Source organism: Kitasatospora sp. NPDC059747 (genome assembly GCF_042732955.1).
Classification (GTDB): Bacteria; Actinomycetota; Actinomycetes; order Streptomycetales; family Streptomycetaceae; genus Kitasatospora.
The window spans coordinates 39,217-94,602 of sequence record NZ_JBHWGV010000001.1 but is presented as its reverse complement, the minus strand read 5'-3'; the positions used below and the strand labels follow the sequence as shown (position 1 = coordinate 94,602).

The 55,386-nt window shown below is 72.0% G+C and carries 54 protein-coding genes, 1 tRNA gene and 2 pseudogenes (1 of these 57 only partly in view); 21 read left to right on the top strand and 36 right to left on the bottom strand.

From position 1 onward, the window contains the following. Positions 1–1,133 carry the 3' portion of a galactose oxidase-like domain-containing protein gene (locus ACFV4G_RS00490; RefSeq protein ID WP_380435297.1) on the top strand. The gene continues 727 nt to the left of window position 1, outside the view, so 1,133 of the gene's 1,860 nt are visible here — the last part of the coding sequence; its start codon lies off the left edge, out of view; it ends in the stop codon at positions 1,131–1,133. Between the two features lie 55 nt (positions 1,134–1,188). Here the strand turns inward: ACFV4G_RS00490 and ACFV4G_RS00485 are convergent, their stop codons facing one another. The 4 genes from ACFV4G_RS00485 to ACFV4G_RS00470 all read right to left on the bottom strand — a co-directional run bounded on the left by ACFV4G_RS00485 (position 1,189) and on the right by ACFV4G_RS00470 (position 5,451). Next, positions 1,189–2,196: a glycoside hydrolase family 6 protein gene (locus tag ACFV4G_RS00485; protein WP_380435188.1), complete on the bottom strand. Its 1,008-nt coding sequence runs from the start codon at positions 2,194–2,196 to the stop codon at positions 1,189–1,191. A 280-nt stretch (positions 2,197–2,476) separates the two neighbouring features. Further along, positions 2,477–3,205, bottom strand: coding sequence for a uracil-DNA glycosylase (locus ACFV4G_RS00480; RefSeq protein WP_380435187.1), 729 nt, complete (start codon positions 3,203–3,205; stop codon positions 2,477–2,479). Positions 3,206–3,349: 144 nt separating this feature from the next. After that, positions 3,350–4,561, bottom strand: a complete 1,212-nt coding sequence (locus tag ACFV4G_RS00475) for a low temperature requirement protein A (RefSeq protein WP_380435186.1) — start codon at positions 4,559–4,561, stop codon at positions 3,350–3,352. Between the two features lie 110 nt (positions 4,562–4,671). After that, on the bottom strand, positions 4,672–5,451 hold the full coding sequence (locus ACFV4G_RS00470) for an HAD-IIA family hydrolase (protein ID WP_380435185.1): 780 nt from the start codon (positions 5,449–5,451) through the stop codon (positions 4,672–4,674). A 163-nt stretch (positions 5,452–5,614) separates the two neighbouring features. On the opposite strand from ACFV4G_RS00470, the gene ACFV4G_RS00465 reads away from it, so the two are divergent. Beyond that, complete coding sequence (locus ACFV4G_RS00465; protein WP_380435184.1) at positions 5,615–6,691, top strand: Gfo/Idh/MocA family oxidoreductase; 1,077 nt, start codon at positions 5,615–5,617, stop codon at positions 6,689–6,691. A gap of 147 nt (positions 6,692–6,838) precedes the next feature. On the opposite strand, the gene ACFV4G_RS00460 is transcribed toward ACFV4G_RS00465, so the two are convergent. Next, the gene (locus ACFV4G_RS00460; protein WP_359960592.1) at positions 6,839–7,261 is read right to left on the bottom strand and encodes a type II toxin-antitoxin system VapC family toxin; all 423 of its coding nucleotides are present in this window, start codon (positions 7,259–7,261) and stop codon (positions 6,839–6,841) included. Then, positions 7,254–7,538 (bottom strand): type II toxin-antitoxin system Phd/YefM family antitoxin, encoded by a 285-nt coding sequence (locus tag ACFV4G_RS00455; RefSeq protein WP_380435183.1) that lies wholly within the window; start codon positions 7,536–7,538, stop codon positions 7,254–7,256. Before ACFV4G_RS00455 ends, ACFV4G_RS00460 begins: the two co-directional genes overlap by 8 nt. Before the next feature lie 197 nt (positions 7,539–7,735). Between ACFV4G_RS00455 and ACFV4G_RS00450 the strand changes: the two genes are divergently transcribed. From ACFV4G_RS00450 to ACFV4G_RS00440, 3 genes are all read left to right on the top strand, one after another. Beyond that, positions 7,736–8,029 (top strand): DUF6412 domain-containing protein, encoded by a 294-nt coding sequence (locus tag ACFV4G_RS00450; protein ID WP_380435182.1) that lies wholly within the window; start codon positions 7,736–7,738, stop codon positions 8,027–8,029. A gap of 162 nt (positions 8,030–8,191) precedes the next feature. Further along, positions 8,192–8,881 (top strand): YidC/Oxa1 family membrane protein insertase, encoded by a 690-nt coding sequence (locus tag ACFV4G_RS00445; RefSeq protein ID WP_380435181.1) that lies wholly within the window; start codon positions 8,192–8,194, stop codon positions 8,879–8,881. Positions 8,882–9,239: 358 nt separating this feature from the next. Then, positions 9,240–10,007: a CDP-alcohol phosphatidyltransferase family protein gene (locus ACFV4G_RS00440; protein WP_380435180.1), complete on the top strand. Its 768-nt coding sequence runs from the start codon at positions 9,240–9,242 to the stop codon at positions 10,005–10,007. A gap of 69 nt (positions 10,008–10,076) precedes the next feature. Here the strand turns inward: ACFV4G_RS00440 and ACFV4G_RS00435 are convergent, their stop codons facing one another. Then, positions 10,077–11,390, bottom strand: a complete 1,314-nt coding sequence (locus tag ACFV4G_RS00435) for a hypothetical protein (RefSeq protein WP_380435179.1) — start codon at positions 11,388–11,390, stop codon at positions 10,077–10,079. Between the two features lie 329 nt (positions 11,391–11,719). Between ACFV4G_RS00435 and ACFV4G_RS00430 the strand changes: the two genes are divergently transcribed. Then, positions 11,720–13,489 (top strand): hypothetical protein, encoded by a 1,770-nt coding sequence (locus ACFV4G_RS00430; RefSeq protein ID WP_380435178.1) that lies wholly within the window; start codon positions 11,720–11,722, stop codon positions 13,487–13,489. A 17-nt stretch (positions 13,490–13,506) separates the two neighbouring features. On the opposite strand, the gene ACFV4G_RS00425 is transcribed toward ACFV4G_RS00430, so the two are convergent. After that, positions 13,507–13,899 (bottom strand): ArsR/SmtB family transcription factor, encoded by a 393-nt coding sequence (locus ACFV4G_RS00425; RefSeq protein WP_380435177.1) that lies wholly within the window; start codon positions 13,897–13,899, stop codon positions 13,507–13,509. A gap of 108 nt (positions 13,900–14,007) precedes the next feature. Between ACFV4G_RS00425 and ACFV4G_RS00420 the strand changes: the two genes are divergently transcribed. Both ACFV4G_RS00420 and ACFV4G_RS00415 read left to right on the top strand, forming a co-directional pair. Beyond that, a complete protein-coding gene (locus ACFV4G_RS00420) occupies positions 14,008–14,994 on the top strand; it encodes a zinc-binding alcohol dehydrogenase family protein (protein WP_380435176.1) in 987 nt (328 codons plus the stop codon). A 1,094-nt stretch (positions 14,995–16,088) separates the two neighbouring features. After that, positions 16,089–16,478, top strand: a complete 390-nt coding sequence (locus ACFV4G_RS00415) for a hypothetical protein (protein ID WP_380435175.1) — start codon at positions 16,089–16,091, stop codon at positions 16,476–16,478. On the opposite strand, the gene ACFV4G_RS00410 is transcribed toward ACFV4G_RS00415, so the two are convergent. Further along, positions 16,444–17,298, bottom strand: coding sequence for an NAD(P)H-binding protein (locus ACFV4G_RS00410; protein WP_380435174.1), 855 nt, complete (start codon positions 17,296–17,298; stop codon positions 16,444–16,446). The two genes, ACFV4G_RS00415 and ACFV4G_RS00410, sit on opposite strands and share 35 nt — an antisense overlap. A gap of 83 nt (positions 17,299–17,381) precedes the next feature. Between ACFV4G_RS00410 and ACFV4G_RS00405 the strand changes: the two genes are divergently transcribed. From ACFV4G_RS00405 to ACFV4G_RS00390, 4 genes are all read left to right on the top strand, one after another. Then, positions 17,382–18,317, top strand: coding sequence for an AraC family transcriptional regulator (locus tag ACFV4G_RS00405; RefSeq protein ID WP_380435173.1), 936 nt, complete (start codon positions 17,382–17,384; stop codon positions 18,315–18,317). 875 nt (positions 18,318–19,192) lie between these two features. Then, complete coding sequence (locus ACFV4G_RS00400; RefSeq protein ID WP_380435172.1) at positions 19,193–19,336, top strand: hypothetical protein; 144 nt, start codon at positions 19,193–19,195, stop codon at positions 19,334–19,336. Positions 19,337–19,442: 106 nt separating this feature from the next. Then, on the top strand, positions 19,443–20,525 hold the full coding sequence (locus tag ACFV4G_RS00395) for an IS630 family transposase (protein ID WP_380435171.1): 1,083 nt from the start codon (positions 19,443–19,445) through the stop codon (positions 20,523–20,525). A 1,035-nt stretch (positions 20,526–21,560) separates the two neighbouring features. Further along, positions 21,561–21,836 carry a hypothetical protein gene (locus ACFV4G_RS00390; RefSeq protein ID WP_380435170.1) on the top strand — a complete coding sequence of 92 codons (276 nt, stop codon included), beginning with the start codon at positions 21,561–21,563 and terminating at the stop codon, positions 21,834–21,836. Here ACFV4G_RS00390 and ACFV4G_RS00385 read toward each other — a convergent pair. From ACFV4G_RS00385 to ACFV4G_RS00375, 3 genes are all read right to left on the bottom strand, one after another. Next, the gene (locus ACFV4G_RS00385; protein ID WP_380435169.1) at positions 21,833–22,390 is read right to left on the bottom strand and encodes a hypothetical protein; all 558 of its coding nucleotides are present in this window, start codon (positions 22,388–22,390) and stop codon (positions 21,833–21,835) included. The two genes, ACFV4G_RS00390 and ACFV4G_RS00385, sit on opposite strands and share 4 nt — an antisense overlap. A gap of 77 nt (positions 22,391–22,467) precedes the next feature. Beyond that, positions 22,468–22,731, bottom strand: a complete 264-nt coding sequence (locus tag ACFV4G_RS00380) for a hypothetical protein (RefSeq protein WP_380435168.1) — start codon at positions 22,729–22,731, stop codon at positions 22,468–22,470. After that, positions 22,728–23,090: an ATP-binding protein gene (locus tag ACFV4G_RS00375; RefSeq protein WP_380435167.1), complete on the bottom strand. Its 363-nt coding sequence runs from the start codon at positions 23,088–23,090 to the stop codon at positions 22,728–22,730. The genes ACFV4G_RS00380 and ACFV4G_RS00375 overlap by 4 nt, the downstream gene beginning before the upstream one ends. A 148-nt stretch (positions 23,091–23,238) precedes the next feature. On the opposite strand from ACFV4G_RS00375, the gene ACFV4G_RS00370 reads away from it, so the two are divergent. Both ACFV4G_RS00370 and ACFV4G_RS00365 read left to right on the top strand, forming a co-directional pair. After that, positions 23,239–24,105: a helix-turn-helix domain-containing protein gene (locus ACFV4G_RS00370; RefSeq protein ID WP_380435296.1), complete on the top strand. Its 867-nt coding sequence runs from the start codon at positions 23,239–23,241 to the stop codon at positions 24,103–24,105. A gap of 218 nt (positions 24,106–24,323) precedes the next feature. After that, the gene (locus ACFV4G_RS00365; protein WP_380435166.1) at positions 24,324–24,692 is read left to right on the top strand and encodes a hypothetical protein; all 369 of its coding nucleotides are present in this window, start codon (positions 24,324–24,326) and stop codon (positions 24,690–24,692) included. Between the two features lie 58 nt (positions 24,693–24,750). Here ACFV4G_RS00365 and ACFV4G_RS00360 read toward each other — a convergent pair whose 3' ends face one another. The 11 genes from ACFV4G_RS00360 to ACFV4G_RS00310 all read right to left on the bottom strand — a co-directional run bounded on the left by ACFV4G_RS00360 (position 24,751) and on the right by ACFV4G_RS00310 (position 36,298). Then, positions 24,751–25,515 carry an ABC transporter permease gene (locus ACFV4G_RS00360; RefSeq protein ID WP_380435165.1) on the bottom strand — a complete coding sequence of 255 codons (765 nt, stop codon included), beginning with the start codon at positions 25,513–25,515 and terminating at the stop codon, positions 24,751–24,753. After that, the gene (locus tag ACFV4G_RS00355) at positions 25,512–26,438 is read right to left on the bottom strand and encodes an ATP-binding cassette domain-containing protein (protein ID WP_380435164.1); all 927 of its coding nucleotides are present in this window, start codon (positions 26,436–26,438) and stop codon (positions 25,512–25,514) included. The genes ACFV4G_RS00360 and ACFV4G_RS00355 overlap by 4 nt, the downstream gene beginning before the upstream one ends. After that, positions 26,438–27,274 (bottom strand): DUF4097 domain-containing protein, encoded by an 837-nt coding sequence (locus tag ACFV4G_RS00350; RefSeq protein ID WP_380435163.1) that lies wholly within the window; start codon positions 27,272–27,274, stop codon positions 26,438–26,440. The genes ACFV4G_RS00355 and ACFV4G_RS00350 overlap by 1 nt, the downstream gene beginning before the upstream one ends. A gap of 105 nt (positions 27,275–27,379) precedes the next feature. Beyond that, positions 27,380–27,937, bottom strand: coding sequence for a hypothetical protein (locus ACFV4G_RS00345; RefSeq protein WP_380435162.1), 558 nt, complete (start codon positions 27,935–27,937; stop codon positions 27,380–27,382). 169 nt (positions 27,938–28,106) lie between these two features. Further along, complete coding sequence (locus ACFV4G_RS00340) at positions 28,107–29,174, bottom strand: adenosine deaminase (protein ID WP_380435161.1); 1,068 nt, start codon at positions 29,172–29,174, stop codon at positions 28,107–28,109. A 177-nt stretch (positions 29,175–29,351) separates the two neighbouring features. Then, complete coding sequence (locus ACFV4G_RS00335; protein ID WP_380435160.1) at positions 29,352–30,647, bottom strand: DUF445 domain-containing protein; 1,296 nt, start codon at positions 30,645–30,647, stop codon at positions 29,352–29,354. Between the two features lie 131 nt (positions 30,648–30,778). Then, positions 30,779–32,074 (bottom strand): nucleotide sugar dehydrogenase, encoded by a 1,296-nt coding sequence (locus ACFV4G_RS00330; RefSeq protein ID WP_380435295.1) that lies wholly within the window; start codon positions 32,072–32,074, stop codon positions 30,779–30,781. Between the two features lie 80 nt (positions 32,075–32,154). Further along, positions 32,155–33,387 carry a glycosyltransferase gene (locus tag ACFV4G_RS00325; protein WP_380435159.1) on the bottom strand — a complete coding sequence of 411 codons (1,233 nt, stop codon included), beginning with the start codon at positions 33,385–33,387 and terminating at the stop codon, positions 32,155–32,157. A 264-nt stretch (positions 33,388–33,651) separates the two neighbouring features. Further along, a complete protein-coding gene (locus ACFV4G_RS00320; RefSeq protein ID WP_380435158.1) occupies positions 33,652–34,611 on the bottom strand; it encodes an ATP-binding cassette domain-containing protein in 960 nt (319 codons plus the stop codon). A 27-nt stretch (positions 34,612–34,638) separates the two neighbouring features. After that, positions 34,639–35,493 (bottom strand): ABC transporter permease, encoded by an 855-nt coding sequence (locus tag ACFV4G_RS00315; protein WP_380435157.1) that lies wholly within the window; start codon positions 35,491–35,493, stop codon positions 34,639–34,641. Next, positions 35,486–36,298: an ABC transporter permease gene (locus ACFV4G_RS00310; protein WP_380435156.1), complete on the bottom strand. Its 813-nt coding sequence runs from the start codon at positions 36,296–36,298 to the stop codon at positions 35,486–35,488. Before ACFV4G_RS00310 ends, ACFV4G_RS00315 begins: the two co-directional genes overlap by 8 nt. A gap of 357 nt (positions 36,299–36,655) precedes the next feature. Here ACFV4G_RS00310 and ACFV4G_RS00305 point away from each other — a divergent pair, with 357 nt between their 5' ends. Next, complete coding sequence (locus ACFV4G_RS00305; RefSeq protein WP_380435155.1) at positions 36,656–38,998, top strand: transglycosylase domain-containing protein; 2,343 nt, start codon at positions 36,656–36,658, stop codon at positions 38,996–38,998. 25 nt (positions 38,999–39,023) lie between these two features. Here ACFV4G_RS00305 and ACFV4G_RS00300 read toward each other — a convergent pair whose 3' ends face one another. The 4 genes from ACFV4G_RS00300 to ACFV4G_RS00285 form a co-directional block, all read right to left on the bottom strand. Continuing rightward, positions 39,024–40,202: a winged helix DNA-binding domain-containing protein gene (locus tag ACFV4G_RS00300; RefSeq protein ID WP_380435154.1), complete on the bottom strand. Its 1,179-nt coding sequence runs from the start codon at positions 40,200–40,202 to the stop codon at positions 39,024–39,026. Positions 40,203–40,248: 46 nt separating this feature from the next. Then, positions 40,249–40,560 carry a hypothetical protein gene (locus ACFV4G_RS00295; protein ID WP_380435153.1) on the bottom strand — a complete coding sequence of 104 codons (312 nt, stop codon included), beginning with the start codon at positions 40,558–40,560 and terminating at the stop codon, positions 40,249–40,251. 41 nt (positions 40,561–40,601) lie between these two features. After that, entirely contained in the window at positions 40,602–40,904 is a 303-nt protein-coding gene (locus ACFV4G_RS00290) for a co-chaperone GroES (protein WP_329929219.1), read from the bottom strand. 182 nt (positions 40,905–41,086) lie between these two features. Continuing rightward, on the bottom strand, positions 41,087–41,428 hold the full coding sequence (locus ACFV4G_RS00285; RefSeq protein ID WP_380435152.1) for a DUF3618 domain-containing protein: 342 nt from the start codon (positions 41,426–41,428) through the stop codon (positions 41,087–41,089). Between the two features lie 146 nt (positions 41,429–41,574). Here ACFV4G_RS00285 and bcp point away from each other — a divergent pair, with 146 nt between their 5' ends. After that, on the top strand, positions 41,575–42,048 hold the full coding sequence (gene bcp / locus ACFV4G_RS00280; protein ID WP_380435151.1) for a thioredoxin-dependent thiol peroxidase: 474 nt from the start codon (positions 41,575–41,577) through the stop codon (positions 42,046–42,048). A 79-nt stretch (positions 42,049–42,127) separates the two neighbouring features. Here bcp and ACFV4G_RS00275 read toward each other — a convergent pair whose 3' ends face one another. After that, positions 42,128–44,596 carry a chitinase C-terminal domain-containing protein gene (locus ACFV4G_RS00275; protein ID WP_380435150.1) on the bottom strand — a complete coding sequence of 823 codons (2,469 nt, stop codon included), beginning with the start codon at positions 44,594–44,596 and terminating at the stop codon, positions 42,128–42,130. A gap of 349 nt (positions 44,597–44,945) precedes the next feature. Here ACFV4G_RS00275 and ACFV4G_RS00270 point away from each other — a divergent pair. Both ACFV4G_RS00270 and ACFV4G_RS00265 read left to right on the top strand, forming a co-directional pair. After that, positions 44,946–45,179: pseudogene (locus ACFV4G_RS00270) on the top strand (HNH endonuclease); the annotation flags it as partial. 12 nt (positions 45,180–45,191) lie between these two features. Then, positions 45,192–45,278: transfer RNA gene (locus ACFV4G_RS00265), tRNA-Leu, on the top strand. Positions 45,279–45,352: 74 nt separating this feature from the next. Here ACFV4G_RS00265 and rdgB read toward each other — a convergent pair. The 4 genes and pseudogenes from rdgB to ACFV4G_RS00245 form a co-directional block, all read right to left on the bottom strand. Next, positions 45,353–45,958, bottom strand: a complete 606-nt coding sequence (gene rdgB / locus ACFV4G_RS00260; protein WP_380435149.1) for an RdgB/HAM1 family non-canonical purine NTP pyrophosphatase — start codon at positions 45,956–45,958, stop codon at positions 45,353–45,355. 41 nt (positions 45,959–45,999) lie between these two features. Next, the gene (locus ACFV4G_RS00255) at positions 46,000–46,392 is read right to left on the bottom strand and encodes a hypothetical protein (RefSeq protein WP_380435148.1); all 393 of its coding nucleotides are present in this window, start codon (positions 46,390–46,392) and stop codon (positions 46,000–46,002) included. Between the two features lie 142 nt (positions 46,393–46,534). Next, the gene (gene rph / locus ACFV4G_RS00250; RefSeq protein ID WP_380435147.1) at positions 46,535–47,260 is read right to left on the bottom strand and encodes a ribonuclease PH; all 726 of its coding nucleotides are present in this window, start codon (positions 47,258–47,260) and stop codon (positions 46,535–46,537) included. 140 nt (positions 47,261–47,400) lie between these two features. Next, a pseudogene (locus ACFV4G_RS00245) lies at positions 47,401–47,661 on the bottom strand (glucose PTS transporter subunit EIIB); the annotation flags it as partial. 374 nt (positions 47,662–48,035) lie between these two features. On the opposite strand from ACFV4G_RS00245, the gene ACFV4G_RS00240 reads away from it, so the two are divergent. Both ACFV4G_RS00240 and ACFV4G_RS00235 read left to right on the top strand, forming a co-directional pair. After that, the gene (locus ACFV4G_RS00240; protein ID WP_380435146.1) at positions 48,036–49,325 is read left to right on the top strand and encodes a PTS transporter subunit EIIC; all 1,290 of its coding nucleotides are present in this window, start codon (positions 48,036–48,038) and stop codon (positions 49,323–49,325) included. A 533-nt stretch (positions 49,326–49,858) separates the two neighbouring features. Next, entirely contained in the window at positions 49,859–51,136 is a 1,278-nt protein-coding gene (locus ACFV4G_RS00235; protein WP_380435145.1) for a PTS transporter subunit EIIC, read from the top strand. 92 nt (positions 51,137–51,228) lie between these two features. Here the strand turns inward: ACFV4G_RS00235 and ACFV4G_RS00230 are convergent, their stop codons facing one another. The 3 genes from ACFV4G_RS00230 to ACFV4G_RS00220 all read right to left on the bottom strand — a co-directional run bounded on the left by ACFV4G_RS00230 (position 51,229) and on the right by ACFV4G_RS00220 (position 53,557). Then, a complete protein-coding gene (locus tag ACFV4G_RS00230) occupies positions 51,229–52,167 on the bottom strand; it encodes an LAETG motif-containing sortase-dependent surface protein (RefSeq protein ID WP_380435144.1) in 939 nt (312 codons plus the stop codon). Between the two features lie 237 nt (positions 52,168–52,404). Then, on the bottom strand, positions 52,405–53,151 hold the full coding sequence (locus ACFV4G_RS00225; RefSeq protein WP_380435143.1) for an MBL fold metallo-hydrolase: 747 nt from the start codon (positions 53,149–53,151) through the stop codon (positions 52,405–52,407). A gap of 220 nt (positions 53,152–53,371) precedes the next feature. After that, a complete protein-coding gene (locus ACFV4G_RS00220; RefSeq protein WP_380435142.1) occupies positions 53,372–53,557 on the bottom strand; it encodes a helix-turn-helix transcriptional regulator in 186 nt (61 codons plus the stop codon). A 190-nt stretch (positions 53,558–53,747) separates the two neighbouring features. Here ACFV4G_RS00220 and ACFV4G_RS00215 point away from each other — a divergent pair, with 190 nt between their 5' ends. Continuing rightward, the gene (locus ACFV4G_RS00215) at positions 53,748–54,242 is read left to right on the top strand and encodes a type II toxin-antitoxin system PemK/MazF family toxin (RefSeq protein WP_380435141.1); all 495 of its coding nucleotides are present in this window, start codon (positions 53,748–53,750) and stop codon (positions 54,240–54,242) included. Between the two features lie 31 nt (positions 54,243–54,273). On the opposite strand, the gene ACFV4G_RS00210 is transcribed toward ACFV4G_RS00215, so the two are convergent. Further along, positions 54,274–55,242: a cysteine synthase gene (locus ACFV4G_RS00210; RefSeq protein WP_359960476.1), complete on the bottom strand. Its 969-nt coding sequence runs from the start codon at positions 55,240–55,242 to the stop codon at positions 54,274–54,276. Positions 55,243–55,386: the final 144 nt, after the last annotated feature.

Here is a 55,386-nt window from a genome sequence, read left to right as displayed (position 1 = left end):
CGGACACCGAACTGTACGAGCAGGTCACCGACATGACCCACGCCCGGTGGTACCCGACGCTCACCGGGCTCGGCGACGGCCGGGTGGTCACGGTGTCCGGCCTCGACGACACCGGACAGATCCTCAACGGCAACGACAACGAGGTCTACGACCCCAGGTCCAAGACCTGGGCCAAGGCCCCCGACCGCTACTTCCCCACCTACCCGTCGCTCTTCCTGACCACCTCCGGCAAGCTCTTCTACTCCGGTTCCAACGCCGGCTACGGCCCCGCCGACAAGGGCCGCGAGCCGGGCCTGTGGGACCTGACGAACAACGGCTTCCAGCCCGTCCCGGGCCTGCGCGACCCCGGCCTCACCGAGACCTCGTCCTCGGTGCTGCTGCCGCCCGCGCAGGCGCAGAAGGTGATGGTGCTCGGCGGCGGGGGCGTCGGCGAGTCGCCGCTGTCCAGCGCCCGCACGGACATCGCCGACCTCTCCGCGCCGAAGCCCGCCTTCACCCCCGGTCCCGACCTGCCCGCCGGAGGCACCCGGTACCTCAACAGCGTGATCCTGCCGGACGACACCGTCTTCACCACCGGCGGCTCCAGCGGCTACCGCGGCAAGAGCGGCAGCGACCTGCTCAAGGCGCAGGTCTACCACCCCGGCACCAACACCTTCACCAAGGCCGCCGAACCGACCGTCGGCCGCGACTACCACTCCGAGGCGCTGCTGCTCCCCGACGGCCGGGTCGCCGTGCTCGGCTCCAACCCGCTCTTCGCCGACGACGCCAACACCACGCCCGGCGGCTTCGAGCAGCGGATCGAGATCTACACCCCGCCGTACCTGTACCACGGCGACCGCCCGCAGGTCACCGCCGCGCCCGAGGGGGCCAGGCTCGGCAGCACCGTCACCGTCGGCGCGGCGCGCCCGGACGCCGTCACCACGGCCAAGCTGATCCGGCCGAGTTCGGTCACCCACGTGACGGACGTCGAACAGCGGTCGGTGGCCCTGGACATCACCGGCCGCACGGCGGACGGCGTCTCGCTCACGCTGCCGGGCAACCCCAACCTGCTGCCGCCCGGCTGGTACATGCTGTTCCTGACGGACTCCGCCGGTACCCCGTCCGTCGCGCGCTGGATCCAGGTGACGGGCTGACCCTCCTGGACCGCCGGGAGGCGGCCCGCGGACAGCTCAACGGCCCGCGGACGGGTCAGCGGGCCGCCCTCGCCAGCCCCAGCGCGTACGGCAGCCAGAACTCGCCCGCCCGGGGCTCGCCCCGGCCGCACTCGCCGTCGGACTCCCCCGGGTTCTTGATCCACAGGTAGGCGTCCACCCCGGGCCGGCCGGTGTCGGTCGTCGGCGGCTCGCCGAGCGCGCGGCCCGGCGGGTTGCACCAGGAGTCGCCGCCCAGCGGGCCGTTGCCGTTGCGGCTGGTGTCGACGACGAAGTGCTTCCCGCCCAGCGCGGCCGACAGCTGTCCCCCGTACGCCGCGTTGGCGTCGGTGCCGTAGAAGTTGGAGACGTTCACGGCGAAGCCGTCCGCGACGGCGACCCCGGACTTGCGCAGCGCGTCCGCCATCGCCGACGGGTCCTGCGACCAGCCGGGGTTGCCCGCGTCCAGGTACACCCGCACCTGCGGACGCTTCTTCAGCTCCTGGACGGCGAAGGCCAGCAGTCCGTACCGCTCGGCGGCGAGATCGCCCTTCACCCCGCACGCGTCCAGGGTGTGGGCGACGGCGTCCGGCTCCACGATCACCCAGGCCTTGCGGTCGCCCAGCGCCTCCGCGACACCGGTGATCCAGGCCCGGTACGACGCGGCGTCGGCGGCGCCGCCGGCCGAGTACTGGCCGCAGTCGCGGTGCGGGATGTCGTAGGCGACGAAGACCGGCGTCCGGTCGACCGCGGCCGCGCGGCGGCTCACCTGCTCCGCGATGCTCGGGGCGTTCTGCTCGCCGAGCCACTGCGAGGACGGCTGGGCCGCGATCCGCAGCAGGTCGGCCGCCTCCGCCGTCCGGCCCTGGCCGCGCAGGGCGGCCGACTGGCGGGCGGCGGAGGTCTGGTCGGAGACGTAGAAGGTCTGGTTGGGCAGTTGGGCGAGGCCCCCGTCCGCCTGTGGGGATGGTGGCGCAGGCGTCTGCGCGGCGGAGTTCGGTGGCGCCCCGGAGGGCGTCGGACCACCCCCCGGTCCCGATCCGCCACAGCCCGCCGTAGCCGCCAACAGTCCCGTCAGGGCCGCCCCCACGGCCCACCGGACACCCGATATCCGCCCAACCCGGCGCACGTGCCGCCCCTCCCCGGACCGGGTCCGGCGACCCGGTCGGGCACCAGCTAAGCACACCGGCCGCAGCCCGGCGGCCACCCGCGGTGAACGGCGGATGGACACGAACGGACGGGGTGTCGGGCCCGTCCGTCCGGCCGATCGTCCGTCCGACCTGCAGACTGACCGACCAACCGGCAGACCAACCGACCGACTGACCGGCCGGCCGGTGCGCCGCGGGTCAGTCCTTCTTGAGGTTCGGGATCCGCCAGTCGATGGCGTCGGCGCCGAACCCTTCCAGCGCGGCGTTGATCTGCGAGAACGGGCGGCTGCCGAAGAACAGCTTGGCGGACAGCGGGGACGGGTGCGCGCCCTGCACCACCACGTGCTTGGTGGTGTCGATCAGCGGCAGCTTCTTCTTCGCGTAGTTGCCCCACAGCACGAAGACCACCGGCTCCTCGCGCTCGCTCACCGCCTTGATCACGGCGTCGGTGAACTTCTCCCAGCCCTTCGCCTTGTGCGAGTTGGCCTCGTGCGCGCGGACGGTGAGCACCGCGTTGAGCAGCAGCACGCCCTGCTCGGCCCAGTGCATCAGGTAGCCGTTGTCCGGAGCGGGGATGCCGAGGTCGGCGTCCATCTCCTTGAAGATGTTGCGCAGCGACGGCGGCGTCCTGGTGCCCGGCAGCACCGAGAAGCTCATGCCGTGGGCCTGGCCGTCGTCGTGGTACGGGTCCTGGCCGAGCACGAGCACCCGGACCTTCTCGTACGGCGTGGCCTCCAGCGCGGCGAACTCCTGGCCGCTCGGCGGGAACACCTGGTGCTCCGCCCGCTGGGCCGCCACGAAGGCCGCCAGCTCGGCGAAGTACGGCTTCTCCGTCTCGGCGCCCAGCACCTCGCGCCAGGACCCGGGCAGCTCCAGCCCACCGCCCGCGCCGGCCTCGACCGTGCTCGCCTCGACCGTGTCCGTCACGACATCTACCTCCCACACAGCGGCTGTTCGGCCGCACGCCCTCTTGCACCCCGAACGCTACACAGGCCCACCGACAGCTCGCTCCGCAGGAGCGGGGGCGGGGAGTGTGGAAGGGGTGGAGATGACGGCGAGAACGGCGACACATCACTCCGCAGCAGCGGGGGCGGACGGCGAGGAGGGGGTGGGGATGGCAGCCGGTGAGGCTTCCGGTGCCTCCCCTGCCTCCCCTGCCTCCCCTGGCTCCCCTGTGGCGACCCGCGCCACGATGAGGTGTTCCACCACGTTGAGCGCCACCAGCAGCACCGCCAGAGCCACGAGTACCGCCAGCGCCGGCAGGTTGATCATCGCGGGCAGCAGGCCCAGCACCAGCAGCGCCGCGGTGATGCGCGTGGTCGCCACCTTGCGGAACATCATCCACCGGGTGTAGCCGAAGGTCAGCAGGTACAGCCCGCAGCCGCCGTACAGCAGCGCCACCGCACCGGGACCGAGCGCGCGCCAAGGGTCCGCGACCGTCTCGCCGAAGCCGACCGCGACGCCGATCACGCCGGCGACGAGCGCCAGGTGCCCGTACTGGAAGATCCGCCGGACGACGTCCCGGCGCGAGTCGGTGACCTCGACGGCGTGCCGCATGGCGTCCGCCGCGTAGACGAAGTACTGCCACCACAGGCCCGCCGAGATGGTGAACGCGGCCGCGACGGCGGTGAGTTCGGGCGCGTCCAGCCGGGCCCGGGCGGCCGTCGCGCCGATCCCGACGATCGACTCGCCGAGCGCGACCAGCAGGAAGGTCGCGAACCGTTCCGGCATGTGCGACGGGTGGTACGCCACCGCCGCGAGCCGCCGCCGGAACAGCACCGGTGCGGCGAGGTCGCACGCCGCCGCCGCGGCCCACAGCGCGAGCCGCGGCCCGTCCGGCAGCAGTCCGCCGACCACCAGCAGCGGCCCGCTGACCAGCACCCCGACCCCGTACGGGCCGCGCCAGACGCCCGGGACGCGGATCAGCAGGACGACCAGCACCACCCGCGCGAGCCAGTACCCGGCGCCGAGCAGCACGCCCCGCCCGCCCCACGCGCCCGGCACGGCGAGCGCCATGAACAGGCCCGCCAGGCCGACCAGCAGGATGCCGACGCGGTCCCGCAGGTTGTCCACGTCCCGGATGTTGGCCTGCACCGTCGTGCCGACCCAGCACCAGTACACCGGCACGAACACGACGAGCGCCTCGGCGACGCCCCGCCAGTCGTGGTGGTGGTGCAGCAGGCCGGAGACCTGCGTGACCGCGAAGACGAAGACCAGGTCGAAGTAGAGCTCGGCCCAGGTGACCCGCTTCTCCCCGGCCGCCGGCTCCCCCGTGGTGACCATCCGTCCGTTCCTCCCCACACGTACGAGTTCCGCGCACGCAAAGGGCTCCGTCTCCGGCTGGCGGCGGGAGACGGAGCCCGATTCGGCACCGCAAAAGCTGGATCAGGACGCTAGATCAGCTCGACCAGGTCCGCGATCGACTTGACCACGCGGGTCGGCCGGTACGGGAAGCGCTCCACGTCGGCCGCGGCGGTCAGGCCGGTGAGCACCAGGATCGTCTCCATGCCGGCCTCCATGCCCGCGACGATGTCGGTGTCCATCCGGTCGCCGATCATGACGGCGCTCTCGGAGTGGGCGCCGGCGCTGTTCAGCGCCTCGCGCATCATCAGCGGGTTGGGCTTGCCGACGAAGTACGGCTCGACGCCGGTGGCCTTGGTGATCAGCGCGGCGACCGAGCCGGTGGCCGGCAGCACGCCCTCGGTGGACGGGCCGGTCTCGTCGGGGTTGGTGCAGATGAACCGGGCGCCCTGGTTGATCAGGCGGATCGCCTTGGTCAGCGCCTCGAAGCTGTAGGTGCGGGTCTCGCCGAGGACGACGTAGTCCGGGTTGTTGTCGGTCAGCACGTAACCGGCCTGGTAGAGCGCGGTGGTGAGACCCGCCTCGCCGATCACGTACGCGGTGCCGCCGGGCCGCTGGCCCTTGAGGAACTTGGCGGTCGCCAGGGCCGACGTCCAGATGCACTCCTCGGGGACCTCAAGGCCCATGCCGGCCAGGCGGGCGCTGAGGTCGCGCGGGGTGTAGATGGAGTTGTTGGTGAGGACCAGGAACGGCTTGCCGGACTCCCGGAGCCGGCGCAGGAACTCCTCCGCGCCGGGGATCGGCGTGCCCTCGTGGATGAGGACGCCGTCCATGTCGGTCAGCCAGGACTCGATGGGCTTGCGGTCTGCCACGTGCGTGTCTCCCGAAGTGTTGCGACGTCTTGCGAAGGCCCTGACGCGGCACAGCCTAATCGGCACGCCTGAACGACGGCAGCACGGTCCGTTCACCGGAACCGCCCCGCAGCCGCGACATGGCTGGACGGGACGGCCGGACCGCCCGTGATTGAGTGGACGCATGAGCCCCGACGAGACCCCCCGCCCGTTCCGCGTCGGCCTGATCGGCTACGGCCTGGCCGGTTCCGCCTTCCACGCCCCGCTCATCGCGACCACCCCCGGCCTGCGGCTGGACGCCGTGGTCACCGCCAACCCGGAGCGCCGCGCGCAGCTGCAGCGCGAACACCCCGGCGCCCGCGCGGTCGACACGCCCGAGCAGCTGCTGGCCGACCCGGACGCGCTGGACCTGGTCGTCATCGCCTCGCCCAACCGCACCCACGCCCCGCTCGCCCGCGCCGCCCTGCGCGCCGGGCTGGCCACCGTCGTCGACAAGCCGCTGGCCGGCACCGCCGCCGAGGCGCTGGAGCTGTGCCGGCTGGCGGAGTCGCGGAACGTCCTGCTCTCGGTCTTCCAGAACCGCCGCTGGGACGGCGACTTCCTGACCGCCGCCCGCCTCGTCCGGGGCGGCGCGCTGGGCCGGGTGCACCGGTTCGAGTCCCGGTTCGAGCGCTTCCGGCCGAAGCCGAAGCCGGGCTGGCGCGAGCTCGCCGACCCGGCCGAGGCCGGCGGCACCCTGTACGACCTGGGCAGCCACCTGGTCGACCAGGCGCTGACGCTGTTCGGGCCGGTCGAGACGGTGTACGCGGAGATCGACGTCCGGCGGGACGGCGCGGTCGTGGACGACGACGCGTTCCTGGCCCTCACCCACGCCTCCGGCACCCGCTCCCACCTGTGGACGAGCGCCCTCACCCCGCTGCTCGGGCCCCGGCTGCGGGTGCTCGGCGACGCCGCCGGGTACGTCAAGTCCGGCATGGACCCGCAGGAGGCCGACCTGCGCTCCGGCCTGCGCCCCGACGGCGACCGTCCGTGGGGCGCCGACCAGCCCGCGCACTACGGCACGCTCGGCACCGACGAGGCGCCGATCCCCCTCCCCACCGACCCGGGCGACTACCCGGCCTTCTACGCGGGCATCGCCGCCGCCCTGGCCGACCCCGGCACCCCGGCCCCGGTCGACCCGCACGACGCGGTCGCCACGCTCACCGTCCTGGAAGCGGCCCGCACCTCGGCCGCCACGGGCACGACGGTCCGCCTGGGCTGACGGTCGGGGGCGTACGGAGTACGCGTGCCGCCGCCCCCCGGCACCGGAGCCGGGGGGGCGGCGGCGATGGATCCGCCTCCTGCAAGCACGCTCGCGGTACGAACGGGCGGCCTTCGGGCGTCGGACCGGCATGGGTGGCGCGGCCGGTCACACGCCGATGACCTCCACCGCCGACGCCAGTCCGCGGAAGTCGGCCACGTTGCGGGTGTAGAGCGGCAGGCCGTGGGCGGAGGCGACGGCGGCGATCATGAGGTCGATCCGGCGCGGGCGGGGCTGGCGCCCGGCCGCGATGGTGAGGGTGACGAGGGTGCCGTAGCGGGCGGCGGCGGCCGCGTCGAACGGCAGCGGGTCGAAGTCGGCCATCGCGGCGCCGAGCACCTCCAGGCGGGCCGCCCGGCTGATCGGGTCGCGGGCCATCGACACGCCCTGCTGGAGTTCGGCGAAGGTGATCGCGGTGAGCTCCGGCACGGCGGGCAGGTCGGCCGGGCTGAGCAGCGCGAGGTCGATGTAGACGCACGTGTCGAGGACCCCGGCGGGCCGGCGCCGGGAGGCCCGCCGGCGCTCAGCCACGCCGGCGCTCGAACGGGTCGTCGCCGTCGTCGCCCACCAGCTCCTCGGGGCCGAAGTCCTCCTCGGCCTCCTTGCGCATCTGCTGGTAGTCCACGCGCGGCAGCTTCACGTGCCGCGCGACCAGCTCCTCCGCCGTGAGCCGTCGCCGGCTCGACACCGGCCGCAGCTCGGCGACCTCGACCCCGTTCCTGGTGATGTGGAAGGTCTCCCCCGCCTCGACGGCGTCCATCACCGCGGCGGAGTTGTTCCGGAACTCCCGCTGGGTAATCGTCTTCACCCTTCCAAGGTAGCCCCGTGTAGCACAGCCGGCTACACCTCCGGCGGTGCCTCCTCCGCGCCCGCTCCGGGCATCCACCGGGACATCTCGTGTACGCCGGAAGCCGGAACGTCGTACGATCGTCGTCACCGTCCTGCGAGTCCGTCAGGCGAGTCCGCCGGGTGAGTCCGCCGGGCACCGAGCGAAGGGAGCACACCGTGACCGTGATCGCGATGCTGTTCGGCCTGCTCCGGGTGCTGACCGGCGAGCTGCTCACCGAGGGCGGATCGCTCGCCTCCGTGGCGACCGTCGCCGCCGTGGTGCTGCTGGCCGGTGCCGTCGCGGGCACGCTCGCCGGGGCCCGGCTGCTGGGGGCGCGCGCTCCCGCCGCCGTCCGCAACGGCATGCTGCGGCGCCGTGCGTTCCGTACGGCCTTCCTGTCCCAGCGCGATCCGGACGCCCGGGGCCGGCGACGCCCCAGGGCACCCGGCGCGGCCCCGGCGGCCGCGTAGCGCCCGGGTCCGTCCGGCGCGGGTCCCAGTCCGGTTCTCCGGCCGGGTCTTGCCGCCCGGCTTCCGGCTGGTTCCCCAGTCCGGTTCCCCATCCCCGCCGTTCCCCGCGGCCGCCCTCCGTCGATCACCCATGTCCCGAGACCCCGGAGGGCTCGCTCCACCATGTCCGTTCTCGCCGTTCTCGACCCTGCCGTCGCCGTCGCCCACACCGTCGTCGCCGGGCTCGCCCACGTCGTCCCGACCGCGCTCGCGATCGTCCTGTTCACCGTCGCCGTCCGCCTCGCCCTGCACCCGCTCGCGCGGGCCGCGGCGCGCGGGGAGAAGGACCGCGCCCGCCTCGCCCCGAAGATCGCCGAGCTGAACCGCAAGCACAAGGACCGCCCGGAGAAGCTCCGCGAGGCGATGGCGGACCTGCACCAGAAGGAGCAGGTCTCGCCGCTGGCCGGCTGCCTGCCGGCGCTCGTGCAGATCCCGTTCTTCTCGGTGATGTACCGGCTGTTCACCACCTCCGACGACCTGCAGAGCCACACCGTGTTCGGCACCCCGCTCGGCCTGCACGTCGCGAACGCCCACGGCGTCGGGCAGCTGGCGGTGTTCGGCGTGCTGTACGCGGGGCTGGCGGCCGTCGGGTACGTGAACTTCCGCCGGGCCCGGCGCGCGGCAGCGGCGGCGCAGACCGCCCAGCCGGGGGCGGCGTTCCTGCCGTACCTGTCGTTCGGGACGGTCCTGTTCGCGGCGCTGGTGCCGCTGGCGGCGGCGCTGTACCTGGTGACGTCGGGGGTGTGGACGGCGACCGAGCGGGCCCTGCTGCACCGCGGCGGGGCGCCGGTGCCGACGCTCGCGGTGGCGTGAGGTCCCGGACGCGGATCCGTTCCCCGCGTGCCCGGTCGCGCGGATGCGTGACGTCACGCGCGTGCACCGCCTGCCGCTCCTCCGGGTCGCCCCCGGCGGCGCGGCAGGCGGCGCGGCAGGCGGCGCGGCAGGCGGCGCGGGTCGGCGGATCCGATGGAGCGTCGGACCTCCACGCGGTCCCCGTTCCCGCCGGCCCCATCGACCTCCCCCACCGGATCTCCATGATCCCGACGTCCGGGGTCCAGCCGTCCGTGCGCGGGCGGGGTCCCGGCAGGTTCTACCCTGTGGTGGATCGTTCGATGATCGTTTCGGGACAGGACGTCCGGCGGGTCCCGCCGGACCGGTGGAGGGATTCGTCATGGTGGCTGCTCCGGCGCTTTCGGAGCTGCGCGAGGTGTGCCAGCCGCAGGCCAAGCTGCAGAGTCGCAACGGTGAGCACTGGGCGGGCCGGCTGTACATGCGCCGCCTCTCGTTGCGCACGACCCGGCAGCTGGTGCGGACCTCGGTGTCGCCGAACACCCTCACGTGGGTCATGGTGGTCTGCGGCGTCGGCGGCGGGGCGGCCCTGCTGATCCCCGGCCTGACGGGGGCCGTGCTCGCGGTGGTGCTGTTCCAGCTGTTCCTGCTGTTCGACTGCGTGGACGGCGAAGTGGCGCGCTGGAAGCGCCAGTTCAGCATGGCCGGGGTCTACGTCGACCGCCTCGGCGCCTACCTGGCGGACGCCGCGCTGATGATCGGCGCGGGCGTGCGGGCGGCCCGGGGCGGGTCGGAGCTGTGGGTGTCGGCCGGGCTGGCGGCGGCGCTCGGCGTGGTGCTGCTGAAGGCCTCGACGGACCTGGTGGACGTCGCCCGCGCCCGCAGCGGCGCGGCCCCGGCCGACGAGGAGTCGACCCAGCCGCGCTCCCAGGGCATCGCGACGGCCCGCCGGCTCGCGTCGGTGTTCAAGATCCACCGCGTGACGAACGGCATCGAGGCCTCGCTGGTGCTGCTCGCGGCGGCCGTCGCGGACGCGGCGGTGGGCGGGCTGACGCCGACCCGGGCCGCGCTCGCGGGGATCACGGTGATCACGTGGGGCATGGTGGTGGCGCACCTGGCATCGATCCTGTCGTCGTCGCGGCTGCGCTGACGCCGCACGGAGCGCACCGAGCGGTTGGAGCCCGTCACCCGGGAGGGTGACGGGCTCCTTGGCGTTCGCTCAGGCCCGGCGCAGCACGCGGCGCAGCCAGAGGGCGCCGGCTCCGAGGCCCGTCAGGGCGAGGCCGCCGCCGAGGAGGGCGGTGGTGTGGTCGGCACCGGTGGAGGCGAGCTGGGCGTCGGCCGCCGGGGCCTGAGGGGCGGGGGCCTGCGGCGCGGGGGTGGTGGACGGGGCCGCCGCCGGGGCGCTCGGGGTGCCGTCGGAGGCCGGCACGACGGGAACGGCCGGGGCCGAGGACGCCGGGGCGGAGGGCGCCGGGGCCGACGGGGCCGAGGTGGACGGAACCGGCTTCGGGGCGGAGGAGGACGGGGTCGGCTCGGGCGTCTTCGTGCCCGCGGGCTGGACCTGCACCTTCGCGCCCGTGGAGCACAGCGTGGTCCCCCAGAACGGCCGACCCTCGTTGACGAACACGCACGGGTTCACCTCGGTGGCGCCCGCCGGGGTCGTCGCGTCGTACGACACCCGCACCCGGGCCACGAGGTGGCCGCCCGCCCGGAGGCTGGAGTCGCGCCCCTGGAGGTAGACGCCGACCGGCTCCTCGGGCGTGTCACCGGGCACCTTGTCCAGCGTGCGCCAGCCCCCGTCCGCCGTCCGCACCTGGACGGTCGCGTGCTTGTCGACGAACAGGACGTTGCCGAGGTTGGTGTAGTCGGAGGGCGTGGGGTTGTCGAGGACGGCGTCGAACTCGATCGGCGCGCCGCCCGCGACGGCGGAGGCGGGCACGTGGGCGAGGGAGCTCCCGATCGACGTGACCTTGATCGTGCTGGTCGCCTCGGCCTCCACCCGGTCGTGGAGGTGCGGCGGGGTGGTGAGGTCGGAGCGCAGGGTGATCGAATCGAAGCCGCCGTTGGAGGCGCCGTCGTGGGCCAGGCCCATCGGCGCGCCGATCCGCAGGTCGACCTTGCGGGTCCGACCGGCCGGAACGGTGAGTCCGATCACCGTCCCCTCGTACACCACGCTCTCGTTGCCCCTGGTCATCGCCAGCGGCACCGACTTCCACGCGCCGTCGGCCGGGTCCTTGTAGTCGATGACGATCGAGTTCGGCGGCGTTCCGACCCCGGTGGTGGTCTTCAGCTCCAGGTTGTAACCGGTCTCCTCCGAGCCCGAGTTGGTGATGTTCTCGGTGAACGCGACCGGCCCGCCGGCGAACCCGACCGAGGCCGGGGCCTGGACGGTGAGCGAGGTGTGCGACGGCTCCGCCGCGAAGGCGGCCGGGGCGGTGACCACAACCGATCCGCAGACAGCGGCTGCGCCCAGGGCGGCAGCAGCGACGACGGCGCGACGGGTACGACGGATACGAACGATGGTGGACATGGTTCCCCCCTGGAGCCGCGCTGCGGGCATGCCGCAGCAGCGCACTGATGGCTGATGGCTGGTCGAGAGCGGGCTGCAACTTCCGCGCACCCCGGGAGTTTGATCGTGACTCCCTGCTTCTCACTGACATAGACGTTCATCCCGGCGATCGGTTGCAGGCGCTTCTCAAGATTCTTTTCGACCCCTCGGACCCGCCGGAAACGACCCCCTCGACCACCTCGACTACATATGACGCTGGACGACATATATAGTCGGGCGACATCAGGGGCGGCCCCGCCCCGCGCACACACCCGCGCACACAGCCGCATCACCAGGGGAGGGGTTGGCACATGCAACTGACGTCCGCACCGGCCACCGACGAGGACCGGATCGCCGAGGGCGCTCCGCACCGCACGGAGCGCCGGACCGACCCGAGGCGCTGGCTCCGGATCTGGGTGCTGTTCGCCGGGTACTTCGCCGAGGTCCTGTTCCGGCTCTACCTCGTGCGGGACTTCAGCTACCCGTCCGTCCACCCCGACGAGGAGTCGTACCTCGTCCTCGCCCGGGTCCTGGCCGGACACCCCACGACCGAGATGCCCGTCGGCGTCGTCATCCCGGGCGGATACCCGCTGCTCATCTCCCCCGCCCTGCGCATCGCCGACGACCCGTCCACCGCCTACCACCTCGTGATGGGCATCAACGCCCTGCTCAACGCACTCGTCTTCCCCCTGGCCTGGGTCGGCCTGCGCCGCCTCGGCCTCGGACGGCCCCAGGCGTACGCGTTCGCCGCCGCGACGGCGCTGCTGCCGCCGCTCGTCTTCTACTCGGAATTCGCGCTGACGGACACCGTCATGCCGGTCCTCGTCCTGGCCTGGCTGCTCTGCCTGCACGGCTGGCTCGCGGACGGCACGACCCGCCGCCGCGCGTGGCACGCCGCCGGCGCCGGGCTGACCGCCGCCTACGCGATGGCCACGCACGACCGCGGGGGCGTCGTCGTCGCCCTCACCGGCGTGGTGTTCGCCGGGGTCCTGCTGCTGCGCTGGGCGCCGTGGCGCTCGACGGTGGCGGGCCTCGGCTCGCTGGGGGCGGGAGTCCTCGGCGCCAAGCTGCTGGACTCCTGGCTACGCGCGCGGTTCACCGTGCCGGCCAGCGACGTCGGCGGCTTCCTGTGGAAGGGCCTGACCGACCCGCAGGCGGCCTCGCGGACCCTGACCCGGACGGCCGGCCAGATCTGGTACGTCATCATCTCCACCTGGGGAGTCGCCGGAGTGGCCGTCGTGATCTGCCTGTTCGCCGTCTTCGACAAGCGCGTCACCCGGCCGTACCGGGTCGTCGGCGGGGTGCTGGTCGCGCTGCTCGTCGGCACCGCGCTGGCCGCGGCCGCCGCACTGCCGGACGACAAGCGGATCGACGACTGGGTGTACGCCCGCTACACGGCGTGCCTCGTCCCGGCGGCCTTCGTGGTCGGCAGCGCGGCACTGGCCCGACTCCGGGGGCGCGCCCTGGGCCGGACCCTGGCCGGGGCGGCCGGGCTCACGCTGGCGCTCGGCGGTGCGGTGGTGCTGTCGGCCGGCCCGCTGCTCAGGACGCAGGCCTTCGTCGCCTGGGGCATGCCGGACGCCCTGTTCCTCGGCGGCGACTGGAGCTCGCTGCACATCATGCGGACGACCGCCGTCGCGTTCGCCGTGCTCGGCCTGGTGGTCCTGCTGCGGACGATCACCTCGCGCCGGGCGGTCTGGCTCGCCGTCGCGCTGGCACTGTTCGCCGGGTTCGCCACCGTCACGATCACCGACCGGATCAGCTACCCGCACTCGAACTGGCGCCGGAGCCTCGCCACCGGCTTCACCGAGCGGGCCGGCCTCCACCCGGACGACAGCGTCGTGTTCAGCTGGGACGGCGACTGGGGGATCCGCAGCACGCAGGCCTTCGAGGTCTACCGGGGCCGCGTCTGGTACCTCGACCCGCGCAACCGGCCGATCCCCGCGGCGGCCACGGCGGTCGTCATGCCCCCGGCCACCGAGGGCGCGGAGCCGGAGGCGGCCTGGCCGGGGCATCCGGCCGAATGGTTCGTCGAGCGGGTCGACCGGCAGCAGGGGTGGATGGTCTGGCGCCGGCGCTGAGCTCGGCACCTTCGGGATCAGGCGCCGCCGGGCTCTTCCACGGGCTCGGCGGCGCTCTCGTACGTGGTGCTCTCGTACTCGGCGCTCTCGTACGCGGCGAGGACGGTGGCCAGCAGGGCCGGGAAACGCGCCTCCAGATCGGCCGAACGCAGCGCGGTGAGGCGGCGGTTGGCCTCCTCGCGCTGGCGGATGAGGCCGGACTCGCGCAGCACCTTGAAGTGGTGGCTGAGCGTGGACGGCGCGACGTCCACCGGGAAGGTGCCGCAGGCGCGCTCGGGCTCGGCGGCGAGGGTGCGCACGATCGTCATCCGGGTGGGGTCGGAGAGCGCGTGCAGCACGTCGAGCAGGTCGATGTCCTCGACTTCCGGGTGCGCGAGCGCCGTCCGGCGGCGGCTGGTGCTGCGGGGCACGGGTGGGCCTCCAGGTTCGGCATCCTCCTTCGATGTTCGACAAACATCGAAGATGAGTGGTACTAATTTCGTCGTTCGTAGAACATCGTAGCTCCAGGGGGAACCAACATGCGCGCACTCGTGATGACCGCACCCGGCGGGGCGGAGAACTCGCAGGTCAAGGACGTCGAGACGGCGAAGCCCGGCCCCGGGCAGGTGGCCGTCGACGTCGCCTACGCCGGACTCAACTTCGTCGACGTCATGGCGCGGCGCGGTGACGGCGGCTACACCTCCGAGTGGCCGTACCTGCCGGGCAAGGAGGTGGCCGGGACGGTCCGGGCGCTCGGCGAGGGCGTCACGGGGCTCGCGGTCGGCGACCGGGTCGTGGCCGCACCGGTCGGCGGCGGACTGGCGGAGGTCGCCGTCGCCGAGGCCGCGCTCACCGTGCCCGTCCCGGACGGGGTCGGGCTGCGCGAGGCCGCGGCCGTCCCGCTGGGCCTGGCCACGTCCGTCCTGCTGCTCACCGACGCGGGGCGCTTCACCGCCGGCGACACCGTGCTCGTGCACTCGGCGGGCGGCGGGATCGGCAGCGCCGTCGCCCAGTTGGTGCCACTGCTGGGCGGGGGCCGGCTGCTCGGCACGGTGGGCCGGCCAGAGAAGGCCGCGGCGGCCGTCGCGGCCGGGTACGACGCGGCGTTCGCGCGCGACGAGGACCTGGTCAAGGCCGTCCGGAAGGCCACGGACGGGCAGGGCGTCGACCTGATCCTCGACCCGCTCGGCACCTCGGCCCTGCCGACCGACCTCGACCTCGCCGCCCCCGGCGGCCGGATCGTCCTCTTCGGCAACGCAGGCGGCGGCGCCGTCGACGCCCTGCCGCCGCTCGGCCGCCTCATGGCCGGCAACCTCACCGTCACCGGCTTCAGCCACCGCGGCCTGGCCGCCACCGCCCCCGCGAAGCTGGCCCGCGCGATCCGCCGCGCCATGGACTTCCTCGCCGGGGCCCACCTCCCCCTCCCCGTCACCGAACTGGCCGACCTCACCGACGTCCCCGCCGCCCACGACGCCATGGAGGCGGGGAGGGCGACGGGCAAGTACGTGGTGCGGGTGGCCGGTTGAGCGAGAAAGCGAGAAGTCGACTCGGCCGACTTCTCCCGCCCACCGACAGCCGTCACATCCCCGGGCAGGCCACCGCCTTCTGGATCCGCGGCCGCCGCCCGAGGCCCCGTGCGCCGGAAGTCGGCGAGGTCGACTTCCTGCGCAGGACCTAACCGCACACCGCCGCAGCAGAAGCACCCACACCGAGACCACTGGGCGGGCCTCCCGGAGACGCCGCACAGGAAGTCGGCCACATCGACTTCCTGTGCAAGCCCCCGACACAACCAAGCAGACCCCAAGGCAAACGCCGCGCAGAAAGTCGGCGAGGTCAACCTCCTACGCAGGACCTGACCGCACACCGCCGCAGCAGGAGCACCCACACCGAAACCACTGGGCGGGCCTCCCGTGGACGCCGCACAGGAAGTCGGCCACATCGACTTCCTGCGCAAGGCGCTCCTTCGCCGGCTGCGGGAACGTTTCTGCCTCCCGGACGGCCCTGGCGCGAGAAGTCGGCTGGGTCGACTTCTCGCGCGGGCCGGATCACCTGGCCACGCAGCCGGCCTTCCGCGCATGACGCCTCTTGCCGGCGCCTCAGCTCGCGGCAGCCAGCAGGAACGTTTCGACACGGGCAGCTGAGCAACGGCCGGCCTCCGCGCGAGAAGTCGGTGAGGTCGACTTTTCGCGCAGCCCCACAGCCCCGGCATCCCTCGCAGCTGGGGGAGCGAGGCGGGGGGGGGGGGGGGGGGGGTGGGGGGTGGGGGGGTGTGTGGCTGCGCCCCCCCCCGCGCCCCCGCGGGGCGGCGCGCACACCCCCCCACACCCGCGGAGAGCGGGGAGAGCGCGCCCTTAGAGAACAAGTTGCGTCCGTTAAATTACACTCCCACCCCCCCCCCACCGTTTCCGGCAGGCGCAGGAACGTTCCCCCTTCTGCAGTCGCGAGAAGTCGGCGGGATCGACTTCTCGTGCGTGGGCACCGATGCACGGCTCGACTTCCGACGCCGACCGGGAGAAAGCGCGGACACATCGAGGGAAATCACGGTGGTGTACATGTCAGCATGGCGACACTTTGCGGGCCCGCCGTGGGGCCCGCACGGATCCTGGGAGCAATGATCCACATGCGACGGATACGAACCCTCGCCGTCTGCCTGACCTCGGCCGCCCTGCTCGGCGCGCCGCTGGCGTTCGGGCCGGCTGCTCAGGCTGCCGAGGGGTGCGCCAAGGCGAACGTGTGTCTGTACTCGGGGAAGGGCGGGCGCGGGGCCATCGTGTGGCAGGGGCCGCTGTCACAGCTTCGGGGTTCCGACATCACCGGCATCACGCCCTCGGTGCAGGCCAAGTCGGTCCGTACGCCCCTCCCCGCCGGCGAGGACTGTGCGGTCGGGCTGTTCCCCGAGCGGGACCTCGGCGGGGAGGCGAAGTGGGCCAACGGGCCCCTCACCGACCTCACCGCCCCCGGGAGCACCCAGCCCGTCACGGTCGCCTCGGCGTACGTGGATTGCGGCTGAGCCGACTGCCGGCGACGAAGTCCTCGAACGAGCGGGGCGGGCGGGCGAGGGCTCGTTCAACGCCGTCGGAGACGGTGATACCCCTCCCCTCGCGGATGTCGATGAGCAGGTTGGTGAAGATGCGGGCGACGGCGGGCGGGGTGCCCTGGGCGGTCAGGAGTTCCAGGTACGCCTCCGGCGCGATGGGGGTGTAGCTGATCGGGCGGCCTGTCGCGGTGGCGATCCGCTCGACGGCTTCGGCGAAGCCGAGCGGGCGGGGGCCGGTCAGTTGGTACGTCTGGCCGTTGTGGCCGGCCCCGGCGGTGAGGGCGGCCACCGCCACGTCGGCGATGTCCTCGGCGTCGATGAACGGCGTCCGCCCGTCCCCGGCGGGGAGGGCGAGGTTTCCGGCCTCGATGCCCGGAAGCCAGAACGTTTCGCTGAAGTTCTGCGCGAACCAGCCGGGTTGGAGCACCGTCCACTCCACGCCCGATTCGCGCACCGCCTGCTCGGCGGCTTTCAGCGGGTGGTCGTCACCCGCCTCGCCCACCCCGTGGGCGGAGAGCAGCACCAGGCGCCGCACCCCCGCCGCCACGGCTCCGGCGACGAGCCTCGGAAGGCGTTCGTGGCGGTCGGCGCCCGGACGGAGGTCGGGCTCCATCAGGTAGGCGGCGCGGACGCTGTCCAGTGCCGGCGCCCAACTCGCCGGGTCGCCAAGGTCGAAGTGGACGTCGCCGCCGCTGCGAGAAGCCGTACGAACGGGGTGACCGGAGGCGCGCAGGCGGCGGGCGATGCGGCGGCCGGTCGTGCCCGTGCCGCCGAGAACGAGGAATGTCTGCATGCCCACCAGGAAATCCCGCTGGGGGCAGACGATCCATGGGAGATCGTCGCCGTCTCCTTTGCGATCGTCTAGCGTGAGCCGCCATGGACGTCCTCAGTGATCTCCTCCACCGGGCCCGCGCGAGCAACGCCCAGGCGCGGCAACTGGTGCAGCGCCCGCCCTGGTCGATGACCTTCGCCGATCCCCCGCCCCTCACCGTCATCGCGGCACTCGGCGGGCACGCGTCGATCCGGCTCGACGAGGAACCGGGTACGACCCCGGTGCGGCTAACCGCCGGTGACATCGCGCTGATCACGGGAGCCGGCCGGTACACGATCGCCGACGATCCTGACACCCCGCCCCAGGTGGTGATCCGCGCCGGCGTGAAGCAGTACCTCAATGGCCCGGCGCATCAGAACCTCGCCCCGCGCACGTACGGCGACGGGCTACCCGGCGCCACCACCCTGCTCCGTGGCGCGTACGACCTGCGCGACGACTTCGGCGGCCGCCTGCTGGGCATGCTCCCGCCGCTGGCCGTCGTACCCGCGGGCCCCCGAACCCGCGGCGCGCTCGACCTGCTCGCCGCCGAGGTCGCCGAGGAGGAGCCCGGGCAGGATGCGGTCCTGAACCGCCTCCTGGACCTCGTCCTGGTGCTCGCCCTCCGCGCGTGGTGCACCCGGCCGGAGGCCCAATCCCCCTCCTGGTTCCGCGCGTTGGCGACCCCGGCCGTCGGCGACGCACTGCGGCTCCTGCACGAGGAACCGGCCCACCGCTGGACGGTCGCCGAACTGGCCGGACGGGTCGGGCTGTCGCGGGCCGCGTTCGCGGCGCGGTTCGCCACGCTGGTGGGCGAGCCGCCGCTCACCTACCTCACCGGCTGGCGGATGGACCTGGCCGCGAGCCTCCTCCGGAACGGCGACGACACCATCGCGGCGGTGGCACGGGACGTCGGCTACGAGGACGCCTTCGCGTTCAGCGTCGCGTTCAAGCGCGCCCGAGGACTCAGCCCGTCGGAGTGGCGGCGAGCAGTGCAAGAGTGAGGCATGCGGCTCGCGCGGGACGTCGGCCCGGCCGGTTTCCCGCGCCACGCTGAGCCGGCCAGCCCCGTCCGACTCATGCGGGCAAGCCACCGCGCACCCCGAGCACGGTCACGCGGTTGAGGCCCGCAATTGCGTGGGAAGTCGGCCGGTCCGACTTCCTGTGTGCTATCGAAGCGGTCGGCCACACTGGGCTTTTGCGGGCCAACCTCGCTGGCCAGCGGACGGACAACGGCCGTTCGACGCACCCATTGGGCACCGGGCCCCACTCGGGAGCCCAGTTCGCCGAAGAGGCGCTCCGAGCAGCGTGCGTAAGGCGAGGCGTCTGCGCAAGAAGTCGACGTGGCCGACTTCTCGGGTGCACCCTCGGCACGGCAGATGCACCCCCACCGGGCCACCGGGCAGATGCCGGCACGAGCGCCGCGTAGGAATTCGGCCGCGTCGACTTCCTGCACCAGGGCATCCTCGACCAAGGCGGCAGGAACCTTTCTTCTTCGGCGGATTGGACGAGAAGTCGGCCCAGCGGACTTCCTACGCCGGCACGGGCTCCTGCGGGCGCCGACAACGGACGGACCTGGCCACGCACGGCGGCAGAAACGCTTCTTCTGCCTTGGCAAGTCCGGGCGCACGAGAAGTCGGCTGGGTCGACTTCTCGTGCGGATCCCAACCAGCCGCCAGCACGGCAGATTCACCCCCGCCGGGGCCACTGGTGCCGCGTCAGACAGCCTTTGCCCTGGCCTGGATACGGTGAGGCCGTGAATGGAAGAGATCAGCCAGACCTGGACGAGATCGAGTCGTGGTTCTCTGCTGTGGCCGACGGACGCGTAAGCCGGGATGCAGCCGACCGGTGGGCCGGGCGTTGGTTCCTCGATGACGAATTGGAATGGGACGACCTGTCACTGTGGGCGCTGGAGCACCTCCACGGGATCGATTTGCGGCCGGGGCCCGAGGAGCCGTACCTGCACAACGACGAGCAGGTACGAGAGTGGCTGGAGGAGCTACGGCGGCGCCGCGCCAGGTAGCGCACACCGAACGCGCTCCTGTCCCCGTCCGCTCCTGACGCGAGGCTGTTGGTGCACGGCAGAACGAGTAAGGGTCCGTGAGATTGATGACGGCGAGGGCGGGCGGTTGCTGCGGATCGTCCGCCGGGGCACTGGGTCGGTGGTGACCTGGCGGCGGGCCCGGATGGTGCTGCTGTCGGCCCAGGGAATGCCCGTGGCGAAGATCGCCGAGGTCACGTTCACCGGCGCGGACCGGGTCCGCGACGTGATCCACAACTTCAACGCCGACGGCTTCGACTCGCTCTGCCCGAAATACAAGGGCGCACGGCCGAGGACGTTCACGCTGCCCGAGCGCCGGGAGACCAAGAAGATCGCCAAGTCGAAGCCGGCCGAGCACGGCCTGCCGTTCTCGACCTGGAGCCTGGCCAAGCTGGCCGACTTCCTGATCGCCGAGGGGGTGGTCGACGACATCAGCCACGAGGGCCTTCGGGTCCTGCTCCGTGAGAAGGGCGTCTCGTTTCAACGCGTGAAAACCTGGAAGACCTCGAAGGATCCCGACTACGCAGCCAAGAAAGCCCGGGTCGAACACCTCTACGCGATCGCCGACGGCGAGGTCATTCCCGAAGAGGGCGAGCCCGAAGCCGTCTTCTGCCTGGACGAGTTCGGTCCGCTCAACCTCCAGCCGCACCCGGGCCGGCAGTGGGCCGAACGCGGCGGCAAGGGCAAGGACCCCGACCGCGAGCCCAGACCCCGGCGGCGGGCCACCTATACCCGACCGCACGGCGTCCGGCACCTGTTCGCCGCATACGACCTCGCCAAGGGCCAGCTCTACGGCCACGTCAAGAAGACCAGGAACCGCTCCAAGTTCCTGGAGTTCTGCCGCTACCTGCGCTCACTGCACCCCGCGGAAGTGCGGATCGCGATCGTCTGCGACAACTACTCGCCGCACCTGACGACGAAGCGGTGCCAGCGGGTCGGGACGCGGGCGGCGGCGAACAACGTCGCGATCGCCTACACCCCGACCAACAGCTCCTGGCTCAACCGGATCGAGGCCCAGTTCACCGCCCTTCGCTACTTCGCCCTCGACGGCACCGACCACGCCAGCCACAAAGAACAGGGCAGTATGATCCGCCGCTGCATCATCTGGCGGAACAAGCACGCCGCCGACGAGCGCCTACGCGAAGTCGTCACCAGGGCGAACGTTGCCTGATGCGGCACTAGGAAGATCCCGCGACAGGCCCCGCACAGGAAGTCGGCCACATCGACTTCCTATGCCAGGGCATCCTCAGCCGACGCGGCAGGAACCTTTCTTCTTCGGCGGATCGAACAGGAAGTCGGCCCAGCGGACTTCCTACGCCGGGCGCCGGCAGTGGGCGGACCTGGCCACGCACGGCGGCAGGAGCGTTTCGTCTGCCTTGGCACGTTCGGGCGCGCGAGAAGTCGACTGGGTCGACTTCTCGTGCGGATCCCAGCCAGCCGCCAGCGCGGCAGATGCACCCCCACCGGGGCCACCGGGCAGATTCCGCGACAAGCGCCGCATAGGAAGTCGGCCGCGTCGACTTCCTACGCCAGGGCATCCTCGGCCAAGGCGGCAGGAACCTTTCTTCTTCGGCGGATTGTGCAGGTAATCGGCCCAGCGGACTTCCTACGCCGGGCGCCGGCAGTGGGCGGACCTGGCCACGCACTGCAGCAGGAGCGTTTCTTCTGCTTTGGCACGTCCAGGCGCACGAGAAGTCGGCTGGGTCGACTTCTCACGCGGGCCCCAACCAGCCGCCTACCGGGCAGATGCCGGGACAAGCGCCGCATAGGAAGTCGGCCGCATCGACTTCCTATGCCAGGACATCCTTGGCCACGGCGGCAGGAACCTTTCTTCTTCGGCGGATCGCACAGGAAGTCGGCCCAGCGGACTTCCTGCGCCGCGGCGGGCTTCTGGCCACGTGCAGCGGCCCGGTCGCCGCGTCTGCTGGGCGCCAGTTGCCCTCGGAGCGGTGGCGGGCGGCGTGCATGAGGCCCGCGACCTTGTACAGGAAGTCGGACCGGCCGACTTCCTGTGTCCCGCCGAGCTGACGGGACGGGGACGCGCACGAGGTGTGGGGATCGCGCTCGAAGTCGGATTGGCCGACTTCTCGCGATGCGTCGGGCCTTCGGTGGCTGGCGGACGGGCGCTTGAGGGGGTGCGAATTGTGCGCGAAGTCGGGTGGGGTGGGGGCTATCTTGGGCGCTTCGGGAGAGGAGGTGGGGTGCCTTGTTGATCGAGTTCGTTCGGCGGGTGGATGGCCTGACGTATCGGTTCCTCCGTGATGGCGACTTCAACGGCAGGCCCTCGTTCAAGCGGCTCGATCTGGATCTCTGGTGCCGCTGGTTCCCCGACCGGGGGTGGTGCACCGTCGATGCGCACGGGATTGCCAACTCCTGGCCACTGCTGGGGCGTGCGGGTGGCGAGGAGCCGTTCCCGCCCCTTGGGCCCTGGCGCAGCTGGAAGGGCGGCAAGTCCTACCTCTACGATCTCCGCAGCTTCTAGTCTTCCCCCGTCGCCGCGATCACCACCGCGTGACCGTTGCCGATCCCGACGATCGCCGCGTCGAACGTCGCCTCGGTGACCGAACGCCACGACACGCGCCCCCGCGGCCCCTCTCCGTACGCCGTCGAGCCGTTGGCCCGCCACTGGGCATCCGGGCCCAGCAGTGTCACCAGCCCGAGGCCGATCGCGTCGGCCACCGGTCGCATCGGGCCGTCCCCGCCCCGGTACACGAGGTCCCGGATGAGGGTGCCGGCGATCCACGGTGGCGCCTCCTCCGGCGACACCACGATCGCCAGCGCGGCCTCCATCGCCCGCACATCCCGCGGCCCCCCGTGCCCGTGCTTGCAGTGTCCACAGTGCGGGTGGAGCAGGCCGGTCGGCTCCAACACGTCCCAGCACAACCGGCCGTGGCTGCGGCCGTCGTCGGATCCGAGGTGGACGATCCGGTCGGGCATCAACTCGACCCATTCCGCCAACCAGAGGTGGAGGTCCGGGTCCGGGCCGAGGTCGTACGGGGGCGGCGGGGTGAAGGAGAGGTTCACGGCGACCAGCATGCCTCATCGGCCCCTGCGGACCTTTCGGCTCCGGGCTTCGCAGACGGCGCCGACGATCGCCGCCAGGATGATCAGGATCAGCAGTCCGAGCACCGGTGGCCCCGGTGACGGTTGTAGTCGCGCAGCAGCGCCAGCAGATTGATGAGCGTGCTGGCCGGGATGTTGCCGAGGTTCACCAGCACGCGGCCGTTCATCGCGGTCTCGCCGGGTTTGGCGGAGGGCCAGAGAAGGCCGAATTCGCGGCTCTCGGATCGCAGTTCGACGATCAGCTCGATGATCTGGCGGGTGGTGAGGTGCCGGATCGCGGGGTCGGAGGGGTGGATCGGATGCAGGGCGTTCACGCGGCACCGTCCAGCTCGAACCAGACCGTCTTGCCGAGCTTCTGGGGCTCCACGCCCCAGCGGTGGGTGAGGCCCTTGACGAGTTGGAGGCCCCGGCCGGTCTCGGAGAGGGCGGAGGGGTTCCGGGGTTCAGGGAGCGTCGCGCTGCGGTCGGCGACGGTGACCCGGAGGGTGTTGCGGAGGAAGACGATCAGGACGACGGGCGACGTCGTCTCGCCGTGACGCCAGGCGTTGACGATCAGTTCGACGAGCGCGAGTTCGGCGTCGGCGATGGCGGAGGGCGGCCATCCGGCCCTGGCCATCGCTTCGCGGAGGGCCTCACGGGAGATCGTGAGGGAGGGCGAGTTGAGGTTACGCATGGGATTCTCCCAGCGGTGTAAGGGATTTGACGCGCCAGCGAGTGATCGGCGCAGCACCGACTGTAGAGCATGAGTGGTACATGTTGGGGTACTTCTACCACCAGCCTTCACTCGATCGGTGGATTGCTGGACCCTCCGATGGGTCGCGATGGATGCTTGGGGCATGCCACCACGAACTACCCCATCAGCAAGGCAGGAACGGGTAGGAACCGAGCTGCGGAAGATGCGCGACTGCGCTGGCCGCACGACCGCCCAAGCTGCCGCGCTGTTCGGCTTCGCCAGAACGAAGATCACGCAGATCGAGAAGGGGAACTACCCGATCAGCGCCGACCGCGTACGCATGCTCGCCTCCGAGTTCGAGGAGGGCGATGCCGAGTACGTGGAGGCGCTTGGGGTCATGGCCGAGGAACGCCATCGGGGCTGGTGGGAGGAGTTCCGAGGATCTGTGCCGACGGGATTCCTCGACATCGCGGAGATGGAGCATTTCGCCAGAGGAATGCGCACGTACCAGGTCTCGCATGTGCCAGGAGCGATGCAGACCGAGGAGTACGGGAGAGCAATCTTCAAGGATCTCTACCCGCCGCTCTCACCGCGCCTCCTGGAGGCCCGTGTCGAGCATCGGGTTCGACGGTCGGCATTGGTGATGGGCGAAGGAGCTCGGCCCTACTCGGCTTTGGTGCACGAGGCTGCTCTGCGCATGCTGTTCGGCGGACGTGACGCAGCAAAGCGCCAGCTGGACAAGATGCTTGAGTACTCGGAGTTGGACCACGTGACGCTGCGGGTGGTCAGCTTCAGCTCCAACGGCTTCATGGGCGCCGGGCAAGGCATCATCTACGCGATGGGACCGGTGCCTCGACTCGACACGGTCCAGCTCGACGCGGTCGGCGGACCAGCTTTCCTCCACGAGCAGAAGCAGCTGGAGAATTACCGCCACATCATCAACACGATGACAGAGCGATCACTGACGGAGGCCCAGTCTCGCGATGTCATACGGCTGATCAAGAAAGAGATCTGATGGAAACACTTCACTGGAAGCGGCCGGAAGCGTGCCCGGATGGAGCGAGCTGCCCTGAGATAGCGGTCTCCTCAGACACCGTCTATGTGCGGAGCAGTCTGGTTCCTGATGGCATCGCCCAACTCACCACCGCCGAATGGCGGGATCTGGTCGCTGCGATCCGATCCGGGGAGTTCGACCTCTAACCACGGGGTAGCGACGCCATCATGAACACGACCATGCGAAACGTTCTCGTCTCCCTCGCCACCATCGCGGCCCTCGGTGTCGTCGCTGCCCCGGTGGCCTCCGCTACCCCCTCCGTCTCCTCCTCCACCCGCAACCCCTCCACCGTCAAGGCCGCCGCTTACAACCAGGCCCGCAACATCCTCGCCAACGCCGGCAGCCAGACGGCCGCCAAGTCCCACCCCGTCCACGGCAAGCCCGACGTCCCCGTCTCCTACGGCACCTCGCTCCTCGCCTCCGCCCGGGACGAGTTCCGCGCCAAGGACAAGAACCTCCCGCCCAAGGACAAGAAGTCGGACATGTCCATCCCCCACTACAACGCCATCCACAGCGCCGCCAACACCATGGGCATCGACCGCTGGTAGCAACGCCCCCGGCCCGGGCGACGTCTCCGTCACCCGGGCCGTACCGGCGATACCCCCGTCACCTCCGGTAGAACACCTTCTTCGACCACACGAACCCGACCACCGTCAGGCCCGTGCACCACGCCACCGCGCTCCACCCGCTGCTGCCGATCTCCGTCCCCATCAGCAGCCCCCGCAGCGTCTCGATGATCGGCGTGAACGGCTGGTACTCCGCGAACCACCTCAGCACCGTCGGCATGGAATCCGGCGGGACGATCGCGCTCCCGATGAACGGCAGGAACGTCAGCGGCAGCGGCGTGTTGCTCGCGCTCTCCGGCGTCTTCGACACCAGCCCGATCCCCGCCGATATCCACGTCAGCGCCAGCGTCACGAACCCCAGCAGCCCCGCCGCCGCCAGCCACTCCACGAACCCCGCGTGCGGCCGGAACCCCATCGCCAGCGCCGCGCCTATCACCAGCACCAGCGCGACCATCGTCTGGATGACGCTCCCGACCACGTGCCCGGCCAGGAACGCCGACCGCGATATCGCCATCGTCCGGAAACGGTTGACGATCCCCTCGGTCATATCCACGCAGACGCCCACCGCCGTGGCCACCGACCCCGCCGTCGCCGTCATCAGCACGATCCCCGGCGCCACGTAGTCGATGTAGTTCCCACCGCCGATCCCCGCGCCCAGCGCCCCGCCGAACCCGTAGTTGAACAGCCCCAGGATCATCATCGGCATCAGCACGACCGAGAACGTCATCGCCGGATACCGCAGCGCGTGCTTCAGGTTCCGCCGCAGCATCGTGAGCGAGTCGCTCATCACATACGTCGCACTCATCGCGCACCCTCCCCCGTCAGCGTCAGGAACACGTCGTCCAGATCCGCCGTCTCCACGACCAGCGACTCCGCCCGCACGCCCGCGTTGTCGAGCGCGTCCAGCACCGCCTTCACCGTGACCACCGAGTTGTCGCCCGGGATGTCCAGGCGCAGCCCCTCGGCGTCCGCCGTCGCGTAATCGAACAGCTCCGCCGCCGCATCGAGTTGGCCCGCGTCCGCGAACTGCACCCGGATCCGCCCGCCCGGAACGATCCGCTTGAGCTCCTCGGCCGTGCCCTCCGCCACGATCCGGCCACCGTCCAGCACGGCTATCCGGTCGGCGAGTTGGTCCGCCTCCTCCAGGTACTGCGTGGTGAGGAAGACCGTCACCCCGTGGTCCGCCACCAGCCCCCGGATGATCTCCCACATCGTGCGCCGGCTGCGGGGATCCAGCCCCGTCGTCGGCTCGTCCAGGAAGATCACCCGGGGATTCCCGACCAGCGTCATCGCCAGATCGAGCTTCCTCCTCATCCCGCCCGAGAAGGTGGACACCGGCTTCCGCGCGGCCTCCGTCAGGTCGAACCGCCGCAGCAGCTCCTCCGCCCGCCTCCGCCCCTCCCGACGGCGGAGGTGGTTGAGGTCCGCCATCAGCATCAGGTTCTCCTCGGCCGTCAGCAGGTTGTCCACCGCCGAGAACTGCCCGGTGACCCCGATCGCCGCCCGGACTCCGTCCCCCTCGCGGACGACGTCGTGCCCGGCCACCCGGGCCACCCCGCCGTCCGCCGGGATCAGTGTGGAGAGGATCTCCACCGTCGTCGTCTTGCCGGCGCCGTTCGGCCCCAGCAGGGCGAACACCGTGCCCGCCGCGATCTCCAGGTCGATGCCGTCCAGCACGACCTTCTCCCCGTACGCCTTGGTCAGTCCGACCGCCGAGATCGCCGCCATCACGCCCGCCGGACGGTGATGTCGCCCAATTCGGTCTGCGCCCGGACCTCGACGGTCTCGCGGGCCTCGCCCGGACCCTCCGTCGCGCCCAGCTCGTTGCGCAGCCGGCCGTGCTTGCTGTGCACGTCCAGCCAGGCCGCCGTGCCCTCCGCGATGCCGACCTCCAGCTCCCCGAGGGCCGTCTGCAGCGACACCCGGCCGCGCTCCACCCGGCCGATCCGGATCGGGCCGTGCGCCGTCTTGGCGTCCACCCCGGCGTGCGCGGTGCCGACCTCGATCCGGCCGAAGGAGGCATTGGCCTTGAGCTCCCCGTGGACCTCGCGGACCTCGGTGTCACCGGTGCTGTTCTTGACCGTCAGCGCACCGAGCACCGTGCCGATCTCGATCCGGCCGAGGCCGGAGACCTCCGCGTCGCCGTCGGCCGAGCCCAGCCGGACGTCCCCGCTGTCCGTCTTGAGCCAGACGTTCGCCGCGCTGTCCACGTGGATCCGGCCGAGCGAGGTCTTCACCCGGCAGTCGCCGAGCGGGCCCTCGGTGACGAAGGTGGCCAGCGGGGCGTCACCGTCGACCTCCGAGCCGGCCGGCAGCTTGATCAGGACGTCGACCGAGCCGACGCGGCCGAACACGTTGCGCTTGCGGGGGCCCTTCAGGGTGAGCCGGCCCCCGGCGAAGTCGACCTTCGTCTGCTGCGCGGCCTTGACGTCCAGCTCGACGGCGGAGTTGGACGGCGTCACCTCGGCGACGACGTCGGTGCGCTTGCCGGCGCGGATCCGCACCGAGGCGATGTCGAACTCGATGACGGCGGTGATCGGGCCGTTGGTCTCGTACGTGGGCATGGCTGTCCCGTCCTCTTGGCTTCGAAGGCTGTTCCCGCTGGTCGGAGCGGGGGTGACGTTGATGGTGTGAAGCAGTGCAGGCCGTACGGGTGGTGCGGAGAAGCGTTACCGGACCCAGCCGGTGAACCCTTGCCCCCGGCCGCGCCGGGACTGCGGCTGGGGCTGGACGGCCGGCCTCGCGACCGGCTCGCCGCCCTCCAGCGCGCCCGCCACGACCCGGACCAGCCAGGCGTTGAGCGACAGGCCCTCCTGCCCGGCGGCATCCTCGGCCCTCGTCTTGAGGTGGGCCGGGAGTCTGAAATTGATCCGGGCAGTGCCGCCCTCGTCCGACTCCGACGCCACGGGCGGCGCCAGTGGCGCCAGTGATGGCGCCATCGGCGGCGCGACCGGCTCCACCTCGTGCGGGAAGGCGTCACTGCTCGGCGGCACGCTCACCACGAACTCGGGGTTCGTGCCGCGCAGCCGCACGTCCACCGAGCCCGGCGCGAGCTCACGGGTGATCTCACTCGTGGCGGCCGACAGGGCGTTGAGCAGCGTGAGCCGCACGGCCGACTCCAGCGGCAGCGTCAGCCGCTCGGCCAGCGCACGGGCTTCTTCCCCGCCCGTGCCCGCGGCCACCGCGAGCTCGTTCCGAAGGTTTTCGACGTACGGCGTGAGGTCCATGGCTCAACTATGGCACGGGGGTGGCGCCATGTCGAGCGATTAATGGCACCACTTTGGCGCCATGTAAGCACCACCCCCGGAAACATGGCGCCGAACAACGCGGAACCGCCCCGCCGACCGAGGCCGACGGGGCGGTTCACCAGGGGAAACGCAGGGAGAACGCGGGGAACTAGCCCTGCCACCCCGCCAGGTACGCGTCGATCTCGCCGGCCAGCCGCGCCTTGCCGGCCTGGTCCAGGAACGACGCCTCCACCGCGTTGCGCGCCAGCCCGGCCACGCCCGCCTCGTCCAGGCCCAGCAGCCGCGCCGCCACCGCGTACTCGGTGTTCAGGTCCGTGCCGAACATCGGCGGGTCGTCGCTGTTGATCGTGACCAGCAGCCCGGCGTCCACCATCTGCTTGATCGGGTGGTCCTCGATCCGCTCCACCGCGCGCGTGGCGATGTTCGAGGTCGGGCAGACCTCCAGCGGGATCCGGTGCTCGCCCAGGTAGTCCAGCAGCGCCGGGTCCTTCACGGACTGCGTGCCGTGGCCGATCCGCTCGGCGCCCAGCACCCGGAGCGCGTCCCACACCGTCTCCGGGCCGGTCGTCTCACCGGCGTGCGGGACGGAGCGCAGACCGGCCGCGCGCGCCCGGTCGAAGTACGGCTTGAACTGCGGGCGCGGCACACCGATCTCCGGACCGCCCAGGCCGAAGCTCACCAGGCCCTCCGGCGCCAGCTCCGTCGCGAGCCGCGCGGTGACCTCGGCGGCCTCCAGGCCCGCCTCGCCCGGAATGTCGAAGCACCAGCGCAGCACGACGCCGAGCTCCTTCTCGGCGCGCAAGCGGGCGTCCTCGATCGCCTCCATGAAGGCGACCTCCGGGATGCCGCGCTTCACCGAGGAGTACGGGGTGATCGTCAGCTCGGCGTACCGGATGTTCTGGCGCGCCATGTCCTCGGCGACGCCGTAGGTGAGCGAGCGGACGTCCTCGGCGTCGCGGACCAGGTCCACGACGCTCAGGTACACCTCGATGAAGTGCGCGAAGTCGGTGAAGGTGAAGTACTCGGCGAGCGCCGCCGGGTCCGCCGGCACCTTCGACTGCCCGGCGTGGCGGGCGGCCAGTTCGGCGACGACCCGCGGCGAGGCCGAGCCGACGTGGTGGACGTGCAGTTCCGCCTTGGGCATGCCGGCGATGAACGCCTCGATGCCCCGGGCCCCGGTGGGGTTTCCGATCCGACTTCCGTCCGGCTGGACCACGGTCGTTCCCTTCTTTCCTGCTGCTCTACGCGCGTTCGCTGTGTCGCCAAGGATAGGGGGCCGTCGACGGGAAGGGCCGGAGGTCTGCGGGGAGACCGAGGTGAGGGGGAAGAGGAGCGCCAGGATGGAGCCGAAGAGAGGCACGGGGCCCGGGGCGGAGCGCGGGAAGGGCCCCGGTCAGCCGCCCAGGGACACCGCCACCGTGTGGATCAGCAGGCCGGCCAGGGCTCCGACCACCGTGCCGTTGATGCGGATGAACTGCAGGTCGCGGCCCACGTTGGCCTCGATCTTGCGCGACGCGTCGTCGGCGTCCCAGCCCGCCACCGTCTCGGAGATCAGCGAGGTGATCTCCGTGCGGTACGTGTCGACCAGGTACCGGGCCGCGTCCTGGAGCCAGCCGTCCACCTTGGCCTGGAGCTTGGCGTCCGTGGCCAGGCGTGCGCCGAAGCGCCGCACGCCGTCGCGGATGCGCCGGCGCAGTTCGCTGTCCTCGTCCTCCGCCGCGTTCAGCACCAGCGTGCGGACGGCCGCCCAGGTGGAGGCGATCAGGTCCTGCACCTCGGGGCGGGCGAGCATCTCGACCTTGGCCCGCTCGACCCGGGCGATGGTCTCCGGGTCCGTCTGGAGCTCGGTGGCGAAGTCGGCGAGGAACTTGTCGATCGCGCCGCGGGCCGGGTGGTCCTGGTCGTCCCTGATGTCGGTGACGAACCGCATCAGCTCCTTGTAGACCCGCTCGCCGACCTGGTGGTCGATGAACTTCGGCGTCCAGCCCGGCGTCTTCTGGGTGACCCGCTGCACGACCTCCTCGTGGTTGGCCGTCAGCCAGCCGTGCGCGCGGACGGCCACCAGGTCGACCACGCCGTGGTGCCCGCCGTCCGCGACCACCTTGCCCATCATCCGGCCCATCGGTTCGGCCACCGACGTGGCCGCCGCCCGCCTGGTGACCGCCTCGCCGACGACCGCCTGCACGTCGTCGTCGCGCAGCACCGCGAGCACGCCGCGCAGCGCCGCCGACGCCTCCTTGGTGACGCGCTCGGCGCTGCCCGGCGCGGCCAGCCACTCCCCCAGCCGGCGGCCGATGCCGAGGGCGGCGAGCCGGCCGCGGACCACCTGGCCGGAGAGGAAGTTCTCCCCGACGAAGTCGCCGAGCGAGCGGCCGAACGCGTCCTTCTTCGTCGGGATGATCGCGGTGTGCGGGATCGGCAGGCCGAACGGGCGGCGGAACAGCGCCGTCACCGCGAACCAGTCGGCCAGCGCGCCGACCATGCCCGCCTCCGCGGCGGCGGCCACGTACCCGGCCCAGGCGCCCGCGCCGGCCGCCTTGGCCCACGTGGACAGGGCGAAGACCAGGGTCGCGAAGGCCAGCAGGCCGGTCGCGATGGTCTTCATCCGGCGGACGCCGCGTCTCTTCTCCTCATCGGCCGCGGTGAACCTGACCCCGGGGCCGGTCCCGCTGAAGGCTTCGTCGCTCACCCCGCCAGTCTGCCCGCTGGGCAGCGCGAGCGGGGGCGCGCCCCGCGATCACGCGCCCCCGACGGCTGAGCTCACACCCCGCCCGGCCCCCTCACGCCCCACCCAGCCCCCTCACGCCCCACCCAGCCCCCTCACGCCCCGCCCAGCACGATCCGCCGCACCCCCGGCGCCGCCCACCGCTCCGGGTCCGTGCACCGCCGCCCGTCCAGCAGCACCCGCACCCCCGGCAGGTCCTCCGGCCCCAGCTCCCGGTACTCCGGGTGGTCCGCCTGCAGCACCGCCGCCGCCACCGGCTCCCCGGCGTGCGGGGGCAGCCCGAGCGCCGTCAGTTCGTCCCCGTCGTACAGCGGATCGGCGACGTACGGCCGCGCGCCCGCCGCCGCCAGCGCCTCGACCAGCGGGAACACCCCCGAGTACGCCGTCTCCTTGACGCCGCCCCGGTACGACGCGCCGAGCACCAGCACGCCCTGCCCGGCCACGCCGCCCGCGAGCGCGCCGTCCAGCAGCCCGACCGCATAGCCGGGCATCTCCAGGTTGGCCGCGCGCGCGGCCCGGACGACCGTCGCCGTCGGGTCGTTCCACAGGTACAGCCGCGGGTAGACCGGGATGCAGTGCCCGCCGACCGCGATGCCCGGCCGGTGCAGGTGGCTGTACGGCTGCGAGTTGCACGCGTCGGCGACGGCCGCGAAGTCGACGCCGATCCGGTCCGCGTACCGCGCGAACTGGTTGGCCAGCGCGATGTTGACGTCCCGGTACGTCGTCTCGGCGAGCTTGGCGAACTCGGCCGCCTCCGCCGAGGCCAGCTCCCAGACGCCGTTGGGCCGGGGCAGGTCGGGGCGCGGGTCGAAGTCCAGCACGGCGCGGTAGAACTCGGCGCCGCGCCGGGTGGACGCCGCGTCGACGCCGCCGACCAGCTTGGGGTAGCGCCGCAGGTCGGCGAAGACCCGGCCGGTGCGCACCCGCTCCGGACTGAAGACCAGGGCGAAGTCCGCCCCGGCGGCCAGCCCGGAGCCGGCCGCGAGGCGGGGCGCCCAGCGGCCGCGGGTGACGCCGACCGGGAGCGTCGTCTCGTAGCTGACGAGCGTGCCCCGGCGCAGCCCGGCGGCGACGGCGTCGGTGGCGGCGTCGAGCAGGGCGAAGTCCGGCGTGCCGTCGGCCGCGGTGACGAGGGGGACCACCAGGACGACGGCCTCCGCCCCGGCGACGGCGGTGGTGGTGTCGGTCGTCGCGGTCAACAGCCCCTCGGCGACGACCCGTTTCAGGGCCTCGTCCAAACCCTCCTCACGGGGGAACGGAGGCACTCCCCGGTTGACGGACCGGACCACCCGGGGCGCGATGTCGGCGCCCGTCACCCGGTGGCCCTTGAGCGCGAACTGCACGGCCAGCGGCAGGCCGAGCTTGCCCAGGCCGACCACGCAGACGTCCAGCCCGCCCTGCCCCGTCCCGCCCTGCCCCGTCCCGTCCTGCCCGGTCCCGCCCTGCCCCGTCCCGCCCTGCCCGGTCCCGCTCATCCCCGGCCTCCGTTCACCGAGTTGGCCAGCCGGCGCCACACCGGGGAGCGCCGCAGGCCGCGGCGCAGGTGCTCCGGGACAATGCCGCGCCACAGCTGCTGGGCGAGGTTGGGCGGCGGTGGCGCAGGGTCCGCCGTCTCGGCCGTCTCCCGCAGGAGGAACAGCTCGTCGGGCAGCCCGAGTTGGCCGTCCCGGAAGGCCGGGTAGCCGGCGTAGTGGCGGCGGCCCTCGACGACCACCGGCGGCTCGCCGTGCGCCGCCTCGTAGCGGATCAGGTCGCGCAGCGCCTCCGGCCGTCCGGCGGCGGCCAGTTCGAGGCGCAGCCGGTCCGGGACGGGCAGCCGGTGGAAGACCTCGCGGGCGCCGAAGCAGTCGACCAGGCGGCCGACCTCGGCGCAGACGCGGTGCTGCACGTCGTCGTCGAGGAGCAGGAAGCCGTCCCGGAGCAGGCGCGGCACGTCCCACGCGAAGCTGCGGGCGCGGATCGCGTCGAGTTCCTCCCCCGGTTCGGCGAGGTCGGCCGCGACCTGCTGGAGGGCGGCGATGCCGCGCAGCCGGTCCAGGACGGAGGCGCGCTCGGTGACGTTGCCGCGGTCCTCGCGCAGCACGAGGAAGTAGCAGTCGTAGTCGGCGAGGACGGAGACGCGCCCGGCCCGCAGGCAGGCCTCCAGGGTGAACGGCTGGTCGGAGAAGACCTTCAGCCCCTCGTCGCGGCAGAGCCCGTGCCGCCGGATGAGGTCGAGGCGGAACAGCTTGGTGTCGGACAGGGCCCAGGCGAGCGCCGAGTCGGCGAAGCCGACGGACTCGGCGCTGGCGTGGAAGATCCCCTGCGGCACCAGCCGGCCGTTCACCCCGACGTGCTTGGGCACGACGACGTCCGAATCCCACGCATCGGCCGCCGTCACCAGCCGCTCCAGGGCCTCGCCGCCGAGCCAGTCGTCCGCGCCGAGGAACAGCACGTAGCGGCCGCGGGCCAACGCCAGGGCCCGGTTGGTGGGGGCGGCCGGGCCGCCGGAGTTGCGCTGGTGCACCACCTGGAAGAGGCCGGGGTGGCGGGCCGCGTAGTCGTCCAGCACGGCCTCGCCGCCGTCCGTGGAGCCGTCGTCGACGACCACGACCTCGAACCGGCCGGGGGCGAGGGTCTGGGCGACCAGCGAGTCCAGGCAGGCGGTGAGGTAGGGCATGGTGTTGTAGACCGCGACCACCACGGTCACGTCGGGTCCGGTCATCGGGTCGTGCTGCCCCTCGGGTGCTCGGTGCGGTGGGCGGTCGGGGTGTGCGGTGAGCGATCGGGTCCGCCGTGCGCGGTGCGTGGTGCGCACGTCGACGCAGGCTCAACCCGCGCACCCGCCGGGGAGTCACGGAACTCCCCGGACGGGCGACGGCGGTCAACCGGACGGCCGGCGGTTCACCCTGCGAGATCCCGGCCGTTCTCAGCCGCCCTCAGTCACTCTCAACCGCCCTCAGTCACTCTCAACCGCTCTCAACCGCACTCAGCCGATCGCGACCTCCGCGTACATCCGCGCGATCACGTCCTCGATCGCCGGTTCGCGCACCGACAGGTCCACCAGCGGGTACCGCGCCGCCACCGCCGCGACGAGCGGCGCGGCGCTCTCCTTCGCGGGGAAGGCCAGCCACTGCCGCGGGCCCTCGACCCTGACCACCCGCGTGCCGGGCACCTCGATCGGCGGGCGGGCCTCGGCGAGGTCGACGACCAGCGTCCGCTCGCTCTCCCCCGCGTCGTGCAGGCCGGCCAGCCCGCCGTCGTAGACGACCCGGCCGTGGTCGATGACCATCACCCGGTCGCAGAGCTGCTCGATGTCGGTCAGGTCGTGGGTGGTGAGCAGGACGGTCGTGCCGCGGTCGCGGTTCACCTCGCGGAGGAACTCGCGCACCCTGCTCTTGCTGACCACGTCCAGGCCGATGGTCGGCTCGTCCAGGTACAGCACCTGCGGGTCGTGCAGGAGCGCGGCGGCGAGGTCGCCGCGCATCCGCTGGCCGAGCGAGAGCTGGCGCACGGGGGTGTCCAGCAGTGCCGCCAGGTCGAGGAGTTCGACGCAGCGGGCGAGGTTCTCGCGGTACCTCGGATCGGGGATCCGGTAGATCCGGCGGGCGAGTTCGAAGGAGTCGCGCAGCGGGAGGTCCCACCAGAGCGTGGTGCGCTGGCCGAAGACCACGCCGATCCGGCGGGCCAGCGCGACGCGCTCGCGGGCCGGGTCCACCCCGGCGACGCGCAGCCGCCCGCCGCTGGGGACGAGGATGCCGGTGAGCATCTTGATGGTGGTCGACTTGCCGGCCCCGTTCGGGCCGATGTAGCCGACGCACTCGCCGGCCTCGACGGCGAAGGTGAGCCCGTCCACCGCGCGCACCTCGCGCTTCACCCGGCTGAACCGGCCGGTGCGGGCCCGGACGGTGAAGGTGCGGCGGACGTCTTCGAGTTCGATCAGTGCCATGGGGAGTTCCTTACGAAGTGGTGGGGTTCAGCTGCCGGTCCCGCGGTAGGCCCGCAGCCCGGCGCGCCAGGCGAGGCCGGCGGCGGCGATACAGAGCGCGGCGGCCACCGGGGAGGCGAACTGGAACGCGGTGGGCAGGCCGAGCGGGTCCGGGCGGTCGAGGATGCGCAGCGTGGGCAGCCAGTTGACGAAGGCCAGCGGGACGCCGAAGACGACGCCGGCGACCAGCTCCTTCGCGAAGATCGTCGGCGGGTAGTGGAGCAGCGTGGCGCCGCCGTAGGTGACGGAGTTCTGGATCTCCTTGGCCTCGCCCCACCAGAACTGGACGGTCGCCGTGCCGATCCAGATCGCGCCGAAGATGACGCAGCCGCACACCAGCAGGACGGGCACCAGCAGCACGCGGTCCCAGGTCCACGTCACGTGCAGCTCGGCCAGCGACCAGACCAGCACGACGAGTGCCTGGACCGGGCGGCCGAGGCGGCGCAGCGAGAAGCGCTCGGCGCACAGCTGGGCGAGGGCCGGGGCAGGCCGGATGAGCATGGTGTCCAGCGTGCCGTTGACGATCCGCTGGCCGAGGCCGTCGACCGAGCCGACCAGCAGGTTGGCGACGCCGAGCGAGAAGGTGGCGGTGGCGTAGAGGAAGGCCAGCTCGGGCAGGGTCCAGCCGCCGAGCTGGTTCGTGTGGCGGAACATCAGCACCAGGACGACGAAGTCGAGCGAGTGCGTGACGAGGCTCGCGCCGAGGTTCAGCGCGAACGACGCCCGGTAGGCCATCGTCGAGCGCATCCACATCGAGGCGCACATCCACCAGGAGCGGACGGCCCAGGCGGTGCGGGCGGCCAGGCCGTCCCGGGGTACGGCGGGTGCGAGGGTCTCAGCCACCCTGGACCACCACCCGGCGGGTCGCCAGCAGCTGGGCCGCGCGGCCGGCGGCGAGCAGCACGACGGCCCAGGCGAGCTGGAAACCGAGCGGGCCGAGCAGGCCGGCGCCGCTGCGGCGCTCCAGGAAGACGTCCGTCGGCGCCTGGATCAGCGCCGCCCACGGCAGGACGTGCGCGAGCGTGCCGAGCGGGCCGGGGAAGAGCGCGATCGGCAGCAGCATCCCGGAGAAGAACATCGAGACGACGAGCATCACCGAGCGCACCCCCTCCGAGTCGTGCAGCCAGAAGCCGGTGATCGAGACGAGGAAGCGCAGCCCGAAGCTGACCACGGTCGCGAGCAGCGCAGAGAGCAGGAAGACCGCCCAGGTCAGCGGGTGTTCGGGCAGCCGGATCCGGAAGACCAGCCCGCCGACCAGCAGTGGCACGGTGCCGCGGACGAGTAGCTGGAAGGCGGCCCGGCCGAGGTCGGTGGCCAGCCACCAGCCCTGGAAGTCGACCGGACGGTAGAGGTCGACGGCGATGTCCCCGCTGCGGAAGCGGTCCTGGACGTCGTCCTGGAAGCCGCCGCCCCACACGGCGACGGTGACCAGCAGGGACTGGCTGACCCAGATGTAGGTGACGGCCTGGCTCTGGTCGTAGCCCCCGAGGCTGGGGCGGGCCTGCCAGAGGGCGAGGAAGGAGGAGGCCAGGATGATGCCGAAGACGGTGTTGGTGAAGGTGCCGGCCAGGGTGGCGGCCCGGTAGGTGGAGTAGCGGCGGAAGGATCCGCGCGCGACGGCGGCGTAGAGCCCGGGCGCATTCGGCATATTGTCTCCTTGTCGACAAATACGGGCACAGGACGGCCCGCAGGCGTCCGCGCACGCCCCAGTGGCTCCGACCTGCCGGACCCGGGGGTACCGGGCCGATCGGGCGGAGCTGCCAGAACCGGGTGCGCTATGTGGTTTGCACCTTTCACCGTACCGCCGGGCCCCGAGCCCCGCACCCGGTTTTCACCGGCGCCCGTACCGACCCCCGGACCGGGCTCCCACCACCCCCGCGCCGACCCGCGCACCGACCCCGGAAGCCCCGCGCGCACCCCGAACCCGCCCCGAACTCGCCGCGAGCACACGCCCGCCAGAGGCCGACGACACCTGAGCGCCAGTCAAATAGCACATAATCTCGGCATGACCGTGAGCACCCGCCGCCAGGCCAAACGGGCCCTGCGACGCCAGGCCCGCCGCGCCCTCCCGCTCTGGCGCCGACTCCTGCCCACCTGGCGAGTCGTCCTCGGCACCGTCGTCACCCTGCTGATGACCGCCGTCGCCGCCTTCGCCGTGCTCTACGTCATCGTCCCGGTGCCCGACCCCAACGCCCACGCCGTCGCCCAGAACAACATCTACCTCTACTCCGACGGCGCCACCGAGATCGCCCGCACCGGCGCCGTCAACCGCACCGACGTCACCATCGACAAGATCCCGCTCGACACCCAGCACGCCGTCGTCTCCGCCGAGGACCGCACCTTCTACCAGAACCGCGGCATCGACCTGAAGGGCATGCTCCGCGCCGGCTGGAACACCCTCATCGGCAAGGGCACGCAAGGCGGCTCCACCATCACCCAGCAGTACGTCAAGAACTACTACCTGACCCAGGACCAGACCATCGCCCGCAAGGGCCGCGAACTGTTCATCGCCCTCAAGGTCGACCAGCAGCGCGACAAGAACGAGATCCTGGCCGGCTACCTCAACAGCAGCTACTTCGGCCGCGGCGCCTACGGCATCCAGAGCGCCGCCCACGCCTATTACGGCACCGACGTCTCCGAACTCACCCCCGCCCAGGGCGCCTACCTCGCCGCGCTCCTCCAGGCTCCCAGCTCCTACGACGTCAAGACCGCCAAGCCCGCCAACCGCGACAAGGCCATCGCCCGCTGGAACTACACCCTCGACGGCATGGTCCAACTCGGCTTCCTCAGCGCCGCCGACCGCGCCGCCGAGACCTTCCCCGAACCCATCGACCCCCAGCCCACCACCGGACTCTCCGGACAGGCCGGCTACCTCGTCGGCGTCGCCGACGACTACCTCACCTCCGCCGGCATCATCGACGCCGCCACCCTCAAGGCCGGCGGCTGGCGCATCACCACCACCTTCGACAGGCCCAAACAGGACGCCTTCACCAAGGCCGTCCAACAGGAACTCACCGACGAACTCGACCCCAAGACCCGGCCCACCACCGACACCGACGTCCGCGTCGCCGGCGCCTCCGTCGAACCCGCCACCGGCCGCGTCGTCGCCGTCTACGGCGGACCCGACTACGCCAAACAGCCCTACAACGACGCACTGCGCCAGGACAACCAGATCGGCTCCACCTTCAAGCCCATCGACCTCGCCGCCGGCCTCGTCGCCCAGCACGCCCCCGACGGCCACCCGATCACCCCCGACACCCGCTACGACGGCACCAGCGAACGCCACGTCACCGGCGGCCCCACCCCGTACGCACCGCCCAACGAGGACGACATCGACTACGGCAACATCACGCTGCGCTACGCCATGGTGAAGTCCGTCAACTCCGTGTACGCGCAGGAGGGCGTCGACGCCGGACTCGCCCGCGTCCGCGACACCGCCGTCAAGCTCGGCATCCCCGACAACGTCCCCGGCATGGACCCGTCCAACACCTCGATGACCCTCGGCACCGCCACCCCCAGCGCCCTCGACCTGGCCGGCGTCTACGCCGCCCTCGCCAACCACGGCCAGGCGCACACCCCGTGGTCCGTGCTCAAACTCGAACGCCTCAACACCGGCTCCGGATCCATCGACGTACCCAAGATGCCGGACCACGCCGCCACCGACGCCCTCGACCGGCAGACCGCCGACACCGTCACCGACGTCCTGCGCGACGTCGTCACCCGCGGCACCGGCAACGCCGCCCTCGACCTCGGCCGGCCCGCCGCCGGCAAGACCGGCACCACCGACTCCAACCTCTCCGCCTGGTTCGCCGGATTCACCCCCCAACTCACCACCACCGTCGGCCTGTTCCGGGAGAACCCGAAGACCCACGCCAAGGAGCCGCTGGCCGGCACCGCCGGCCTCACCCGGATCAACGGCGGCACCTTCCCCACCAAGATCTGGACCGCCTACATGACCGACGCCCTCGACGGCACCGAGGTCAAGCACTTCGACCTCCAGACCGGACACGGCAACGGCGGCGGCCAGTACAACTGGCCCACCAGCAGCGCCCCCGCGAGCACCACGCCCAGCCCCGGCACCACCCCCACCCCCGGCGCCACGCCCCCCGGCACCGCGCCCGCACCCACCCCCACCGCCGCCGCCGCACCGGCCCGGCCCACGGCCACCCCCGGCGAGCCGACACCCGGCCCCGCCGCCCCCAGCCCCCAGGCGCCCGCACCCACCCCCACCCAGGACCAGCCGAGCGCCACCCCCCGCCCCAGCCAGACGCACCAGCCCAAGCCCACGCCCCCGGCCTCCGCCACCGCGCCGCCCACGGGCGCGGCGACACAGCCCGCGGCGCCGTGACGCGGACGGCTCCGGCCCGCCGCCGCTACCCCGCCACCAACTCCCGCTCCAACGGCGTCCGGAACCGCGGCGTCACCCGCACCTCCCCCAGCCAGCCCGCCAACCGCGCCGCCTCCCCCGCGATCGCCGCCTCCGCCTCCGCCCCGACGTCCCCGAACAACCGCCACACCAGCTCACCGTCGGCCCGCTGCGCCCAGCCGCCGACCACCCGGCCGCACCACCACACCGTCGGACCGGCGTTCCCCGCCCGGTCGAACAGCGCCGGAACGTCCTCCGGCCGCAGGTACCAGTCCCGCCCGCGCCAGCCCATCACCGTCGGATCCAGCCCCGGCAACAGCGCCGCCCACGGCTCCGGCCCGCCCACCGGCTCCGCGTCCCCCGGCAGGACCAGTGCGGGCACCCCGCCGGACAGCTCCACCGCCTCGGCTCCGACGTCCGCCAGCGCCTTGCGGGTGTCCCCCAGCGTCCAGCCCGTCCACCACTTCACGTCCTCGACCGTGGCCGGCCCGTACGAGGCCAGCCAGCGCCGCGCCACCTCCGCCTTCGCCTCCCGCACCGGCACGTCCGGCCACTGCGGCACCGGCGCCCACGGGTAGCTGCTGCTCAGCCACGACCCCCGCGGACGGCCGCGCCGCACGTGCCCGTCCGCCGCCAGCAGCCGCAGCAGCCGGCTGCCGACGCTCTGCTTGGCCTCGTACGGCTTGCCCGCCGACATCAGCATCTGCTCGCGCAACTCCGGTACGTCCTCGCCTAGTTGCTGCGTCGTCGCCTCGCCACGGCGCGCCAGCGCGGCCAGCACCGCGCGCTCCGCCGCCGCCAGCCGGGCCTCGTCCCAGCCCTGGGCGTGGTCCCGCAGGTGCTTCAGCAGCGTCGCCCGCTCCTTCGCGGCGATCGCCCGCGCCGTCGACGAACTCACGTACGGCGCGAACTCCTCCGTCACGGCGAATATCGTCCGCCGCATCGACAGCAGCTTCACCAGCGAGACGTCCTCGTAGAGCGCCCGCTCCACCTCGGCCGCCGACGGCTCCAGCAACCGGGCGCACGCCGACAGGTACACCGTCGCGGCGTCCGTCGCGTGCAGCCCGACGACCGCGTCCGCCGCCTCCTCCACCCACGCCACGCGGGCGGACGGCGCCAGCAGGTGCCGCCACCCCACCCGGGCCCGCCGCTCGTCGTCCCCGATCACCGGCACACGCGTCGTCATGCCCGGACCGTACCGCCCGGCACCGACAATCCACGGCCGGGACGCGTCAGTCCACCGGCCGGAACCGGTCCTCGACCTCCCAGCCCGCACCGAGCTCCCGGCGCAACGCGTCCAGGGCCGCCCGGGCGCGGGCGTTGAAGCGCGCCTTCTCCTCCGCCAGCCACGGGGACGGGTCCGGCGGGTAGTCCCAGTCGATCGAGGACTGGAACCAGTCGGACAGCCCGCCCAGCTCCGCCGCGAGCGCGGCGCCGATCGGCAGCCGGTCGAGCTCGATCGGGTGCCCGTACGGGCTGTCGACGTCGTCGGGCCACAGCGGCACGTCGACGCCCGCCTCGAAGAAGTAGCGCAGCCGCACCACGGCCGGACGCCTCCCCGCACGCTTCCAGGGTCTCGGAAGCCTCACAGGTAGAGGCCGGTCGAACCCTCGGTGTCACCGAAGCGCATCGCCGCGACGGCGTGCAGGTCGCGCTCGCGCAGCAGCACGTAGGTGGCGCCGCGGACCTCCACCTCCAGCTTGTCCTCCGGGTCGTACAGGACGCGGTCACCCGGCTCCACCGCGCGCACGCTCTGGCCCACCGCGACCGCCTCAGCCCAGGCGCACCGCTTCGACAGCTCCGCGGTGGCCGGGATGATGATCCCGCCGGTGGAGTGGCGCTCGCCCTCACCGCTGTCGAGCTTCACCAGGACGCGGTCGTGCAGCATCCTGATCGGGAGCTTCTCGCCCAGGCGGTCGTGCCGGGGCACGTCAAGGGTGGTCCTGGCGGTCGGTTCGTCGTTCGTACTCACGATCCCGAAGGTACCGCCCCCGGGCGGACGGCGTGACGCTGGCCCGGCATGCGGAAGGCCGGGCGCTCAACCGCGCCCGGCCCGTCGACGAACTCCGCTCAGCCCTTGCGGCGCTTCCGCGCCGAGGCCAGCAGCAGCACCACGCCCACGCCGACCAGCGCCACCGGAACGATCCGCTCCTTGCGCGGCTGCCCCTTCTCGTCCACGAACTGCGCCCGCAGCTTCTCCACCGCGCCGTTGGCCGCCACGTACGCGCGGGCCGTCTTCTCCTCGACCGCGGCGACGGCCTTGGCCTTCACCTGGGCGCTGATCGTCGTCGGGTGGACGCGCATGGCGAGCTCGTCGAGGGTCTCCGCCAGCTTGGTGCGGGTCCGGGCGATGTCCGCCTCGATCTGGGCGGTCGTCCGCGCCGACTTGTCCTGCGTGCTCGCCTCGCCCACTCGGGCCACCCCATTCACTTCACTGATGCTGTCCTGTGCGACTGACCCAGTCTGTCAGTTGCCGGGCAGCGCCGCGCGGCCCCACCCACCATCAGAGGTAAGTTTGCCGTGGTACGACCCCGTCCACGCAACAGGAGAGTCAGACCGTGAGTGAGCGTCTCCAGCCCGGCGACAACGCGCCCGCCTTCACCCTGCCCGACGCCGACGGCAAGCAGGTCTCGCTGGCCGACCACCTCGGCCGCAAGGTGATCGTCTACTTCTACCCGGCCGCCCTCACCCCCGGCTGCACCAAGCAGGCCTGCGACTTCACCGACAACCTGGAGGCCTTCGCGGGCGCCGGCTACGACGTCATCGGCATCTCGCCGGACAAGCCGGAGAAGCTCGGCAAGTTCCGCGAGACCGAGGACCTCAAGGTCACCCTGCTGTCCGACCCGGACAAGGAGGTGCTGACGGCCTACGGCGCGTTCGGCGAGAAGAAGCTGTACGGCAAGACCGTCACCGGCGTCATCCGCTCCACCGTGATCGTGGACGAGCAGGGCAAGGTCGAGCACGCCCTCTACAACGTCAAGGCGACCGGGCACGTCGCCAAGCTGCTGCGCGACCTCAAGGTCGAGGCCTAAGGACGAAGAGGCGGTGGCGGCACACCCCCCGACCGGGTGCACCGCCACCGCCGTCCGTCACCCCGGCGGGCCGCTGTCGTCAGCAGGCGCCGAGGTCGCTCCAGACGCCCCACGCGCCGCTCGCCGCGGGGTCGTCGCCCTTGGTCCACCACTTGTTCTGGTAGTAGTGGCCCTTCCACGACACCTTGGTGGTCGAGGCGTACGTGGTGCCCGCGTCCCAGCCCGGCGCGCCCGTGCAGGCGCCCCCGGTCGGGGTGGCGGTGGGCGTCGCGGTCGCCGTCGGCGTGGCGGTGGGCGTCGCGGTCGCCGTCGGGGAAGCCGTAGCGGTCGGGGTCGAGGTCGGCGTGGCCGTGGCGGTGGGCGTGGCCGTCGGGGTCGAGGTCGGCGTCACCGTCGGGGTGGGCGTCGGCGTCGGCGTCTGGCCGCCCCCGTCCACCGCGCCCCGGGTCAGGTCACCCTTGATCCCGTACAGCGTCCCGCCCACGTTGACCGTCCAGTTCGACGGCGTCGACACCGGCAGGTAGTAGACGAAGTCCATGTCCACCGAAGCGCCCGGAGCCAGCGACTGCCAGCCGGGCAGCTTGACCGACACCCGGTTGTAGGTGCCCTTCAGACCGCCGGCGTTGCCCGGGCCCGGGTTGTCCTGGCGGATCACCTGGAGGCCGAAGCCGGACTGGTCCTTGGCGTTGCCCGGCGCCGAGTTGGAGTAGTCGAACTGGAACTCCGTGCCGCCCGGCAGGGTCACCGTCGAGTTGTTGACGATGTGGATCTTCGGGTTGATCGGGTAGTTCGAGTCGCCCAGCGCGAAGTTGGTGAACGACACGTCGATCGGCAGGGTCTGCTGCGGCAGCGCGACCGTCGACCGGATCGCGCCGTACGGCGACGCCGCCTTGAACTTGTCGTACATCAGCGAGGTCAGCGTCGACCCGGGCACGTACTCGCCCTTGCCGCCGTTGGCCGCCGGGTCCCACTTGTAGTCGCCCGCGAGCTCCCAGATCATCGCGCCGCCGGCGCCCTGGTTGACGATGTAGTCCGCCTTCGCGGCCACCGACTGCTCGTCCTCGGTGGAGAGGAACACCTTCTTGGTGTCGTTCCACAGCCACGGCGCGACCAGGCTGTCGCTGTAGTTGCGGCTGTAGGTGCCCTGCAGCGCGGTGTCCGCCACGCCGTACTTGGCGAGGTAGTCGGGCAGGATGCCCTTCTCCAGGTTCTTCGCGTGCCACATCGGGTTCGACCCGGCCGGGGACTCCTTGCCCGCGTCGTCCTTGTCGTTCCAGATGTTGTCGATGCCGACCGCGCCGTCACCGCACGAGGTCAGGCCCGAGCCGACCGGGCAGGTCGTCGCGGAGGCGGTGCCCCAGAGGCCGTTCGTGCCGCCGGAGACGTTCTTGAACCCGCGGGTGTAGTACGGCAGGCCGACGTTGATCCGGCCGCCCGGCATCGCGCCGCGGAAGTAGTGGTACGCCCAGTCCGCGTTGAGGTAGCCGATGCCGCCGTACTGCGAGGTGCCGTAGACGTTGGCGGCCGCCAGCTCGGCGTCCTTGCCGTCGTCGTAGAGCGAGGCGTTCGGGCCGACGTACTTGTTCCAGGCGCCGTGCAGGTCGTACGACATGATGTTGACGTAGTCCAGGTACTGCGTCACCTGGAACGTCTCCATGCCGCGCAGCAGGTAGCCGGACGACGGGGCCGCGACCGAGAGCAGGTAGTGCCTGCCGTCGGCGGCGCCCGCCCGGTCCAGGTTCTCGCGCAGCGTCTTCATCAGCGCCGCGTAACCCTTGGCCAGCGAACCGCGTTTGGCGTTCGCGAGCTGCCAGTCCAGCGGGTTGCCAGCGTCCTTCATCGAGGTCGGGTACTCGTAGTCGATGTCGACGCCGTTGAAGCCGTACTTGCGGATGAAGTCCACGGACGACGCGGCGAAGGTGTCGATGCCGGCCTGGTTGACGCTGCCGTCCGGGTTGACGGTCAGCGAGTAGAAGCCGCCGGTGTTCACCCGGGAACCGCTGTCGTCGAAGTAGCCGCCGGTCTCGGTCCAACCGCCCACCGAGATCAGGGTCTTGACGTTCGGGTACTGCTTCTTGAATTTCGTCAGCAGGTTGAAGTGCCCCTTGTAGGGCAGCGTCGGGTCCAGCTGCGCGGCCGGCACGCCCGGGAAGTCGATCCCGGTGGCCGGGTTGGTCGGGCCGTCCGTGCCGACGGACAGCTTGTTGTCGCCGCCGACGTGCCCGAACGCGTAGTTGAGGTGGGTCACCTTGTCCCACGGGACGTCGCTCACCAGGTACGGCTGGTCGCCGTTCTTGCCGGTGCGCCAGCCCGTGAAGTACCCGATGATGCGGCGCTGGTGGTCCGCGCCCATCTTCTCGCGGCCACCGGTGTCGTACACCGAGCAGTACGGGACGTCCACCCCGGGCGTCTGGTACATGCCGTCGGGACGACAGGCGGAGTTGTCGACGGCCGCCGACGCCTGCGAGGGCGCCGCACCCAGCGTCGCCATCAACAGCCCGGCCAGCCCGGCCGCGGCCACCGAGGCGAACCCGGCCCGGGCACTCATACGACGGACGCCTGCGGTGGGACGCCGCTCCGCCGTGCTTCGGATCAACACTCGGTCCTCCAGGAGAGAGTGTCGGCGCGTGCCTGTGGGGGAGCACGCACGTGGGGGATTCCAATTGGCGCCGAAGCTATGTGGTCTGAACCAGACAGGTCAATAGGTCTGTACCAATTGGCAAACAACTCCCAAACATCCCGAAAGACCGTAACCAACTCCCCACTCGGTCGTTCGCATACCGGGGGACGGGCGCACACCAGCCCGAAGGGGGAACACCATGACGATCAAGTACACCCGCGAACTGCTCGCCGAGGCTGCGGCGGCGGCAAGCACACTCGACGAGACGCTGGCCGAACTCGGCCGGCCCGAGCCGTGCGAGGACTGCGGCACCGGACCCGAGTGGCGCGGTCGGCCGATGACCCTGGAGGTCGACCACGTCAACGGCGACTGGTCGGACAATCCGCCGGAGAACCTCCGGCTGCTCTGCCCGAACTGCCACTCCATCACCGACACCTACTGCGGACGAAACAAGAACAAGCTCAAGGCTCCGCATGGAATCGCGGTGTTCCCGCGGGAATCAAAGCCCTAGACTAGAGGCCACGCGGCCTTGGCGGAGCTGGCAGACGCGCCGGACTTAGGATCCGGTGGGGGAAACCCCGTGAGGGTTCGAATCCCTCAGGCCGCACCAGCCTCAACCTTAGAATCGAAGGCCCGCCCGGAAATCAACTCCGGGCGGGCCTTCGGCTTTCAGCGGATGGACCGTCAGCCCAGCAGGTCCTTCACCACCGGGGCCAGGGCCCGGAAGGCGTGGCCGCGGTGGCTGATGGCGTTCTTCTCGGCTGCGGTGAGCTCCGCGCAGGTGCGGGTTTCGCCGAGGGGCTGGAGGATCGGGTCGTAGCCGAAGCCGCCGTCGCCGGCCGGGGCGGTGCGCAGGGTGCCGAGGAGGCGGCCCTCGACGACGCGTTCGGTGCCGTCGGGGAGGGCGAGGGCGGCGGCGCAGAAGAAGTGGGCGCCGCGGTGGGGTTCGGCGATGTCGGAGAGCTGGGCGAGGAGCAGGTCGAGGTTGGCGCGGTCGTCGCCGTGCTTGCCGGCCCAGCGGGCGGAGAAGATGCCGGGGGCGCCGTTGAGGACGTCGACGCACAGGCCGGAGTCGTCGGCGACGGCGGGCAGGCCGGTGGCGCGGGCGAGGGCGTGGGCCTTGAGGAGGGCGTTCTCGGCGAAGGTGACGCCGGTCTCGGGGACGTCCGGGATCTCGGGGTAGGCGTCGGCGCCGACGAGTTCGACGTCCAGGCCGGCCTCGCCGAGGATGGCGCGGAGTTCGGCGACCTTGTGCCGGTTACGGGTGGCGAGGATCAATCGGGTGGACATATCGCCCACCCTATCGGGCGCCGTCCGGCACCGGCGGGTCGTCAGCCGGTGCAGACGGAGCCGAGGTTGCCGGCCGCGTCGGCGAGGGGCTTGAGGTCGGGCGCTTCCTTGCGGTCGGCGGCCTGCTGGACCTTGTCGGCCTGGGTGCGCAGGTCGTTGACGGCCTTGACGACGTCGGTGTTCTTGGAGTTCCTGCCGAGTTGGTCGAGGTCGGTGCGCAGCTTCTGCAGGGCCTTGCCCTGGGCGGTGCCGGAGTCGTTGCTGGTGCTGCCGTAGGCGCTGGTCACGTCGGCGATGTCGGTGGTGACGCGGGCAGCGGTGGTGCCGCAGTCGAGGGCCTTCTGGGCGGCGGAGCAACTGACCGCGCTGAGGGGGAGGATGATGATCAGTCCTGCCACGGCGAGGGCGGCGGGACGGGCGATGCTGGACGGCATCCGGTCCTCCTGGGGGCGCGGGGGCGCGGGTTCCGTACGGGAGGACGTGTGCCGGCCGGGGCACGGTTCCCGCAACGGGGTGCTGCGGGAACCGTACGGGCTGCGGGCCCGGCGTGTACAGGCTGACGTACCCGAACGGGGCTCAGCCTTCGAGGGCCTTGCGCTGGATCTCGTCGAGCTCGGCGCAGCCGAGGGTGCCGAGGTCGAGGAGGCGGTCGAGGAGGGCGCGGTCGAAGGGGGCGCCTTCGGCGGTGCCCTGGACCTCGACGAAGCGGCCGTCGGAGGTGCAGACGATGTTCATGTCGGTCTCGGCGCGGACGTCCTCCTCGTACTGGAGGTCGAGCATGGGGAGGCCGTCGATGATGCCGACGCTGACGGCGCTGACGCCGCCGGTGATGGGCTGGCCCTTGGCGCGCAGGAGCTTGCGGTCGCGGGCCCAGGCGACGGCGTCGGCGAGGGCGACGTAGGCGCCGGTGATGGCGGCGGTGCGGGTGCCGCCGTCGGCCTGGAGGACGTCGCAGTCGAGGACGATGGTGTTCTCGGCGAGGGCGCGGTGGTCGACGACGGCGCGCAGGGAGCGGCCGATGAGGCGGCTGATCTCGTGGGTGCGGCCGCCGATGCGGCCCTTGACGGCTTCGCGGTCGCCGCGGGTGTTGGTGGCGCGCGGGAGCATGGAGTATTCGGCGGTGACCCAGCCTTCGCCGCTGCCCTTGCGCCAGCGCGGGACGCCTTCGGTGACGCTGGCGGTGCACAGCACCTTGGTGTCGCCGTAGGAGATGAGGACGGAGCCTTCGGCGTGCTTGCTCCAGCCCCGTTCGATGGTGATGGGGCGGAGCTGGTCGGGGGTGCGGCCGTCGATGCGTGACATAAGCACCGAGAGTAGTCGCTCGGGCGGGGTGTTCCGGTTGTGCCCGGGGCGGGGTGTTCCGGATGCGCGTCGGCCCGCCGTGCTCCCGGGAATCCTGGGGAGGGGCGGGCCGGGCGGTGGTGAGCCTTGGGTGGCTCAGCTCACATCATGTCCTCGATGTCCGCGGCGATCGGGTCGGCGTCGGTGCCGATGACGACCTGGATCGCGGTGCCCATCTTGACGACGCCGTGGGCGCCGGCGGCCTTCAGGGCGGCCTCGTCGACCAGGGAGGCGTCCTTGACCTCGGTGCGCAGGCGGGTGATGCAGCCCTCGACCTCTTCGATGTTGTCGATGCCGCCCAGACCGGCGACGATCTTCTCAGCCTTGCTGGCCATCTGATTCTCTCCCTTTGTCTCGGCCCGCCGGCTGCTCTGCCGGGCGCCGTCCTGCGCTGTGCTGGTACCACCCGGCCGGGGCCGGTGAGGTCGCTGCCGGGGGCTGACGCGGGTTCAGCGGTGGTCGTGCTGCTGGGCAGCGCGACCAGCATCACCCGGGTCGGTCCGGTCCGCCACGTTAGTCCACTTTTGGCCCAGTCCGGCGCGCACCGTCGCGGATCTTCGCCCGAGGATGGCGATCAGCGGGGTTCCCGTCCCGGCGTGCGGCCTGCGTCCTTCAGTGGTCTACACCAATATATGTGTACTCCGATGAACGCGGGAAGGACCCCGGGTGTTCCAGGGCTCCGCCCGAGGCTCCCGCAGGGGGTCGGCGGTCGGCAACTGCTCCCGGAGGGCGAAGCATGAGTTCGGCAGGCGCCACGGCCCCGCAGACCGTGTGGTGGCACACCTTCTACGGCGGCCTCCAGAAGATGGGCCGCTCCCTCCAGCTCCCGGTGGCGGTGCTCCCGGCGGCGGGCATCCTCAACCGGCTCGGGCAGCCCGACGTCTTCGGCTCGGACGGCCTCGGCTGGACGGACGTCGCCAAGGTCTTCGCCGCGGCCGGCGGCGCGCTGCTGGACTCCGCGCTCGGCCTGCCGCTGCTGTTCTGCATCGGCGTCGCGATCGGCATGGCGAAGAAGGCGGACGGCTCGACGGCGCTCGCGGCCGTGGTGGGCTTCCTCGTCTACTACAAGGTGCTGCACGCCTTCCCCGAGCACTGCAAGCCGCCGACGGTGCTGGTGAGCGACCAGTGCGTGAACTACGGGTCGGCGAAGGCGGCGGCCGCGACGTTCCAGAACCCGGGGGTGCTGGGCGGCATCCTGATCGGCCTGATGTCGGCCTGGCTGTGGGTGCGCTTCCACCGCACCAAGCTGGTCGACTGGCTCGGCTTCTTCAACGGCCGCCGGCTGGTGCCGATGATCACGGCGCTGGTCGGCATGCTCACCGCGGTCGTCGCGCTGTGGGTGTGGCCGCCGATCGGGCGCGGGCTCAACGACTTCAGCCAGAACCTGGCCGACCTCGGCGCGGGCGGCGCCGGCATCTTCGGCCTCTTCAACCGCGCGCTGCTGCTGATCGGCATGCACCAGCTGCTGAACACCTTCGTCTGGTTCCAGTTCGGCGAGTTCACCAAGCCGGACGGCACGATCGTGCACGGCGACATTCCGCGCTTCCTGGCCGGCGACCCGACGGCCGGGCAATTCCAGTCCGGGTTCTTCCCGATCATGATGTTCGCGCTGCCCGCCGCCGCGCTCGCGATCGCGCACGCGGCCAAGCCGCACCGCCGCAAGGAAATCTACGGCCTGATGCTCTCGGTGGGCCTGACCTCCTTCGTCACCGGCGTCACCGAGCCGATCGAGTACTCCTTCGCCTACATCGCCCCGGCCCTGTACGGCGTGCACGCGCTGCTGACCGGCGCCTCGATGGCCGTCACCTGGGGGCTCGGGGTGCACGACGGCTTCAGTTTCTCGGCCGGCCTGATCGACTACGTCATCAACTGGGGGCTGGCCAGGAAACCGTGGCTGATCATCGTCATCGGTCTCTGTTTCGCCGCGGTGTACTACGCGCTCTTCCGCTTCATCATCGTCAAGTTCGACCTGAAAACGCCGGGGCGGGAGGACGAGACCGAAGTCGAGGACGTCACCAAGGCCTGAACAGGGCGCAACTCGGGCTCACCCGCAATGGCCTCCGGACCCGTCGGTCCGGAGGCCTTCGGCATATCGGGAAAGGACCTAATACCCGGACGGCAAAACAATTCCGATACGCGTTCGGGGACGACCCGGCGGGACCGACCGGCCGCCGGCGCTCCCGACCGCCGTGACGGACGTCGCAGCACACCCACGCGGAGCCCCCGTGGCCGTTCGTTCACTCTCCGGCTCCGGTCGGCACGGATCCGGCACCGGACCCTCACCGGACCGGCCGCCGGGCCCGCCCCGACCGGGCCGGAGCTTTTTGTTGCGCAATTAGCCAAAATCCCGCTCCCGGCGGGTAATCATGATCGACCTTCCGAAAGTAGGTTTCGATTTCATAGCGCTTCCCGGCGGCACCGCTTTCCGGGGTTCCACCACTTCCCCACCCGTGCTACAAAACTGGTCTACACCACACGTGGTGTAGACCAGTTCGCGGTTCGGCCCCCCTGTGCACCGTCCCCCCGACCGACCCGCCATGCCGTTAGGAAGCCACCCCCATGAGTCAGTCTGCGCAGGCACCGGCGCCCGCCACGGCTCCGGCCACGCCAAGCCCCGCCAAGAAGTTCGGCCAGAACCTCCTCCAGGGTCTGCAGAAGATCGGCCGCAGCCTCCAGCTGCCCATCGCCGTTCTCCCCGCGGCCGGCCTGCTGCTGCGCCTCGGCCAGGACGACGTGTTCGGCAAGGACGGCCTCGGCTGGGACAAGGTCGCCGCGGTGTTCAACACCGCCGGCAGCGGCGTCTTCGACAACCTGGCGCTGCTGTTCGCGGTGGGCATCGCGATCGGCTTCGCGAAGAAGGCGGACGGCTCGACCGCGCTCGCCGCGCTGGTCGGCTTCCTGGTGTACAAGAACGTGCTGACCGCGTTCCCGATCACCGAGGGCCACATCGCCGACGGCAAGTGGGTCGCCCCGACCTACCAGAACCCGGGCGTCCTCGGCGGCATCGTGATCGGTCTGCTGGCCGCCGTGCTGTGGCAGAAGTACCACCGCACCAAGCTGGTCGACTGGCTCGGCTTCTTCAACGGCCGCCGCCTGGTGCCGATCCTGATGGCCTTCGTCGGCACCGCCGTCGGCGTGCTCTTCGCCCTGACCTGGGGCCCGATCGGCGACGCCATCAAGAGCATGAACGACACCCTGATCGGCGCCGGTGCGCTCGGTGCGGGCGCCTTCGGCCTGGTCAACCGCGGTCTGCTGCCGGTCGGCATGCACCAGTTCGTGAACTCCTTCGCCTGGTTCCAGACGGGTGACTTCACCAAGCCGGACGGCACCGTCGTCCACGGCGACCTGACCCGCTTCTTCGCCGGCGACCCGACCGCCGGACAGTTCATGTCGGGCTTCTACCCGATCATGATGTTCGCGCTGCCCGCCGCCGCGCTGGCCATCGCCCACGCCGCCAAGCCGCACCGCCGCAAGGCCGTCACCGGCATGATGATGTCGCTGGCCCTGACCTCCTTCGTCACCGGTGTCACCGAGCCGATCGAGTTCGCCTTCGTCTTCATCGCCCCGGCCCTGTACGTCATCCACGCGCTCCTCACCGCCGTGTCGATGGCCGTCACCTGGGCGCTCGGCGTGCACGACGGCTTCACCTTCTCCGGCGGCCTGATCGACTACGTGCTCGCCTGGAACAAGGCCACCGAGCCGTGGCTGATCATCCCGATCGGCCTCGCCTTCGCGGCGCTGTACTACTTCCTGTTCCGCTTCGCGATCGCCAAGTTCGACCTCAAGACCCCCGGTCGCGAGGACGACGACGAGATCGAGGACGTCACCAAGGCCTGAGGCCCGCAACCGTCCCGCAGCAACGACTCCGCCCCGCCGCCACCCCCGTGAGCGGCGGGGCGGAGTCGTTCCAGCACCCGGTTCGAGCCCGGTCAGTGCGTCCTGCGGCGACGGACCAGGAGGAGGGTGCCGGCGCCGGCACCGACCAGCAGCGCGGCGCCGCCCGCGATCAGGGCGGTGTGGTCACCGTCCGAACCGGTGGAGGCCAGCTGCCCGGCTGGCGCCGACGCGGTCGCGCCGGTCGCGCTGGTGGCGCTGGTCGAGGCGGTCGGAGCGGGCGTCTCCGTCGAGGTCGTCCCGGCGGCCGGGGCGGACGTCGTGGCCGGGGCGGACGTGGTGGACCCGGTGGCCGGCGCGGACGTCTTGGCCGACGGCTCCTGCGTCGGCTTCGGCTTGGCCTTCGACGGCGACGGCGACGACGACGGAGCGGGAGCCGACGTCGAGGGCTTCGGCGCGTCGGCCACCCCGGTCACCTTGATCCGGTGGGTGTCGGACACCGGCGGGTCGACCGGGAACTGCAGCCGCCAGCCCTTGAGCTCGGAGCGGAGCGCGATGACCGGGCCGGCGCCGCCGTCGCCCCCGCCCCGGGTGACGCCGATCCGGAAGTGCACCTCGGTCTTCTCGCCCGCCGGCACGATGATCTTGCCCGCGTCCGCCGCGACGACCCGCTTGCCCCCGACGGTCTTGATCTCCGGCTTGAGGTCCTGCCAGTTGTCGTGGTTGCCGCCCATGTCGTCGCGCCAGGTCAGGCCGACCGCGTCGGCGGAGACGTCGGGGCCGGCGTCGGCCCTCAGCTCCACGACCAGGGCCCACCCGACGGTCCCGGAGTTGGTGATGGTCTCGGTGAACTCCACCGGCTTGCCCACGGCGATCGAGCCCGGGGTGTCGACGGACAAGGAGAGGGGGCCGGAAGCGTCGGCGAAGGCCGGCCCGGCGGTCGCCGCGCCGCCGGCGACGAGCCCGGCGGTGAGCACGAGCGCGGGCACGACGGTCGAACGGACGCGGCGCAGGGCGCGGTTGAGCTGAAGCACTGGAATCCCCCCATGGACTGCTCCCCGACCGGCACGGCCGGTTCCGGGCAGCACAAATCAAGCGTGCGTGGTGTGTGGACGGCCGGCCCGACGGGCCCGACCGGTCGAGAGCGGCCTCCCCAGCCGCTCACTTACAAGGACGTGTTCGGGGCCGGAAGGTTGCAGGTGGATTCGCAGAGATTTCCGCGCGCCCGGGAACGCCGGCCGCCGGCCGCCGGAAAACGCCCGCCGACCTGCTCAGATCTCGTAGACGGCGCCCGGGCGGGCGAGGTCGACGGGGCCGGGGTAGGCGGCGGCGGCGTCGCGGCGGTTGTGCTCGGCGTCGGTCCACGGGGGGATGTGGGTGAGGACGAGGCGGCGGGCGCGGGCGGCGGTGGCGTGCTCGCCGGCCTCGCGGCCGTTGAGGTGGACGCCGAGGTAGGTGTCGCGGCCGTCGACGTAGGCGGCCTCGCAGAGGAAGAGGTCGGCGTCCCGGGCGAGTTCGACGAGGTCGGCGCTCTCGCCGGTGTCGCCGGAGTAGACCAGGGACCGGCCGCCGTGTTCGAGCCGGAAGGCGAACGCGTCCACCGGGTGGGCGACCTGGGCGACACCGATCCGGAACGGGCCGAGGTCGAAGACGCCCGGGGTGAGGGTGCGGAAGTCGAAGACCTCCTTCATCCCCGGGTTCTCCGGCATGTCGTAGGCGCGGGCGAGCCGCTCCGCGGTGCCGGCCGGGCCGTAGACGGGCATCGGGTCGGGGCAGCCCTCGGCGCGGTAGTTGCGGGCGACCCAGTAGGCGCACAGGTCGACGCAGTGGTCCGCGTGCAGGTGGCTCAGCAGGACGGCGTCGACGTCGTACAGGCTGGTGTACTTCTGCAGGGCGCCCAGCGCACCGTTGCCGAGGTCGAGCACGACCTTGAAGCCGTCGGCCTCGACGAGGTAGCTGGAGCACGCGGACTCGGCGGACGGGAAGCTCCCCGAGCACCCCACCACGGTCAGTTTCATCCGAGCCCCTCCGCCCCGACACGTCCTGGCTGCTGCTGGAAAATGGCAGGACAGACCGGAGAACCGGCCGGTAGCACTGCGTTCGCGTTGTCGAGGGTAAGGGCGGAGCGGCACTTTGCCCCCGTCCCCGTGCCGGGCTGTGGCTGGAATCACCAGAACGCCGGGGCTCGGGGCGGGGGCTACGGTTCGGCTGCGGAACCGGGTCGCCGCGGCGGTCGGATCAGCGGTGGCCGGGGCGCTTGCGGGCCCAGGCGCGGATGGTCTCGGGGTACCAGCGGGGGTGGCCGCTGCCGTCGATGACGTCCGGCTCGGGCAGCAGCCCGTGGCGGCGGTAGTTGCGGACGGTCTCGGGCTGGACGTTGATGTGGTGCGCGACCTCGGCGTACGACCACAGCTGTTTACTCACGATGGCACCTCCGGATGGGGCGGGGGCGGACGTTCGTGAGCGCAGCCTCTCCAATCCTCGCCCGGCGGCCCGGTACAGATCGGGCGCGGTGGTCGATCCGTGACGAACCGGGAGCAACGCGCGGACAAATACTCAACTGTCACAGCGCTCACAGTGGTGGGGTTCACCACGGGCCGGTACGGTTCGCCGCATGAACGGCACTACTGGCATCTGGGTGGTCCTGGCCGTCGCGGGCGTCGCCGTCCTCGCGGCCGTCGCGTCGGCGCTGGTGCGGCGGTCACGGCCGGCCTCCCGGCCCGCGACGCGCCCGGCCCCGCGCCCCGCCGGACCGGCCGGGCCCCGGCCCCGCCCGGCGGGTTCGGGCCGCTCCGGGCCGGCGCCGCAGGAGATCTGGTGGGCCGAGGTGCCGTTCGAGGACGGCCCCGGTTCGAAGGACCGCCCGTGCCTGGTGCTGCGGGTGGACGGCCGGACGGCGACCGTCGCGAAGATCACCAGCAAGCACCACGCCGAACGCCCGGGGGTGCTGCCGCTGCCGCCCGGTTCGGTGGGCGACAGCCAGGGCCGGACCAGCTGGCTGGAGACCGACGAACTGCGCCGGGTGCCGCTGTCGGCCTTCCGCCGCCGGGCCGGCACGGTGGACCGTCAGGTCTGGAACCGCGCCCAGCGGGCCCTGCAGGGCAGCTAGGGCCACGGCGCCAGGAGCCGCGCGAGGCGCCCTACGCCCAGAGCTGGCCCTGCAGCGCCTCGACGGCCGCCTCGGTGGACTCGGCGGTGTAGATGCCGGTGGACAGGTACTTCCAGCCGCCGTCCGCGACGACGAAGACGACGTCGGCCCGCTCCCCCGCCGCCGCGGCCTTGCGGCCGACGCCGATCGCGGCGTGCAGGATGGCGCCGGTGGAGACGCCCGCGAAGATGCCCTCCTGCTGGAGGAGTTCGCGGGTGCGCCGGACGGCGTCGGCGGAGCCGACCGAGAAGCGGGTGGTGAGCACCTCGGCGTCGTACAGCTCGGGGACGAAGCCCTCGTCGAGGTTGCGCAGCCCGTACACGAGGTCGTCGTAGCGCGGTTCGGCGGCGACGATCCGCACGCCGGGGACCTTCTCGCGCAGGTAGCGGCCGACGCCCATGAGGGTGCCGGTGGTGCCGAGGCCGGCCACGAAGTGGGTGACGGTCGGCAGGTCGGCGAGGATCTCGGGGCCAGTGCCGGCGTAGTGGGCGCCCGCGTTGTCGGGGTTGCCGTACTGGTAGAGCATCACCCAGTCGGGGTGCTCGGCGGCGATCTCCTTGGCCATCCGGACGGCGGTGTTGGAGCCGCCCGCGGCCGGGGAGGAGATGATCTCGGCGCCCCACATGCGGAGCAGTTCGCGCCGTTCCTCGCTGGTGTTCTCCGGCATGACGCAGACCATCCGGTAGCCCTTGAGCTTGGCGGCCATGGCGAGCGAGATGCCGGTGTTGCCGCTGGTGGGTTCGAGGATGGTGCAGCCGGGGGTGAGCCGGCCGTCGGCCTCGGCCCGCTCGATCATGTGCAGCGCCGGGCGGTCCTTGATGGAGCCGGTGGGGTTGCGGTCCTCCAGCTTGGCCCAGAGGGTCACGAGGCCCTCCGCGTTGCCGGGAACGGCGGCGGACAGCCGCGGCAGGCGGACCAGCGGGGTGTTGCCGACGGCTTCGAGCGGACTGTCGTAACGCAAGGGAGGCCTCCGGCCACGGCGGTGAGGGTCGGGAAGGTGGCCCGGGGGGGGGGGCCCCCCCCCCGGGGGGGGGGCGCCGGGGGGGGGGCGGGGCGGCCCGCGCGCGCCGCGGGCGGGCGGTTGGGAGGGCGGGCGGGCGCCGGG

Excerpts from the sequence above, each read along its gene's own strand:
- ACFV4G_RS00345 (WP_380435162.1), bottom strand. The coding sequence starts at position 27,937 with ATGGACCTCACGCCGTACGTCGAAAACCTTCGGAACGAGCTCGCGGTG.
- ACFV4G_RS00320 (WP_380435158.1), bottom strand. The coding sequence starts at position 34,611 with ATGGCACTGATCGAACTCGAAGACGTCCGCCGCACCTTCACCGTCCGG.
- ACFV4G_RS00440 (WP_380435180.1), top strand. The coding sequence starts at position 9,240 with ATGGTGGCTGCTCCGGCGCTTTCGGAGCTGCGCGAGGTGTGCCAGCCG.
- ACFV4G_RS00360 (WP_380435165.1), bottom strand. The coding sequence starts at position 25,515 with ATGAGTGCGACGTATGTGATGAGCGACTCGCTCACGATGCTGCGGCGG.
- ACFV4G_RS00225 (WP_380435143.1), bottom strand. The coding sequence starts at position 53,151 with ATGAAACTGACCGTGGTGGGGTGCTCGGGGAGCTTCCCGTCCGCCGAG.
- ACFV4G_RS00465 (WP_380435184.1), top strand. The coding sequence starts at position 5,615 with ATGAGCCCCGACGAGACCCCCCGCCCGTTCCGCGTCGGCCTGATCGGC.
- rdgB (WP_380435149.1), bottom strand. The coding sequence starts at position 45,958 with ATGTCCACCCGATTGATCCTCGCCACCCGTAACCGGCACAAGGTCGCC.
- ACFV4G_RS00300 (WP_380435154.1), bottom strand. The coding sequence starts at position 40,202 with ATGACGACGCGTGTGCCGGTGATCGGGGACGACGAGCGGCGGGCCCGG.
- ACFV4G_RS00475 (WP_380435186.1), bottom strand. The coding sequence starts at position 4,561 with ATGGTCACCACGGGGGAGCCGGCGGCCGGGGAGAAGCGGGTCACCTGG.
- ACFV4G_RS00305 (WP_380435155.1), top strand. The coding sequence starts at position 36,656 with ATGACCGTGAGCACCCGCCGCCAGGCCAAACGGGCCCTGCGACGCCAG.
- ACFV4G_RS00370 (WP_380435296.1), top strand. The coding sequence starts at position 23,239 with ATGGATGCTTGGGGCATGCCACCACGAACTACCCCATCAGCAAGGCAG.
- ACFV4G_RS00310 (WP_380435156.1), bottom strand. The coding sequence starts at position 36,298 with ATGCCGAATGCGCCCGGGCTCTACGCCGCCGTCGCGCGCGGATCCTTC.
- ACFV4G_RS00325 (WP_380435159.1), bottom strand. The coding sequence starts at position 33,387 with ATGACCGGACCCGACGTGACCGTGGTGGTCGCGGTCTACAACACCATG.
- ACFV4G_RS00240 (WP_380435146.1), top strand. The coding sequence starts at position 48,036 with ATGAGTTCGGCAGGCGCCACGGCCCCGCAGACCGTGTGGTGGCACACC.
- ACFV4G_RS00410 (WP_380435174.1), bottom strand. The coding sequence starts at position 17,298 with ATGCAGACATTCCTCGTTCTCGGCGGCACGGGCACGACCGGCCGCCGC.
- ACFV4G_RS00275 (WP_380435150.1), bottom strand. The coding sequence starts at position 44,596 with ATGAGTGCCCGGGCCGGGTTCGCCTCGGTGGCCGCGGCCGGGCTGGCC.
- rph (WP_380435147.1), bottom strand. The coding sequence starts at position 47,260 with ATGTCACGCATCGACGGCCGCACCCCCGACCAGCTCCGCCCCATCACC.
- ACFV4G_RS00420 (WP_380435176.1), top strand. The coding sequence starts at position 14,008 with ATGCGCGCACTCGTGATGACCGCACCCGGCGGGGCGGAGAACTCGCAG.
- ACFV4G_RS00355 (WP_380435164.1), bottom strand. The coding sequence starts at position 26,438 with ATGGCGGCGATCTCGGCGGTCGGACTGACCAAGGCGTACGGGGAGAAG.
- ACFV4G_RS00215 (WP_380435141.1), top strand. The coding sequence starts at position 53,748 with ATGAACGGCACTACTGGCATCTGGGTGGTCCTGGCCGTCGCGGGCGTC.
- ACFV4G_RS00445 (WP_380435181.1), top strand. The coding sequence starts at position 8,192 with ATGTCCGTTCTCGCCGTTCTCGACCCTGCCGTCGCCGTCGCCCACACC.
- ACFV4G_RS00375 (WP_380435167.1), bottom strand. The coding sequence starts at position 23,090 with ATGCGTAACCTCAACTCGCCCTCCCTCACGATCTCCCGTGAGGCCCTC.
- ACFV4G_RS00435 (WP_380435179.1), bottom strand. The coding sequence starts at position 11,390 with ATGTCCACCATCGTTCGTATCCGTCGTACCCGTCGCGCCGTCGTCGCT.
- ACFV4G_RS00405 (WP_380435173.1), top strand. The coding sequence starts at position 17,382 with ATGGACGTCCTCAGTGATCTCCTCCACCGGGCCCGCGCGAGCAACGCC.
- ACFV4G_RS00365 (WP_380435166.1), top strand. The coding sequence starts at position 24,324 with ATGCGAAACGTTCTCGTCTCCCTCGCCACCATCGCGGCCCTCGGTGTC.
- ACFV4G_RS00235 (WP_380435145.1), top strand. The coding sequence starts at position 49,859 with ATGAGTCAGTCTGCGCAGGCACCGGCGCCCGCCACGGCTCCGGCCACG.
- ACFV4G_RS00430 (WP_380435178.1), top strand. The coding sequence starts at position 11,720 with ATGCAACTGACGTCCGCACCGGCCACCGACGAGGACCGGATCGCCGAG.
- ACFV4G_RS00290 (WP_329929219.1), bottom strand. The coding sequence starts at position 40,904 with ATGCTGCACGACCGCGTCCTGGTGAAGCTCGACAGCGGTGAGGGCGAG.
- ACFV4G_RS00385 (WP_380435169.1), bottom strand. The coding sequence starts at position 22,390 with ATGCTGGTCGCCGTGAACCTCTCCTTCACCCCGCCGCCCCCGTACGAC.
- ACFV4G_RS00350 (WP_380435163.1), bottom strand. The coding sequence starts at position 27,274 with ATGCCCACGTACGAGACCAACGGCCCGATCACCGCCGTCATCGAGTTC.
- ACFV4G_RS00415 (WP_380435175.1), top strand. The coding sequence starts at position 16,089 with ATGCGACGGATACGAACCCTCGCCGTCTGCCTGACCTCGGCCGCCCTG.
- ACFV4G_RS00255 (WP_380435148.1), bottom strand. The coding sequence starts at position 46,392 with ATGCCGTCCAGCATCGCCCGTCCCGCCGCCCTCGCCGTGGCAGGACTG.